Raw genomic sequence first — 56,649 nt, 5'->3', positions numbered from 1 at the left:
TGCTCACCAAGCTCGACGGCGACGCCCGCGGTGGCGCCGCGCTCAGCGTCCGCGAGGTCACCGGCCAGCCCATCCTGTTCGCCTCGAACGGCGAGAAGCTGGAGGACTTCGACGTCTTCCACCCGGACCGGATGGCGAGCCGGATCCTGGGCATGGGCGACATGCTCACCCTCATCGAGCAGGCCGAGCAGGCGTTCGACGCCGACCAGGCCGAGGCCGCCGCGGTCAAGATGGGCTCCGGCCAGCTCACGCTCGAGGACTTCCTGGAGCAGATGCTGGCCCTGCGCAAGATGGGCCCGATCGCGAACCTGCTCGGCATGCTGCCCGGCGCGGGCCAGATGAAGGACCAGCTGGCCAACCTGGACGAGCGGCACCTGGACCGGGTGCAGGCGATCATCCGCGGCATGACCCCGGCCGAGCGCGACGACCCGAAGATCATCAACGCGTCCCGCCGGCTGCGCATCGCCAACGGCTCCGGCGTCCGGGTCAGCGACGTGAACGACCTGGTCAACCGCTTCTTCGAAGCGCGCAAGATGATGAGCCAGATGGCCGGCCGCTTCGGCCTGCCCGGCGGTGGCGGCAAGAACAACCGCAAGGGCAAGGGCAAGAAGGGGAAGAAGGGCAAGGGCCGCGGCCCCACCCCGCCGAAGGTGCGCGGCGGGTTCCCCGGCATGCCCGGGATGATGCCCGGCATGCCTCCGCAGGGCGGCGGTCCCGCGCTGCCACCCGGCCTCGGCGGCTTCGACCAGCTCCCGCCCGGCTTCGACCCGTCGAAGCTGAAGTTCGACAAGTGAGCGGCCTGCACCTGCGGGGCGTCGTCCTCCCCGAGGGTGGCGACCCGCGGGACGTCTGGGTGGTCAACGGGCGGATCCGCACCCGGCCGGTGCCCGGCGCGACCACCGTCAGCAGCGGCGGGTACCTGGTGCCCGGCCTGGTCGACGCGCACTGCCACGTCGGCCTGGGCGCCAGGGGCGCGGTCGACCTGCCCGAGGCGGTCGACCAGGCCCTCGCCGACCGGCGGACGGGCACCCTGCTCATCCGCGACTGCGGCTCGCCGCTGGACACGCGACCGCTGCAGGAGCGCCTCGACCTGCCCCGGATCATCCGCGCGGGCAGGCACCTGGCCAGGCCCAAGCGGTACATCAAGTACCTGGGCGTCGAGATCGAGGACCCGGCCGACCTGCCGTCCGCCGTGGCCGAGCAGGTCGCCGCCGGCGACGGCTGGGTGAAGCTGGTCGGCGACTGGATCGACCGCTCCACCGGCGACCTCGCGCCCCTGTGGACCGAGGACGTGCTCACCGAGGCGATCAAGGTCGCGCACGAGAACAAGGCCAGGGTCACCGCGCACGTCTTCGGCGAGGACGCCCTGCCCGCCCTGCTCAACGCGGGCATCGACTGCATCGAGCACGGCACGGGCCTGACCGACGACACGATCGCGCAGATGGCCCGCAACGGGACCGCGCTGGTGCCGACGTTGATCAACATCGAGAACTTCCCGGCCATCGCGGCGGGCGCCGACAAGTACCCGGTCTACCAGGGCCACATGCGGCACCTGTACGAGCGCAACACCGAGACCATCGCGAAGGCGGTCGAGGCGGGCGTGCCGGTGTTCGCGGGCACGGACGCGGGCGGCGGCATCGAGCACGGCCGGATCGTGGACGAGATCAAGGCGCTGCACGGGGTCGGCCTGAGCACCACCCAGGCCCTCGGCGCGGCGTCCTGGGCCGCCCGCGAGTGGCTCGGCTTCCCGTCGCTGACCGAGGGCGCCGCGGCCGACGTCGTGGTCTACGAGGACGACCCGCGTGAGGACCTCGACGCCCTGCGGCACCCGAAGCTGGTCATGCTGCGCGGCCGGATCCACGCCTGACCTCGCGGCGCCCGGTCGGCTGCGGTAGGAAATCCGTGATGGGGGCGGGTGGCGAGGAGTTCTTCCGCCACCCGTGGTGAGTGCTGCCGCCGTCAGGGTGATCTTGAACGGCCTCGGGCAGCACTCCGCCCCACCGGACCACTACGTTCGGACGAGTGGAGGAACAGCAGGACCAGGACACCGGCCGCGCGCACTGGGGTTTCCTGGCGTTCTTCACCGGGCTCGGCGGTTACCACCTCGCCATCCTCGCCTTCACCGCCGCGACGGCCGACCGCTTCGCCGAGGTGGACGTCACCAACCCGCCGGTGCTCGGCCCGCTCCTGCTGCTGGTCTTCCTGCCCAACGTCCTGCTCGGCCTCGGCCCCGTCGTCATCTCCTGGTACCGGGGCGACGGGCCCAACAAGGACTTCGGCCTGGTGCCCACCCTCCGCGACCTGAAGGTCGGCCTGGCCGCAGGCGGCGCGGCGCTGCTGGCCGCCTGGCTCATCGGCGCGCTGCTGCTGCGCATCAACCCGGACCGGTCCAGCTCGCTGGACGAGATCGAAGCCCTCTCCGGCGGCCGGACGGTCTGGCTGGCCGCCGCGGCGCTGTTCGTCTTCCTCGGCGCGCCGCTGACCGAGGAACTGCTCACCAGGGGAGCGCTGTGGCAGGCGCTGGCCCACTACCGGATACCCAGGATCGCGATCCTGGCGCTGACCGCCGTCGTCTTCGCGTTCCTGCACGAGGAGAGCTGGCGCGTGCTGAGCCTGTTCGCGCAGGGGCTGGCCATCGGCGCGGCCCGCATGATCACCGGCCGGGTGGCCTCCAGCGTGGTGGCCCACGCGACGAACAACCTGCTGCCCGCCGTCTACCTCTACACCGGCTGACTAGGGTGGATGGCTGTGACACGACCGGATGAACCGCCCCCGGGGCTGATCGCCAGCGTCCGCGCGGTGGGACGGGAGCCCGAAGCGGTGCACGCGGGCCAGCGGTGGGGCTTCGGCGCGTTCCTGCTCGTCGAAGCGGTCTTCGTGCTCAGCGCGGTGTTCATCACGGCGGTGGCCAGGACCTCGGGCACGGACATCGGCTCGTCGGTGAGCTTCGTCCTGATCGGGTCCATCGTGCCGACGGTGCTGGCCGCGGCGGTCGCCGTCACCATCACCTACCTGCGCGGCAACGGCCCGTTCCAGGACCTCCGGCTCGCCTGGGACTGGGCGGACGTCAAGGTCGGGCTCAAGCTGGGCGCGCTCGGCCTGGTGCTCACCTACGTGGCCGCGGTGATCTGGTCGAGGGTGGTCGGCGACAAGAACGCCACCTCCGCGATCGGCGAGCTCGTGGACGGCGCGGGGCTGCCGCTGGCCGCCGCCGTGGCGATGTTCCTCTACGTGTGCTTCCTGGGCCCGGTGTGCGAGGAAGTGATCTACCGGGGACTGCTGTGGGGCGCGATCGAGCGGCAGCGCTGGAGCCGGTGGGCGGCGTTCGTGCTGACCACGCTGATCTTCGCGGCCAGCCACCTCGAACCGCTGCGGACGTCGTTGCTCATCGTCATCGCACTGCCCATCGGCATCGCCCGCCTCATCACCCGCAGGCTCACCGCGAGCGTGGTGGCGCACGTCATCAACAACTTCCTGCCCGGCCTGACCCTGCTCCTCGTCTCCATCGGGGTGATGCCCGCGTGAGCACCCGCGCGATCGACCTCAACAGCGACCTCGGCGAGGGCTTCGGCATCTGGCGCCTCGGCGACGACGAAGCCCTGCTCGGCATCGTGACCAGCGCGAACGTGGCCTGCGGCTTCCACGCCGGCGACCCGTCGACCATGCGCCGGGTGTGCGGCCAGGCGGCGGACGCGGGCGTGGCGGTCGGCGCGCAGGTCTCCTACCGCGACCTGGCCGGCTTCGGCCGCCGGTTCATCGACGCGGACCCCTCCGAGCTGGCCGACGAGGTGCTGTACCAGATCGGGGCGCTGGACGCGTGCGCCCGGGCGGCCGGGACGTCGGTCGAGTACGTCAAGCCGCACGGCGCGCTCTACAACGCCGCGGTGCACCACGACCGGCAGGCGCGGGCCGTGGTGGAGGGAGTGAAGGCGTTCGGCGACCTGCCCGTCCTCGGGTTGCCCGGCTCGCGCCTGCTCCACCACGCCGAACGGACGGGCCTGCGCCCGGTGCGGGAGGCGTTCGCCGACCGCGCGTACACACCCGAGGCCACGCTGGTGCCCCGCACCGCGCCGAACGCCGTCCTGACCAGCACGGACGCCGTGCTGGCGCAGGTGCTCCGGCTCGCCGAGCGGGGTGAACTGGTCGCCGCGGACGGCGCCGTCCTCAAGGTGGAGGTCGACTCCATCTGCCTGCACGGCGACACTCCGGGCGCGGTGGAGCACGCGACGAAGATCCGCGGGGCGTTGGCGGACGCGGGCGTCCCCGTGGCCCGATTCGTCCTCCGGTAGAACCGTCTGGCAGAATGGTCGGTTGTTCGCCGAGGTCGGTCCCTCTCACCGTGCCATGGCGCCCCAGACACCTGGGCTTTCACCACCCGTGCCCCACTCGGGTGAGGACTGCCCGCACCTGAGCACACGAGAGCACGAGGAGCACCCACACCCGTGGCCGTCAAGATCAAGCTTCAGCGGCTTGGCAAGATCCGTCAGCCGTACTACCGGATCGTCGTCGCCGATGCCCGCACCCGCCGCAACGGCAAGGCCATCGAGACGATCGGCAAGTACCACCCGAAGGAAGAGCCGTCGTTCATCGCGGTGGACAGCGACCGCGCGCAGTACTGGCTGGGCGTCGGCGCGCAGCCGACCGAGTCGGTCCAGCGCCTGCTGGAGATCACCGGTGACTGGCAGAAGTTCAAGGGCCTGCCGGGTGCCGAGGGCACGCTGAAGGTCAAGGAGCCGAAGACGAGCAAGGCGGACCTGTTCGCCGCCGCGCTCGCCGCCGCCGGCGACGCGCCGTCCACCGAGGCGACGACCCCGAAGAAGAAGTCGGCCAAGAAGGACGACGCCAAGAAGGCTGACGCCGAGGCCGCTCCCGAGGCTGCCAAGGACGAGGCGTGAGCTTGTTGGCTGACGCCCTCGAACACCTCGTTCGGGGCATCGTCGACCACCCGGACGACGTCCGGGTGAACCTGGTCACGACCCGCCGCGGTCGCACGCTCGAGGTGCACGTCCACCCGGACGACCTCGGCAAGGTGATCGGCCGCAGCGGTCGCACCGCGACCGCCCTGCGCACCGTGATGGCCGGTATCGGTGGTCGTGGCGTGCGCGTCGACGTGGTCGACACCGACCGCTGAACGCGCACATGGACGTCGTCGTCGGCCGAGTGGCCAAGGCGCACGGGATCAGCGGCGAGCTCGCGGTCGACGTGCGCACGGACTCACCCGAGACCCGGTTCGCGCCGGGCTCGGTGCTGACCGCCAAACTGCGCGACGGCACCTCCCGCAACCTCACCGTCGCAGCCGCCCGGAACCACTCCGGGCGGCTGCTGGTGCGTTTCGAGGAAGTGCTGACCCGTGACGTCGCCGAGACGCTGCGCGGCACCTTGCTGCTCGCGAGCACCGAGGACCTGCCGCCGACCGGTGACCCGGACGAGTTCTACGACCACGAGCTCGAAGGGCTGACCGCCGAGCTCGCGGACGGCACGAGGATCGGCACCGTGCTGGAGGTCGTGCACGGACCGGGCGGCGAGCTGCTCGTGGTCAAGCGCGAGAACGGCGACGAGGCCCTGATCCCGTTCGTGCGCGAGATCGTGCCCACCGTGGACCTCGCGGGCAAGCGCGTCCTGCTGGACCCGCCCGAGGGCCTCCTCGATGCGGATTGACGTCGTCACGATCTTCCCGGAGTACCTGGACCCGCTCCGCGCCGCCCTGCTCGGCAAGGCGATCGACAAGGGTCTGATCAGCGTCGGCGTGCACGACCTGCGGAACTGGACGCACGACGTGCACAAGGCCGTCGACGACAGCCCGTACGGCGGCGGTCCGGGCATGGTGATGAAGCCCCAGGTGTGGGGCGAGGCGCTGGACGACGTCGTCACCCCGGCCACCCGCCTGATCGTGCCGACACCGGCCGGTCGGCCGTTCACCCAGCGGTTGGCGCACGACCTGGCCGCGGAGGAGCACCTGGTGTTCGCCTGCGGCCGGTACGAGGGCATCGACCAGCGGGTGGTGGACGACGCGTCGCGCCGGATGCGCGTGGACGAGGTCTCCATCGGCGACTACGTGCTCGTCGGCGGCGAGGTGGCGGTGCTGGTGGTGGTCGAGGCCGTCGTCCGCCTCCTGCCCGGTGTGCTCGGCAACCCGAAGTCGGCCGCCGAGGACTCGTTCTCCGACGGCCTGCTGGAGGGCCCCAGCTACACCCGGCCCGAGGTGTGGCGCGACCTCGCCGTGCCCGAGGTCCTGCGCTCGGGCAACCACAAGGCGATCGACCGCTGGCGGCGCGACCAGTCGCTGCGCCGCACCCGCGAACGCCGCCCCGAACTGCTCGAGGCCCTGCCCGAAGGGGCGCTCGACAAGCACGACCGCAAGCTGCTCGACGAGCTGGACCGAGGGCTGGACTAGGGCCGATTTCTCCCCGCCGCCCCTCGTCTGGCACACTGGACAGGTTGCTGCACCCGGTTCAACTCATCCGGCGTGCGCTAGGCCCGCCCCCGCGCGTGTGTGACTTGAGTTCGGCCGCGCCTTGGGGGAGTACGCAATACACGTGAGGACGAGGACGGACCACCGATGAACACCCTGGACGCTCTTGACGCCCAGTCGCTGCGCTCCGACATCCCCAGCTTCCGGCCGGGCGACACGCTGAAGGTCCACGTCCGCGTCATCGAGGGCTCCCGTGAGCGGGTCCAGGTGTTCCAGGGCGTCGTGATCCGCCGGCAGAACGGCGGCATCCGCGAGACCTTCACCGTCCGCAAGGTCTCGTTCGGCGTCGGCGTCGAGCGCACCTTCCCGGTGCACTCCCCGAACATCGCGGAGATCGAGGTCGCCTCCCGCGGCGACGTCCGCCGGGCGAAGCTGTACTACCTGCGCGACCTGCGCGGCAAGGCCGCCAAGATCAAGGAGAAGCGCGACGCCCGACCGGCCTCCTGACGCCGGACACACGCGGAAGCAGTAGCCTGCCCACGTGGCAGATCCCGTGCACCGCTCCGCTGACGAAGACGGTCAGGATCCCGCAGTCGAGTCCACTCCGGACTCGACTGCGGGCGGCAAGTCGAAGAAGGACAAGAAGAAGCCCCCGCTCTGGCGCGAGCTGCTCGTGCTCGGGGCCACGGCCCTGGTCCTCACCATCCTGATCCAGACGTTCCTGGCGCGGGTGTACGTGATCCCGTCGCAGTCGATGGAGGAGACCCTCCACGGCTGCCCCGGGTGCAACAACGACCGGGTGCTGGTCGACAAGCTGGTCTACGACTTCACCGAGATCGAACCGGGTGAGGTCGTGGTCTTCCGCGGCCCCGAGACCTGGGGCAACAACGACTTCAACTCCGGCCGGTCGGACAACCCGATCGTGGCCGGCATCCAGTCGGTGGCCTCCCTGGTCGGCCTCGCGCCGCCGGACGAGCGCGACTTCGTGAAGCGGGTCATCGCGGTCGGCGGGCAGACCGTCGAGTGCTGTGACGAGCAGCACCGCGTGAAGGTCGACGGCAAGCCGCTGGACGAGCCGTACATCTACTGGCAGCCCGGCACGTCACCGGAGAACCACGACCCGTTCGAGCCGGTCAAGGTCCCCGAAGGCCACCTCTGGGTGATGGGTGACAACCGCACGAACTCCACCGACTCCCGCAAGCAGGGCGGTGGCGGCGTGGCGGGCACCGTGCCGGAGGACAACGTCATCGGCAAGGCGCGGGTCATCGTGCTGCCGCCGTCGCGCTGGCAGGGCATCGGCGACCACAACCCCCAGTCCCTCGCGCTCGGCGCGCCCGCGTGGCAGGGCGCCATCCCGGCGGGTGCCGGCCTGGCCGCGGCGTGGCCGCTGGTGTTCTTCGGCCGCAAGGTCCGCAGGCGGTTGACCAGGGCCACACAGCCCTGATCGGTAGGCTGACCGGGTGGTGGACGTCGCGTCGTCCCGGGGCTCTTCCGACGAGGGTGAACCGGAGCACGAGGAAAAGGTCGAGCAGTGGCGCGCCCGCGCGCGCAAAACGGCCAAGCGCAAGGGCTCGTTCTGGAAAGAGCTGCCGATCCTGATCGGCGTCGCGGTGGTGCTCGCGGTGCTGATCCAGTCGTTCCTGGCGAAGGTCTACATGATCCCGTCGGAGTCGATGGAGCAGACGCTGCACGGCTGCTCCGACGGCTGCTTCGGCGACCGGGTGCTGGTCGACAAGCTGGTCTACGACTTCTCGGAGATCGAACCGGGCGAGGTCGTGGTCTTCCACGGCCCCGACACCTGGATCAACCAGGACTTCATCGCGCCCGAGCCGACGAACCCGCTGGTCAAGGCGTTGCAAGGGCTCGGGTCGCTGATGGGGTTCCCGGCGGCGAACGAGGAGGACTTCGTCAAGCGGGTCATCGCGGTCGGCGGGCAGACGGTGCAGTGCTGCGACGACCGCAACCGGGTCGTGGTCGACGGCAAGCCGCTGGACGAGCCGTACGTGTACTGGGCGCCGGGCCGCAGCACGGTGCAGGAGTCGTTCGCCGAGCTGAAGATCCCCGAGGGCTACCTGTTCGTGATGGGCGACAACCGCAACGACTCGTGCGACTCGCGGTGCCAGGGCGACGGCCGCGAGGGCGGTCTCGTGCCGGTGGACAACGTGGTGGGCAAGGCGCGGGTGATCGTGCTGCCGCCGTCGCGCTGGCAGGGCGTCGGTGACCACAACCCGCAGGTCGTGGCCATCGGGGCGCCCGCGTGGCAGGACGCGCTGCCCGCCGGGGTCGGCCTCGCGGCGGCGTGGCCGGTGCTGCTGCTGGGCAAGCGGGTGAGGTCGCGGTTGCGGGGTTCACGGCTGGGATAGGGTCGAGGGGTGATCCGCAAGCCGCCTCGCGTCCAGGTCCGGCAGACCGCGGGGATCTGGGCCTTCGAGGCCGCGTTGGACCGGCGCGGGTTCGGCCCGGTGGCCGGCGTCGACGAGGCCGGCCGTGGCGCCTGCGCGGGCCCGCTCGTCGTGGCGTCGTGCGTGCTCAAGCCGGGTGACGCGGCGAAGTTCGAGGGGCTCACCGACTCGAAGTTGCTCACCGCCGCGGCGCGCGACCGGATGTACGACCTCGTGCTCAAGCGCGCGCTGGACTACGCGGTGATCGTGATCCCGGCCGCCGAGGTCGACCTGATCGGCGTGCACGTGGCGAACATCGAGGGCATGCGGCGTGCGGTCGCGCGGTTGGAGGCACATCCCGGGTACGTCCTGACGGACGGCTTCCCGGTGCCCGGTCTCACGGCGCCGAACATGCCGGTGGTCAAGGGCGACCGGGTGGCGGCGTGCGTCGCGGCGGCGTCCGTGCTGGCCAAGGTCACGCGGGACCGGATCATGACCGGTCTGCACGAGGAACTGCCCGTCTACGGGTTCGACGTGCACAAGGGCTACAGCACCCCCGAGCACTCGGCGGCGCTGGTGGAGCACGGCCCGAGTGCGCAACACCGCTGGTCGTATGCGAACGTGGCCGCCGCGGCGCTCCGGCACGGGATGGCGGCGCCGCACCGGGTGGCGCGCGGCGTGGTCGCGGCCGCCGTGGTCCAGAATGGGACAACCCCGCAGACCAGCGGTGGCAGGCTCGCGACGAGGAGGGGCGCGGATTCGATGATTACCCGCGCGGAGGCGTAATGAGTGCAGAGGATCTCGAGAAGTACGAGACCGAGATGGAGTTGTCGCTGTACAAGGAGTACCGCGACATCGTCAGCCAGTTCTCGTTCGTCGTGGAGACCGAGCGGCGGTTCTACCTGGCCAACTCGGTGGACGTGCAGGTCCGCAACGCGGACGGCGAGGTCTACTTCGAGGTGCGGATGTCCGACGCGTGGGTGTGGGACATGTACCGCCCCGCCCGGTTCGTGAAGAACGTCCGCGTCATCACCTTCAAGGACGTCAACGTCGAGGAGTTGGACAAACCCGACCTCAGGCTGCCCGAGGACGGCCCGTTCAACTCCTGATACCCGCAAAGTCGCAGGGGCCCGCCCGTGAGGGTGGGCCCCTTTGCGTGTGTGGGCCGTTACCACGCGCCACCGACATTTCCCCGGCGGCTGTCCACAGCCCTTGAAGTTGTCCACAGCCGGCGAACTGCCCATCGCCACCCCTCCAGCACCCCGGCAAGGTCGAACCAAGACCGATTCCGGAGGAGGGGGACATGAACACGGCGACCGACCTGGGCAGGCGTGGCGAGGACGCGGCGTGCCGGTACCTGGAGCACCAGGGCCTGTCGATCCTGGCGCGCAACTGGCGGTGCGACGACGGTGAGCTGGACGTCATAGCCACCGACGGCGCCCGGCTGGTGGTGGTCGAGGTGAAGTGCCGTTCGGGCACCGGCAGGGGCACGCCCCTGGAAGCCGTGACGCCGGACAAGCTGGAACGGGTCCGGAAGTCCGCCCTGCGCTGGCTGAGCGCCAACCGGATCGGGCGCGTGGAGGTCCGGTTCGACGTGATCGCGATCGAGTGGCCGCCCGAGGGCAAGGTCCGCCTGCACCACCTGCGAGGTGTGTGATGGCGCTCGCGCGAACGTGGTCGGTGGCGTTGTTCGGCGTGGACGGCGTGCCGGTGGAGATCGAGGCCGACGTCGGTGTCGGCACCGTGAAGACCCAGCTCCTCGGCCTGCCGGACGCCGCCCTGCACGAGTCGAAGGACCGCGTGAAGGCGGCGGTGCGCAACAGCGGGCACGACTGGCCGTCCCAACGCGTGACGCTGGGCCTGTCCCCGGCCACGCTGCCCAAGAACGGCTCCGGCTACGACCTGGCCATCGCGTGCGTCGTCCTGGCCGCCGCGAAGGCGATCCCGGGCGAACGCCTGGCCGACACCGTGCTGCTGGGTGAGCTGGCCCTGGACGGCCGGGTCCGCACCGTCCGGGGTGTGCTGCCCGCGCTGCTGGCGGCCAAGCGGTCGGGCCTGACCGAGGCCGTGGTCCCGGTGGACGCGCTGCCCGAAGCCGCCCTGGTGGACGGCATGACCGTGCACGGCGCCACCACGTTGACCGACGTCCTGTCCTGGCTCGCCGGCGAGCACGCCCTCCACCACACCAACCCGCCCGCCATCGCCCCACCGCCGGACGGCCCGGACCTGGCGGACGTGGTCGGCCAGCCGGAGGCGAGGTGGGCCCTCGAAGTGGCCGCCGCCGGCGGTCACCACATCCTCCTGACCGGGCCGCCGGGCACCGGCAAGACCATGCTGGCCCAACGCCTGGCCGGCCTCCTGCCGCCGTTGTCGCCGGAGGAGGCCCTCGGCGTCACGGCGGTGCACTCCATCGCGGGCCTGCTCTCCCCGGAGACCCCGCTGGTCGCCACGCCGCCGTTCGTCTCGCTGCACCCGACCACGTCGGCGGTGGCGCTGATCGGCGGCGGCACCGGCATGGCGAAGCCGGGCGCGATGAGCCGGGCCCACCGGGGCGTGCTGTTCCTGGACGAGGCGAGGGAGTTCGGCGCGGCGAAGCTGGAGGTGCTGCGCACGGCGCTGGAGGAGGGCGAGGTGCGCCTGGCGAGGCGTGACGGCATCGCCCGCTACCCGGCCAGGTTCCAACTCGTGATGGCCACCAACCCGTGCCCGTGCGCACCGCCGAAGGACATCGACTGCGTGTGCCTGCCGGCCGCGCGGAGGCGCTACCAGAGCAAGCTCTCCGGCCCACTGCTGGACAGAGTGGACCTGAGGGTGGTGATGCGCCCCCTGACCGCCATGAGCAACGCGGAGATCGCCCCACCGGAACCGACGGCCGCCGTCCGCGAGCGGGTCCAGAAGGCCAGGACCAGGGCGACGGAACGCTGGGCGGCCCACGGCTGGCTGACCAACGCCGAGGTCCCGGGCCCCGCCCTCAGGCGGGAGTACGCCCTGCCGAGACACGCGACCACCGTCCTGGACCGGGCACTGACCACCGGAGCCCTGACGGGCCGGGGCGCGGACAGGTGCCTACGGGTCGCCTGGACCCTCGCCGACCTGGCCGAGGTCGACCAACCGACAGCAGACCACGTGGCCGTCGCCCTGGAGTTCCGAGAGCGCAGGAAGTCATGACCCAACCAACCCCGACCGCCCCGACCGCCACCGCCTCAACCCCCATTCAACCGACCACCGCCCCAACCCCAGCCCCGCCGCCCTCACCTGCACAAGGCCCTCAATCCACACCGCCGCCCTCCGCGCCCCAGACCCCGGCCATGCCCTCCCCTCCTCCCTCGAACACGGCCCCGAATCCCAACTCACCCCCAAGCCCCGAGCCGGCAGTGCAGGAGTCGACGTCGTCCCAAGCCACGCTCGTCGACCCCGTGAGGTCAGTGCTCATGCCGGGCATGGCCGTGCCGTCCGATGCCACCCCCACTGCAGCGGCGCGGACCGTGGTCGCGTCCAGCCGGGTCGAGGGCGGCCACCTTGCGGGCAGTCGGCTCGCCGGCCGGTCGGTCGAGTCGGGCCCGCCCTTCGAGCCGGGCTCCGGAATGCGGAGCGGGAGCGAACCGGTGCCGGCCGGGTCGAAGGCGGCTCGGGTGGCGGGGTCGGCGGACATGGGGCATGGCCCTGAGCCCGGCGAGGTGGTCGCGCCGGTCACGCGCCCCGGCCCCGACGAGTGGTGGCGGTCGCCGTGAGCACCGATGAGATCCGGCTGGCCCGGGCCTACCTGTCACGGGTGGCCGAGCCGCCCGCCACGGCGCTGGTCCGGTTCGTCGCCGAAGTCGGGCCGGTGCGGGCCGCCGAGTTGGTCAAGAGCGGGGAGGTGCCGTCCGGGGTCGACAGCCAGACGTCGGCCCGGCGGGCGTTGGACCAGGCCGAGCAGGACCTGGAGGCCGCCGCGAAGGTCGGCGGGCGGCTCCTGGTCCCCGAGGACGACGAGTGGCCCCGCTGGCCCTTCAACGCCCTCGCCATCGCCGCCGCCAACGGCCTGCGGTGCGGTGTCGAGCCGTTGGCGTTGTGGGTCCGAGGCGAGGCCGACCTCTCCTCGATCACCGAGCGGGCCGTCGCGGTGGTCGGCAGTCGGGCCGCCTCCGGCTACGGGCAGCACGTCGCGGGCGAGTTCGGCTTCGGGTTGGCCGAGGCCGGCGTCACCGTGGTGTCCGGCGCGGCCTACGGCATCGACGGCGCGGCGCACCGGGGCGCGATCACGGCGGGCGGGCCGACGATCGCCGTGCTGGCCTGCGGGATCGACGTCGCCTATCCGTCAGGCCACCGGGCCTTGCTGGAACGCATTCCGGGCCAAGGGCTGCTCGTGAGCGAATACCCGCCGACCCACACGCCCGCGCGCCACCGATTCCTGACGCGAAACCGGCTCATAGCGGCGCTGGCCGAAGGCACCGTCGTAGTCGAAGCGGGACAGCGCAGCGGCGCCAAGAACACCGCCGCGTCGACGGCGGCGCTCGGCCGGGTGCTCATGGCGGTTCCCGGGCCGATCACGTCGGTCAGCTCGTCGGGCTGCCACGAGCTGCTGCGTTCGGGGATCGCGCTGCCGGTGACCAGCGTCGCCGAGATCATCGAGTCGACCGGGCGGCTCGGCGTCGACCTCGTCGAAGCCACCAGGAACACCGACACCGGACCACCGCAGGGCGAGGCGATGCGGGTCTTCGAAGCACTGGGTCTGACCTTCGGGCACAGCCCGGAGGCGATCTCCGTCGAATCCGGTGTCGAGTTGGCCAGGGTGCGCGCATTGTTGCCGCAATTGGAACTGGCCAGTCTCGCCGAACGCGTGGAAAGCGGTTGGAAGCGCTCCCAGGACGGGAGTTGGCGTGGCGATACTTGACCAAGAGCGCTTGAGGGCGGAGCGTCAGGGGCTATGTCCCCGCCGCCGCCCGCTCGGACACGTCGTGTCGACCTGGTTCGCCTGCGTCGCGCGCTGCCCGCGGACGTCGCGGCGGCCCTGGACCGCTACGAACGCCACCTCGCGATGGAACGCGGTCTGTCACCGCACACGGTGCGCGCGTACCTCGGCGACGTGGTCGCCCTGCTGGTCCACTTAGCCGAGGGCACACCCGACAACGCCACCGTGGAAGCGATCGACCTGCCGGGCCTGCGGTCGTGGTTGGCTTCCCAGCACTCCGCCGGCGCGAGCCGGACGACGATGGCCCGACGCGCCGCCTCCGCCCGGACGTTCACCGCTTGGGCCTCCCGCAACGACCTGCTCGCCGCTGACCCCGGCCCGCGGCTCAGCGCGCCCCGCCCCCACCGGACCCTCCCCGCCGTGCTGCGGCCGGACCAGGCCGACGCCGCCATGGCAGTTGCCGAAGTAGGCGCGGAACACGGCGATCCGGTTGCGCTGCGTGACCAAGCCGTGGTGGAGTTGCTGTACGCAACAGGTGTCCGGGTCGCCGAGTTGTGCGGTCTCGACCTCGACGACGTGGACTACTCCCAAAGGGTGATTCGGGTTCTGGGCAAGGGTAGTCGCGAACGCACCGTGCCGTTCGGCGTTCCGGCCGAACGGGCTGTACGGCGCTGGGTGGAACATGGCCGATCCGCCCTGGTCAGCGACCGTTCACACCGTGCGCTGCTGCTCGGCGCGCGAGGTGGGCGGCTCGACCCGCGTACCGCCAGGAGGGTTGTCCACGATGTAGTGGGTGCGGTACCTGAGACGGCCGACACCGGGCCCCACGGCCTGCGCCACTCCGCGGCCACGCACCTGTTGGAAGGGGGAGCGGACCTGCGCACCGTCCAAGAGCTTCTTGGTCACGCTACGCTCGCAACGACTCAGCTCTACACACACGTCACCGTCGAACGGCTGAAGGCGATCCATGACCGAACCCACCCCCGCTCCTGACGTCGCAGGGGGAGGTTCGCGGACCGCAACCGTGACCTCTCCCTCCGCCGCGCACGTCGGGACCTCGTCGGCGGCGCGCACCCCGGCTGGGACGTACGGTCACCACGTCGACGCCGAGCCGCCGCGCACGAACGGGCACGCCGGTCCCGCGGCGGTCCCCGGCAGGCCCGCGCACGCGGCGTCTGAGTCGCGCACCGCGGATGACGTGGAAGCCGGGATCATCGCGCTGTGGCACACCTACGGCGAGTCACGTCGGCAGGCCCTGCGGGACCGCCTGGTGCTGCACTACGCGCCCCTGGTGAAGTACGTCGCCGGCCGGGTGGGCACCGGTCTGCCCGCGCACGTCGACGTGGCGGACCTGATCCAGTCCGGCATCTTCGGCCTGGTCGACGCGATCGAGAAGTTCGAGCCCGAGCGCGGTCTGAAGTTCGAGACGTACGCGATGCAGCGCATCAGAGGCGCGATCCTCGACGACCTGCGCTCACAGGACTGGGTGCCCCGCTCGGTGCGCAGCAGGGCACGTGACGTCGAACGCGCCCTGGAACGCCTGGGTGGCCGCCTGCAACGCACCCCGACCGACCGCGAGCTCGCCGCCGAGCTGAAGATCGGCCTCGGTGAGCTGCGCGAGCTCTACGCCCAGCTCCAGCTCACCAGCGTGGTCGCCCTGGACGAGCTGATCGCCGCCGGCCGCAGCAGCGGTGGCGCGGGCTCGTCACTGGCCGAGTCCCTGCCCGACGAGGGCGCCGAGGACCCGATCGCCACGCTGGTCGACCAGGACAGCCGCCGCCAACTCGCCGACGCGATCGCCCAGCTCGCCGAACGGGACCGCGTCGTGGTCACCCTGTACTACTTCGAGAACCTGACGCTGGCCGAGATCGGCAAGGTCCTGGGCGTCACGGAGTCCCGCGTGTGCCAACTGCACACCCGGGCGGTGCTGCGCCTGCGCACCAAGCTGAACGAGCAGCTGGAGGCCTAGCCCGGCTCCGCCGACGCTGGGTCGGCAGCAGCTGCCAACCGCCGAACGCCCCGCCACAGGCCATCGGCGAATCCCACACGCACATGCACCGCTCGCGGATCGGAATACGCGGTCTCGCGAAATCAAGGCCGCAAATCAAGGCTGCGCACTCAAGGCTGCGCAATCCGGGTCGTCCGCCCGGAGGCCACTCGCCCGCCGCGACCTCGCCCGGAGAAATCCCCGAATCGGGGACATCCGGACCGCGCCCGGGATCGCGCTGCACAGCGGCCGTGCGAGGGGAGGCGGCTGGGCGCGGCGGGGAGGTGGTGCGGCGGGGGCCGCGAGGAAGTGATGCGGTGGGTGCGGCGCTGGCTTGGGCGTGGTGACGGGAAGGGCGTGGTGACGGGAAGGGCGTGGTGACGGGAAGGGCGCGGTGACGGGAAGGGCGCGGTGACGGGAAGGGCGCGGTGACGGGAAGGGCGCGGCGGCTATGGGCGAGGTGGCGAAAGGGCGCGGTTTGCAGGGCGTCCGGCCGGCGCGGCGGCAGCCGGTTGAGGCGGTGGGGTGGATCGAGGGAGGGGTTGGGCGGCTGGGTGGCTGGGCTGAAGGCTCGTCATGCGGTGGGGAGTCCAGGCTGTCCGTGAGGTTGTGCGGTTGGTGGTGGCGGTTGATGAGGTCAGCGGGGGTTGGGGTGGGCGCGTTGGGAACCGCTGTTGTCCGGCCTCGGTAGGAGGCGGACTCGGCCGTTGGACACCAGGTGCAGTGGGTTCAGGTAGGTGCGGGATCGGGGTGGGGTGGTTCGGAGCGCGCCCCAGTGCAGGCAGGCGTCCGTCGGGCAGCCCTCGTGGCCCGGGTTCAGGGTGCCTATCCGCTCGCCTCGCCGTACCGGTTGACCTCGGCGGACGGTGGGGGTGACCGGTTCGTAGGTGGTCCGCAGGCCGCCGGTGTGCAGCAGTGAGACGACGGTCCGGTCGGCTACCGGGCCCGCGTGCACGACCACGGCGTCGCCGGCGGCCAGGACGGCGGCGCCCGCGGCAGCGGCCAGGTCCACGCCGCGGTGACCGGGCCCGTACTCCGTCACCGGGGCCTCGAAGGCGCGGACGACCTGGTGCGGTGGTGCGAGCGGCCAGGCGAAGCGCGGCGTGCGGTGGGCCCTCGCGGGCGACGGCGGCGCGATCAGAGGTAGCGTCACCACCGTTGTCAAGGTCAGGACCAGCAGTGTTCGCATGGTGGGAGTCACGGGTCCAGCGTTCCGGCGGGGACCGGGGGCTACCAGTGGCTTCGGCTCACCTGTGGACAACTCGTGGGGCTGTGGACAACTTCAGGCCCGGTTCGTGGTTCTCCGGCTCACCGGCGTACACTCGCCAGCGCGGCCCGTGTGAGTGCGGGACGACTTCGCGTGCCAATGCAGATCCGACCAGTTTCGGCGTGGTCGAGTCACGGCGTCCAGCGGTCCTGAGGCGAGACGTCCTCCGGTTCGGACGGCGGCAGGGGCACCAGGGCGGCGGTCCGACCCGGCCCGCCGCGACCAACCGGAACGCGCGCCGGCCCCACGCCAGGCGCGCCTGAACGAAGAGGTGCGAACCCGGCCATGGCCGTCGTCACCATGAAGCAGCTGCTCGACAGCGGCGTGCACTTCGGGCACCAGACCCGTCGCTGGAACCCGAAGATGAAGCGCTACATCTTCACCGAGCGCAACGGCATCTACATCATCGACCTGCAGCAGACGCTGACCTACATCGACCGGGCTTACGAGTTCGTTCGGGAAACGGTCGCGCACGGCGGTTCGATCCTGTTCATCGGCACGAAGAAGCAGGCGCAGGAGGCCATCGCCAACGAGGCCCTCCGCGTCGGCATGCCCTTCGTGAACCAGCGCTGGCTGGGCGGCATGCTCACCAACTTCTCCACGGTCCACAAGCGCCTCCAGCGGCTCAAGGAGCTGGAGTCGATGGAGCAGACCGGCGGTTTCCAGGGTTTCACCAAGAAGGAAATCCTGATGATGAACCGCGAGAAGGACAAGCTGGAGCGCACGCTCGGCGGTATCCGCGACATGTCCAAGGTGCCCAGCGCCGTGTGGATCGTGGACACCAAGAAGGAGCACATCGCCGTCGGCGAGGCGCGCAAGCTGAACATCCCGATCGTGGCGATCCTCGACACGAACTGCGACCCGGACGAGGTCGACTACCCGATCCCGGGCAACGACGACGCGATCCGGTCCGCCGCGCTGCTGACCAAGGTGGTGGCCGAGGCCGCCGCCGCCGGTCTGATGGCGCGCTCCGGCGCCCGCACCAAGGCCGCCGACGGCGCGGACAAGCCCGAGCCGGGTGTCGACGAGCCGCTGGCCGAGTGGGAGCAGGAGCTGCTGGTCGGCGCCGACGCGCCGGCCGCACCGGCTGCCGCCGAGGCGCCCGCCGCCGACGGCACGGAGCCCGTCCAGTCCTGATCCGTCCGCACGCCGCGCCTGCCCTGATCACGGTGGGCGCGGCGTGCGCACAGGACCCAGCGCTGAACAGCTGGTACCGCACCACCCCCAAGCGCGTAAACGCGTCGGCGAGCGAGCCGACGACCAGACCGCAGAAGGAACGGAAATCGCACGATGGCGAACTACACCGCCGCTGACGTGAAGCGCCTCCGCGAGCTGACCGCCGCAGGCATGATGGCCTGCAAGAAGGCGCTCGAGGAGACCGACGGCGACTTCGACAAGGCGGTCGAGCTCCTGCGCATCAAGGGCGCCAAGGACGTCGACAAGCGCGCCGAGCGCACGACCGCGAACGGCCTGGTCATGGCCGAGGACGGCGTGATGATCGAGCTGCGCTGCGAGACGGACTTCGTCGCCAAGAACGCCGACTTCCAGGAGCTGGCGGCGCGGATCGTCGCGGTCGCCAAGGCCACCCGCCCGGCCGACGTCGAGGTGCTCAAGGCCACCGACCTCGACGGCAAGGCCGTCGACGCCGTCGTCCAGGAGTTCTCGGCCAAGATCGGCGAGAAGCTGGAGCTGGCCAAGGTCGCCATCTTCGACGGCACCGTGACCACCTACCTGCACCGCCGTGCCGCCGACCTGCCGCCCGCCGTCGGCGTGGTGGTCGAGTACACCGGCGACGACACCGACGCCGCCCGCGGCGCCGCGATGCAGATCGCCGCGATGCGTCCCCGCTACCTCACCCGCGACGAGGTGCCCGCGGACGTGGTGGCCAACGAGCGCCGCATCGCCGAGGAGACCGCTCGCGAGGAGGGCAAGCCGGAAGCGGCGCTGTCCAAGATCGTCGAGGGTCGCGTGAACGGCTTCTTCAAGGACGTCGTGCTCCTGGAGCAGTCGTCCGTGACGGAGTCCAAGAAGACCGTCAAGGCCGTGCTGGACGAGGCCGGTGTCACCGTGACCCGCTTCGCCCGGTTCGAGGTCGGCCAGGCCTGATTCGCGTGAGGGCGGGGTTGCGCGCAGACGTCGCGACCCCGCCCTTGCCGTGTCCAGAGGAGTACCTGTGAGCGCAGAGGTAGACCACGCGAAAGCGGAGCACGCCGACGACGAGCCGATCCAGGGCTACCGCCGGGTGATGCTCAAGCTCGGCGGCGAGATGTTCGGCGGTGGCGGTGTCGGCGTCGACCCCGACGTCGTGCAGACCGTCTCACGCCAGATCGCCGCGGTGGTCCGAACAGGGGTCCAGGTCGCGGTCGTCATCGGCGGCGGCAACTTCTTCCGCGGCGCCGAGCTGCAGCAGCGCGGCATGGACCGCAGCCGCGCCGACTACATGGGCATGCTCGGCACCGTGATGAACTGCCTCGCCCTGCAGGACTTCCTGGAACGCGAGCACGGCATCGAGACCCGCGTGCAGACGGCCATCACGATGGGCCAGATCGCCGAGTCCTACATCCCCCGCCGGGCCATGCGGCACCTCGACAAGGGGCGCGTGGTGATCTTCGGCGGCGGCGCGGGCATGCCGTACTTCTCCACCGACACCACCGCCGCGCAGCGCGCGCTGGAGATCGGGTGCGAGGTCGTGCTGATGGCCAAGGCCGTGGACGGCGTCTACACGGCGGATCCCAAGACCGACCCGGACGCGTTGATGTTCGACAACATCACCCACCGCGAAGTGCTCGAACGCGGCCTGAACGTCGCCGACGCGACCGCGTTCAGCCTGTGCATGGACAACAACATGCCGATCATGGTCTTCAACCTGCTCACCGAGGGCAACATCGCGCGAGCCGTGCGCGGTGAGAAGATCGGCACACTGGTGAGCACCCCCGGTGGTCGCCCGTCCTTCTAGACCTGCTGGGATTCGAGCCGAACTGCGCACACCAAGGGAGTCAGCCGTGATTGACGAGACCCTCCTCGACGCCGAGGAGAAGATGGAAAAAGCGGTGTCCGTGGCGAAGGAGGACCTGGCCGCGGTGCGCACCGGCCGCGCCAACCCCTCGATGTTCTCCCGCATCGTGGTCGAGTACTACGGTTCGCCCACCCCCCTGAACCAGCTCGCCAGCGTCGCCATCCCGGAGGCGCGCATGGCGGTGATCAAGCCCTACGACGCCACCCAGCTCAACGCGGTCGAGAAGGCCATCCGCGACTCCGACCTGGGCGTGAACCCCAGCAACGACGGCTCGATCATCCGCGTGGTGATCCCGCAGCTGTCCGAGGAACGCCGCCGCGAGATGGTCAAGGTCGCCAAGGGCAAGGGCGAGGACGCCAAGGTGTCCATCCGCAACATCCGCCGCAAGGCCAAGGAAGAGCTGGACCGCCTGGTCAAGGACGGCGAGGTCGGCGAGGACGAGGGCACCAGGGCCGAGAAGGAACTGGAGAACGTCACCCACCGCTACGTCGCCCAGATCGACGAGCTGGTCAAGCACAAGGAAGCCGAGCTGCTCGAGGTCTAGTCGGTCACGTCGGTTCGGCGGGTCGGGCCACGGGCCCGCGCGCTTTCCTCGGCCGGTCTGCGGCCGTGATAGGAGCACAACAGGTGTCAGGCGGCGGTGACCAGGGCGCGCCGGAGAAGAGCGCGTCACGCGCGGGGCGCAACCTGCCCGCGGCCATCGCCGTGGGCGTCGGCTTGGGCGCCGTCATCCTCGTCGCGCTGCTCACGGTGCGCGAGCTGTTCGTCGGCGTCGTCGCCGTGGCCGTCGCCGTGTCGACGTACGAGCTGGCGGGTGCGCTCAAGCGCGGCGCGGGCATCCGGGTGGCCCTGCTGCCCGTGCTGGTCGGCGGGCAGGCCGTGGTGTGGCTCGCCTGGCCTCAGGAGCGCGCCGGCGTGCTGAGCGCGTTCGTGGTGACGATCCTGGTGTGCCTGCTCTGGCGGCTCAAGGACGGCGCGGACGGCTACCTGCGCGACGTCACCGCGTCCATCTTCACGGTCGCCTACGTGGCCGTGTTCGCGTCGTTCGCGGTCATGCTGGTCGTGCCGGACGACGGCGTGTTCCGCGTCCTGGCGTTCCTGATCGGCGTCGTGCTGTCCGACACCGGCGGCTACGTGGCCGGCGTGCTGTTCGGCAAGCACCCGATGGCCCCCACCATCAGCCCGAAGAAGTCCTGGGAGGGTTTCGCGGGCTCGATGGTGGCGGGCATGGTCGGCGGCGCGCTCACCGTCGGCCTGATGCTGGACGGCCAGTGGTGGCAGGGCGTGCTGTTCGGCGCGGCCCTGGTCGTCACCGCGACGGCGGGTGACCTGGTCGAGTCGCTGATCAAGCGCGACCTCGGGATCAAGGACATGGGCACGCTGCTGCCCGGCCACGGCGGCCTGATGGACCGGATGGACTCGCTGCTGCCGTCCGCCGTAGTGGCGTGGCTGCTGCTGCACGTGTTCGTGTAGCCCTCGACCGCCATCTGCGAAGCAGGGGCAGACTAATCGTCGTAGGGGTCGTCCACCCGCGTCTCGGTGGCCTCCTCTTCCGACAGCGGTGTGGTGCGGGACGGGTCGATCACCGAGAACACCGCGCCCGTGTGGTCGGCGACGACCGTGATCCGGCCGAACGGCGTGTCGTACGGCTCCACGGTGACGCGTCCGCCCAGCTCGAGCACCCGGGACGCGGCCGAGTCCGTCCCGATCTCCGGCGCGGCCGTGAAGTACACCATCCAGTGCGCGGGGGTGTCCGGCGCGAACGCCCGGCCCATCCGCTGACGCCCGAGCACGGTGTGCCCCTGGACGGCCCAGATCGTGTAGTCGACCGCCTGGCCGTCACCGATCTGGGTGATTTCGTACCCGCACAGCTCGTGGAAGAACTCGTCCGCCGCGTGCCCGTCGCGCGTGTTCAGCTCGGCCCACGCGTACGCGCCGTGCCCGTCCGCGCCGAACACCCAATCGGGTGGAACGTGCCGGAACCCGACCACCGCGCCGGTCGGGTCGGCGAGCACGGTGACGGTGTCCGACGGCTCGCCGAGCACGTGACCGCCCAACGCGTGCGCCTTCTCGGCGGTGGCGCGGGCGTGCGGCGTGTTCAGGTAGAGCGTCCACGCGCTCGGCTCCTCGGCGAGGACCAGCTCGGCCACCGGCATCCCGTCCACCAGCGCGATCGCGTTGCCGCCCGAGTCGGAGAAGTACCAGCCGAACAGCCCGGAGTAGAAGTCGATCGTGGCCTGGAGGTCCGTGGTGGCGATGTCGACCCAGCACGGCGTGCCGTGGTGCAACTCGGCCAAAGCGGGAGAATTGGGGACGATCGACACCGCGTACCTCCTGCAAGCCGCCTACTCGATCACGCTACGGCTCTAGAGTCGTCCCGTGAAGGGATTCGTCCGCGCCGCGTTGGCCGCCGTCCGGCCTGTCGACGTCCTGCCGAGCCCGAACATCTGGCACTGGCCCGAGCTCTACGAGGTCGAGAACCGCGCCCAGGACGTGGACGGGGCCATCTGGCGCGCGCTGCGCGAGCAGTGCGACTGGGCCGGCCGCGACGTGGTCGACGTCGGCTGCGGTGACGGGTTCCACCTGCCGGTGTTCGCGCGGGAGGCGCGTTCGGTCATCGGTGTCGAGCCGCACGCTCCGCTGGTGCAGCGCGCTCGCGCACGCGTGGCGGACGTGCCGAACGCCGAGGCGGTGGCCGGTCCGGCGCAACGCCTGCCGTTGCGCGACGCGACCGCGGACCTGGTGCACGCGCGCACGGCGTACTTCTTCGGTCCCGGCTGCGAGCCGGGCCTGCGCGAGGCCGACCGGGTGCTTCGGCCGGGCGGCGCGCTCGCGATCGTGGACCTCGACGGCCTGGCCGAGCCCTACGGGCCGTGGCTGTGCGCCGACGAGCCGCGCTACAACCCCGTGGACGTGGAGCGGTTCTTCGCGGATCAGGGGTTCTCGTTGCGACGCGTGCGCGCGCTGTGGCGGTTCGAACGCCGTGCGGACCTGGAGGCGGTGTTGCGCATCGAGTTCTCCGAGGCCGTCGCGGAGAAGGCCATCGCACGCACGCCCGGCCTGTCGTTCGAGGTCGGTTACCGCGTCCACGTGAGGCGCAAGCCGGCCGGGATTGTGCTGCCCTGAGCGCGCTCACCTAGGATTCGGGGCGTGGAGAACAGGAACGCGGGCAGGTTCGGTCGGCAGGTCGGCGTCATCGGTCTCGGCTGCTGGCAGCTCGGCGCCGACTGGGGCCAGGTCGAGGAGTCCGACGCGCTGGCGGTGCTGCACGCCGCCGCCGACACCGGCGTGAACTTCTTCGACACCGCCGACGTCTACGGCGACGGCCGCAGCGAGACGCTGATCGGCAAGTTCCTCCGCGAGCGCGGCGACGCGGGCATCACGGTGGCCACCAAGATGGGCCGCCGCGTCGACCAGACGCCGGAGAACTACAACCGCGAGAACTTCCTGGCCTGGAACGACCGGTCGCGCGCCAACCTCGGCGTCGACACGCTCGACCTGGTCCAGCTGCACTGCCCGCCGACGCCGGTCTACTCGACCGACGAGGTGTTCGACACCCTCGACGAGCTGGTGGAGGCCAAGCGGGTCGCCGCCTACGGCGTGAGCGTGGAGACCGTCGAGGAGGCGCTGACCGCGATCGCCCGGCCGGGTGTCGCGAGCGTCCAGATCATCCTGAACGCGCTGCGGCTCAAGCCGCTGGAGCGGGTGCTGCCCGCGGCGGCGGAAGCGGGCGTGGCGATCATCGCCCGCGTTCCGCTCGCCTCGGGGCTGCTGTCCGGCAAGTACACCGCGTCGACCACGTTCTCCGCCGACGACCACCGCAACTACAACCGCGGCGGTGAGGCGTTCGACGTCGGCGAGACGTTCTCCGGCGTGCCGTTCGAGGTCGGGCTGGAGGCGGTGGAGCGGCTGCGCGCCCTCGTGCCCTCCGGCGCGACCATGGCGCAGTTCGCGCTGCGGTGGGTCGTGGACCAGCCGGGCGTCACCGTGGTCATCCCCGGCGCCCGCAACGCCGAGCAGGCTCGGGCCAACTCGGCCGCCGCGGACCTCGCGCCGCTGTCGGAGCAGGACCGGGACGAGGTGCGGGCCGTGTACGACTCGCTGATCCGGCCGCTGGTCCACGACCGCTGGTAGGTCACTCCTCCGGGTCGTCTTCCTCGACGTCGAGCTCGCCGAGGATCGCGTACAGCTTGCGGCGGGCCTCGCTGAGGACCTCGACGGCCCGCACCTGCTGCTCACGCGTGCCCGCGTGGGCCATCTGCTGCATGGCCGCGCCGAGGTGCCGTGCCGCCGTGCGCAGCTTCGCCGCGTGCTGGTCGAGGTCGTCGTTGACCTGCTGCCACGGCGGCGCGCCGTCGAGCTTCGCGGCCGTGTCCCGACCGGTCTCGGTCAGCGTGAACAGCTTCTTGCCGCCCGCCTCCTCGGTGGAGGCGACGAGGCCCTCGTCGGCCAGCATCTGCAGGGTCGGGTAGACCGAGCCGGGGCTGGGCCGCCAGAGGCCGTCGGTGCGGCCGCTGATCTCCTGGATCATCTCGTAGCCGTGCATGGGGCGTTCGGCGAGCAGTGCCAGGACCGCCGTGCGGACGTTGCCCTTGCGCTGCCTCCCGCCGCGACCCCGTCCCCGGCCGTGCCCCCGGAAGCCGGGCGGCTCGGGCGGGATCGGAGGGCCGCCGAACGGCTCGGGGGGTGGCGGGGGACCGCCGAAGGGGCCGCGGCCGAAGCCGCCGCCGAAGCCGAACCCCTGTCGTGGGTCGCCGAAGCCGTGCTCGCGGTGGTGTCGGTGTTCGTGGTGCCCGTGTCCGTGGAAACGCATCTTCATGCTCCTCGTATCGATCGGTTGCGACGTGTCGACGATATATCGGAACGTATCGCGATGCAACGGTGATGGCGATCGCAGTCGGCGTGGTCATGGGTGCGGCGTGCGCGTGGGACACTGGAGGGCGCTATGACTGCCCTCCCCCTCGTCTTCGACGCGCCCAAGCGCGGGCTGCCGCCGCGCCACCTCGCCGACCTCTCCGCCGACCAGCGTCGAGAGGCCGTCGCCGCACTCGGTGAGAAGCCCTTCCGCGCCGCGCAGCTGTCGAACCACTACTTCGGCCGGCTGACCGTCGACCCCGACGCGATGACCGACATCCCCGCCGCCGCGCGGGAACGCCTGGTGACCGACCTGATGCCGCCGTTGTGGACGGAGCTGCGCAGCGTCGAGGCCGACGGCGGCACGACGCGCAAGACGTTGCTGCGCGCCCACGACGGCACGTTGGTCGAGAGCGTCCTGATGCGCTACCCGGACCGAGCCACGCTGTGCATCTCGTCGCAGGCGGGCTGCGGCATGGCGTGCCCGTTCTGCGCGACCGGGCAGGGCGGCCTGACCCGGAACCTGTCCACGGCGGAGATCGTGGACCAGGTGCGGCGCGGTGCGGCGGCCATGCGCGACGGCGAGCTGCCCGGCGGGCCGGGACGGCTGTCGAACATCGTGTTCATGGGCATGGGCGAGCCGTTGGCCAACTACAAGCGGGTGGTCGAGTCGGTGCACCGCATCTGCGACCCGGCTCCGGATGGCCTGGGGATTTCCCAGCGTTCGGTGACGGTGTCGACGGTGGGCCTGGTGCCGGCGATCCGGAAGCTGACCGAGGAGAACCTCCAGGTCCGCTTGGCGGTCTCGCTGCACACGCCGGACGACGAGCTGCGCGACACGTTGGTGCCGGTCAACACCCGGTGGAAGGTGGCCGAGGTGCTGGAGGCGGCCCGCGGCTACGCCGATCGCACCGGTCGGCGGGTGTCGATCGAGTACGCCCTGATCCGCGACATCAACGACCAGCCGTGGCGCGCGGACATGCTGGGCAAGCTGCTGCGTCGGCACCTGGGCCAGTTGGTGCACGTCAACGTGATCCCGCTGAACCCGACGCCGGGCTCGAAGTGGGACGCGTCGCCGAAGCCGGTGGAGCGCGAGTTCGTCCGGCGGGTCAACGAGCAGGGCGTCGCGTGCACCGTGCGTGACACGAGGGGTCAGGACATCGCCGCCGCGTGCGGCCAGCTCGCCGCCGAGGGTTGAGCGTGGAGCTGCTCGCCGGGGGTGTGCCACAATTGTGGCCATGACCGTCGAACCGCTGCGTGCCGTCCGTGATCACCTGTCGGAGTTCGTCGATCGCGCCGAGCGTGAGCACGAACGGGTCGTGGTCACCCGGAACGGGCGGCCGGCGGCCGTGCTGATCGGGTACGAGGATCTGGCGGCCCTCGAGGAGACGTTGGAGATCCTCAGCGACCCGAACGCGATGGCGGCGATCAGGGAAAGCCGTGACGAGGTGGCCCGTGGCGAAGTGGTTCGCGGCGTGGAAGCCGTTCGAGCCCTGCGGCCTCGCTTGTGACCCAGCCCTACGATCTCCGGGTTTCCGCCAGTGCCGCGCGAATCATCCAGGACAAGTTGCCCGAGGGCGTGGCCTCGGCGGTGATCGAGTTCATCACACACACGTTGCTGGACAACCCCCACCGCGTCGGCAAGCCGCTGCGGTACGAACTGGAGGGTGTCCACTCGGCTCGGCGTGGAGCCTTCCGAGTGCTCTACGAGATCGATGACGAGCGACGTGAGGTCACCGTGCTCCGCGTCGAACACCGCGCCGACGTGTACCGGCCGCGTTGACGTGCGGGGGTGGGTCAGCGGCGCCAGGAGGTGCGGCTGCGGACCTGGTCCCAGATCAGCAGGGCGGCCATGGTGAGGCCCGTGAGGATCACCCAGAGGTTCTCGGTCTGGCCGTGGTGGTTGCCGATCAGCAGCGAGAAGACCGCCAGGGTGGAGAGCCAGCCCGCGATCTTGATGCCCTTGGGGAAGGTGCCGTGCCAACCCCACTCGGCCGACGGCTCGTCGTGGAGGTCGACCGCCGGACGCTTGTCCAGTTCCGAGGACGAAGACACAGCCGCACGACCTTCCTGCCCGATCACGTTCACCAACGGCGTCATCGTCGCACACCCGCGCGCCGGCCGAGACGTGAGGTGCGCGGCACCGCCGTGACGTCTACCCTCGGCCCTCGCGCGTGTTCGCCGCGTGTCCGCATCGCACCCCGCCAGGCCGGAACGGGCGCCGCAGTCGCCCAGAAGGGCGACGAGGTTGACCGAACGGTTCCACCCGGCCGAGGGCCGCACGCCGGACACGTTCGCGCCGGTCGAAGTCGGCCTGCACGGCGTCACCAAGCGCTTCTCCGACCAGACCGCCGTGGACGACGTCACGTTGCGGATCCACGAAGGCGAGTTCTTCTCCGTCCTCGGCCCCTCCGGCTGCGGCAAGACGACGTTGCTGCGCATGATCGCCGGGTTCGAGGACCCGACCGCGGGCCGGATCGAGCTGGACGGGGTGGACGTGGTCGGCGTGCCGCCCTACCGGCGTGACGTGAACACGGTCTTCCAGTCGTACGCGCTGTTCCCGCACATGTCGGTGTGGGACAACGTCGCCTACGGCGTCAAGCGCAAAGGCGTGCGCGGCGCGCGGCTGAAGCAGGTCGTCGGGGAGCACCTGGAGCTGGTCCGGCTGGAGCGGTACGCGAAGCGACGGCCCGCGCAGCTCTCCGGCGGCCAGCAGCAGCGCGTCGCCATCGCCCGCGCCCTCGCGGCCGGGCCCCGGCTGTTGTTGCTGGACGAGCCCCTCGGCGCGTTGGACGCGGTGCTGCGCAAGGAGTTGCAGATCGAGCTGATGCGCATCCAGCGCGAGGTCGGCACGACGTTCCTCTACGTCACGCACGACCAGGAGGAGGCGCTGGTGCTGTCCCACCGCGTCGCCGTGATGAACGCGGGCAGGGTGGCGCAGGTCGGCTACCCGGAGGACGTCTACGAGCGCCCGGCCACCCGGTTCGTCGCCGGTTTCATCGGCACCTCCAACATCCTCGACGCCCGGGTGTCCGGTGTGGACGGTCGCTGGGTCGTGCTCGACGCGCCGGGCGTCACCGGCCTCAGGGCGCCGATGAACGGCCACCGGGTCCGCCACGGGCAGCCGGTCGCGGCCACCGTGCGCCCGGAGAAAGTGCACCTGCACGACCTCGCCGACGAACCGCCGACGGGCTGGTGCGTGCTCACCGGCACGGTCCGGGACGTCGTGTACGCGGGCGTGTCCACGCAGTACGTGGTGGACGTGCCGGGCGGCGCGGAGCTGGTCGCGTTCGTGCAGAACACCCGCCGCGTCGCCGACGCGGGCTCGCCGGGGCAGGCCGTGCGGATGGCCTGGGACCCCGACTTCACCGTGTTGCTGGGGAGCGCCGATGACTGAGCGGACACTGCGGATCGCCCGACTCTGGGACCCCGCCGACGCGAAGGTGACCCGCCGGACCGTGCTGCGGTCGACGGCGTTCTTCGCCCTCGCCGCGACCGGGGCGTGCGGCGTCGGCGACGCGCCACCGACCGGCACGAGCAGCGCGCCCACGTCGGGCGCGAAGGCGGGCAACGCGGTCGACGAGCCGAAGCTCAACCTCTACAACTGGACCGACTACATCGCGCCCGACACGTTGTCCGGCTTCAAGGACGCCTCGGGCATCGAGGTCACCTACGACAACTTCAGCTCCAACGACGAGATGGAAGCCAAGGTCGCCTCCGGCGCGGCCGGGTACGACCTGGTGGTGCCGAGCGACAACTTCCTGCGCCGGTTCCTGCGCTCCGGGCTGCTCACGCCGCTGGACCACGACCTGCTGCCGAACCTGGCGAACCTGGGCAAGCGGTTCACCGAGGCCGACTACGACCCGGGCAACGCCTACTCCGTGCCGTGGGCCTGGGGCACGACCGGCCTGGCGTACTCGAAGTCGCAGCTCGGCGACGTGACCGGGTTCTCGGCCTACGACCTGGCCGCCGCGCAGGGCCGCGCCACGATCCTGGACGAGGCGCGCGACGCGCTGGCGCTCGGCCTGCTCAAGCTCGGCCACGACCCGAACACCACCGACGCCGGGCAGATCGCCGAGGCGGTCGAGGTGCTGCTGGAGCTCAAGGGGAAGCTCGGCCAGATCACCTCGGACGTGATCGAGCCGCTGACCTCGGGCCAGACGCCGCTGGCGCAGGCGTACTCCGGTGACGCGTTCCAGGCACGTGACGCCAACGACGACCTGGCCTACGCGATCCCGGTCGAGGGCGGCCTGTCCTACGTCGACCTGCTGTGCGTGCCCAAGGACGCGCCGCACGCGGAGAACGCGCACCGGTTCATCGACTACGTGCTGGAGCCGTCGGTCGGCGCGGCGCTGGCCAACGCCATCCGCTACGGCAGCCCGAACGAGGCCGCGAAGCCCATGATCGAGCCGGAGCTGCTCAACGACCCGCTGGTGTACCCGTCGGACGAGCAGCTGGCCAAGCTGCCGTTCACCAAGGACCTCGGCGCGGACGTGGAGGCCCGCTACGCCGACGCGTGGACCAGGGTCAAGACCGGCTGATGGCCCGGCCGCGGTGGCTGGTCGCCACCGGTCTGCTCGCGCCGACCGGGGTGTGGCTCGGCCTGTTCCTGATCGCACCGCTGGCGCTGGTGGTGCAGTTCAGCTTCGCCACCCGCGACACGGGGGTGGCGCGGGCCGTGCTGCCGTGGACGCTGCGGGCCTACGCGACCGCGCTGGACCCGGCGTTCCTGCCGATCTTCGGCCGCACGCTGGCGTACGCGGGCGTGACGACGGCGTTGTGCCTGGTCCTGGGCTTCCCGCTGGCCTGGTTCATCGCCCGGCACGCCGGCCGGCACCGGACCGCGCTGCTGGTGGCGGTGCTGGTGCCGTTCTGGTCGAGCTACCTGGCCCGGATCTACGCGTGGAAGGCGCTGCTGGACGGCGAGGGGCTGGTCAACCGGCTGCTGGGCGCCGTGGGGCTGGGCCGTGACGGCGGGTTCCTGCTGACGCACGGCGCGGTGGTGGTGGGGCTGACCTACGGGTTCCTGCCGTTCATGGTGCTTCCCTTGTACGTGGCGTGCGAGCGGTTCGACCACCGGCTGGTGGAGGCGTCCTACGACCTGGGGCACGGGCGGGCGTCGACGTTCTTCCGGGTGGTCCTGCCGGGCGTGTTCCCGGGCGTGCTGGCCGGGTCGTTGCTGGTCTTCGTGCCGTCGGCCGGTGACTTCGTCACGCCGAAGCTGCTCGGCGGCGTGGGGCAGTCGACGTTCGGCAGCGTGATCGACGACCAGTTCCGCGGCGGCAACAACTGGCCGCTCGGGTCGGCGATGGCGGTGTTGCTGCTGGTCCTGGTGGTGGTCGTGCTGGTGGCGCGCGGCCGGCGAGGGGAGGACGTGCTGTGAACCGCCGCCCGTGGGCGCTGGGCGGCGTCGCCGCGCTGGTGTTCGCGTTCCTCTACGCGCCGATCGTGTGGCTGGCGCTGGTGTCCTTCAACGACTCGCGGTCGCTGAGCCGCCTCACCGGCCTGTCGGTCCGCTGGTACGTGGCGCTGTTCGGCGACTCGCGGGTGCTCGACGCGCTCGGGCTGAGCCTGCGGCTGGCGGTGACGAGCGCCGTCGTCGCCACGGCCGTCGGCACGCTGGCCGCGTTCGGCCTGCGGCGGGCGTTCCCCGGCCGGGGCGCGTGGACGGTGCTGTTGAGCCTGCCGCTGGTGGTGCCCGAGGTGGTGCTGGGGGTGGCGTTGCTGGGGTTCTGCGTGAAGCTCGCGGGCATCCCGCTCGGGTTCGGCGCGCTGCTGGCCGCGCACGTCGCGTTCTCGGTGAGCTTCGTGGTGGTCGTGGTGCGGTCGCGGGTGGCGGGCATGGACCACCGGCTCGAAGAGGCCGCCGCCGACCTCGGCGCGAGCCCGCTGGTGGCGTTCCGCACGGTCACGTTGCCGCTGGTCGCGCCCGCGGTGGCGGCGGGCGCGGCGTTCGCGTTCCTGCTGTCGTTCGACGACGTGGTGACCTCCAGCTACCTGACCGGCGTGGGCTCGACCACGCTGCCGGTGTTCGTGTACGCCCAGGCCGGCCGCCGGGGCGTGTCGCCGGAGATCGTCGCGCTGTCGACGGTGATGGTGGCGGTGAGCGCGGCGCTGCTGATCGCCGGCGTGCTCGTGGTCGCCTGGCGGGCCCGCCGCGCGTCACCTGCGTCAACTTTCGTCGGAGGCGGTCGAGACCAATGAACGCGGCCGTCCGGCGGCTCGTTCTTTACCGTGGTCCCCTGTGACGTCTGTCGTTCAGCGGCTCCGGCCCGCCCTGCCGGATCTCCGGGCGGCGCCCGCCGCGTTCCTGCGCGCCCACGCCGAACGCCTCGGCCAGGTCACGCCCTGGCGCGTCGGGCGCGAGGTGCTGGCCGTCGTCGTGTTCCTCGGCCTGGACGTGTTCCCCGGCTGGGTCTCGGGCGACTGGCGGGCGTCCGGCTGGGCGATGATCGCCCTGGGCGCCGGGTACGTGGTCATCTACCTGTCCAGGCTGCTGTTCCCCGCGCTGGCCCTGCTGGCGGCCACGTGGGTCGTCTTCAGCTCCGAGCACGGCGGGATCGCGCTGGTGGTGATGCTCTCCTACGCCGCCGGCTACCGGATCGCGCCGTGGCAGCGCTCGCTGCTCACCGCCGTCCTCGCGCTCGCGCTGCACATGTTCGCGTGGGGCGTGTCCGCGCCCGGCCTGTCCGGGCCGTTCGGCCAGTGGGTGATGCTGACCGTCTACTGCATGGTCGTGGCGCTGCCGTTCCTGGTCGGCCGGTACGTCGCGCAGCGCAACGCGCTGGTCGCGGCGTTGCAGGAACGCGAGGAACGGGTGGTGCGCGAGCGGCGGATGGTGTCGCGCCAGGTGCGGCTGCGCGAGCGCAACCGGATCGCGCAGGACATGCACGACAGCCTCGGCCACCGGCTCAGCCTCATCTCCGTGCACGCGGGCGCGCTGACCATGGACACCGGGCTCGGCGAACGCCAGCGCGAGGCCGTGCAGGTGCTGCGCAGCGCGGCCCTCACCGCGATGGAGGAGCTGCGCGGCGTCATCGGCGTGCTGCGGCGCGACGAGGAGCCGGACGAGGACCAGGTGCGCCGGACGGTGGACGCGATCGACGAGCTGGTCGACGGCGCGCGGCGGGCAGGCGTGCGGGTCAGCCTGGTCCGCGGCGGCCAGCCCGTGCCGCTGCCCGCGAAGGTCAGCCACGCCGCGTACCGCATCGCCCAGGAGGGCCTGACCAACGCCAACAAGCACGCGCCGGGCGCGAGCGTGCAGGTGACCGTGAAGTACGAGCCGGACGCGCTGGTGGTGGAGGTGCGCAACAACCCGCCCCGGACCAGGCTGCCCAGCGGTGGCGGCTTCGGCCTGATCGGGCTCGGCGAGCGGGTGCGGCTGGCGGGCGGCATGCTGCACGTGGGCGAGCTGCCGGCCGGCGGGTTCCGCATCGCGGCCGTGCTGCCGTACGAGGACACCGCCGCGGCGGGCGACGAGCCGTCCGACGAGGAGCAGCCCGAACCCGCCAAGCCCACCGGCATCCGCAAGTGGGCGGGCGTCGGCTCGATCGTGCTGGCCGGGATCGTGGTGCTGGTGGTCGTCGGCGGCTACACGTGGATCGGGTCACAGCCCGTCACCAAGGTGGTGTCGGAGGAGTTGTACGACTCGGTGTCGGTCGGGCAGTCGGAGGCGGAGGTGATGGCCAAGCTGCCGGGCGGGGCCGAGCCGCCGCTGGGCGACCTCAACTCCGACGCCGAACCCGAACCCGCCGGAACGCGGTGCGAGTACCGCGTGGCCGACGTGCAGACCTACTCCTCGCGGGCGACCAAGATCGTGCGGTTCTGCTTCGCCGACGGCACGCTGGTCGAGAAGAACACCCACTTGCAGGAGTTGTGACAGTGATCCGGGTCCTCATCGCCGACGACGAGCCGCTGATGCGCGCGGGCATCAAGGCCATCCTCGGCACCGCCGAAGACATCGAACTGGTCGCCGAGGCCGGTGACGGGCGGGAAGCGGTCCGCATCGCCCTGGAACGGCGGGTGGACGTCGCCGTGCTCGACATCCGGATGCCCCGCCTGGACGGCCTGGCCGCCGCACGCGAGCTGCGGAGCGTCGCGCCTTCGGTGCGGGTGGTGATGCTCACCACGTTCGGCGAGGACGACAACATCGTCCGGGCGCTGTCCGACGGCGCCGCCGGGTTCCTGCTGAAGGACTCCGCCCCGGAAGAGCTGCTACGCGCCGTGCGCGCCGTTCACTCGGGCGAGGCCTACCTGTCACCCATGGTGACGAGCCGGGTGGTGGGCATGGTCGCGCAGGTGGGTCAGCCGCGCCGACAGGAGGCGATGCGCCAGGTCGAAGGGCTGACCGAACGCGAGGTCGAGGTGCTGGCCCTGCTCGGGCTGGGGATGTCGAACGCCGACGTCGGGCAGCGGCTGCACATGAGCGAGGCGACCGTGAAGACCTACGTGAGCAGGCTGTTGGCCAAGCTCGGGCTCACGAACCGGGTGCAGGCGGCGTTGCTGGCGCGCGACGCGGGACTGGCGAACTAGGTGGTGACATGGGTGTGCCCCGCCGATTTCTCGACGGGGCACACCCGGAGTGGTCATCTGCTCCGAGCGTCGTCATGCCCGGGCACGGTTGCCGCGGTTGCCGGTCACCATCCGGTACACGCCCAGCACGATCAGCGAGCCGAGGATGGCGAGCAGCCAAGTGCTCAGGTCGAAGAACGTGTTGATGTTGGTCCCGAAGATGGCCTGGCCGACGAAACCGCCGATGATGGCGCCGACAATGCCGAGCAGCATCGTGATGATGATGCCGCCGGGGTCCCGACCTGGCATGATGGCCTTGGCGATGGCACCCGCGATGAGGCCGAGGACGATCCAACCCAAGATGCCCACGGGGGCTCTCCTTCCTGATGGCCGCGACGGGCGGATCCGTCGGGCGCTTGATCGAGGAATGCCCACGTTCGAGTGAGACCACGCCCCTGTTACCGTTCTGTTATCGAAGTACCGCTGTGCGGGCTATCAGGACGGCTCGGGAACAATGGTCGGTGATGAGCACACCACGCACGGTCCTGGTACTCGGGTCGACCGGGTCGGTCGGCACCCAGGCCCTCGACGTCATCGCCGCCAACCGCGACCGGTTCACCGTGGTCGGACTGGCCGCCGGCGGCGCGGACCCGGCCGCCCTCGCCGCGCAGGCCGTCGAGTTCGGGGTCCAGGCCGTGGCCGTCGCCCGGGCCACCGCGGTCGAGGACGTCACGCTCGCCCTCTACGCCGAGGCGCAGAAGCGGGGCTACGCGCAGGGCGCGTTCAAGCTGCCGCGCATCCTGGCCGGCCCGACCGCGATGACCGACCTGGTCGACTCCACCCCCGCCGACGTGGTGCTCAACGGCATCACCGGCTCGATCGGCCTGGCGCCGACGCTGCACGCGCTCAAGGCGGGCGCGACGCTCGCCCTGGCCAACAAGGAATCGCTGATCGCGGGCGGTCCGCTCGTGCTCAAGGCGGCCAAGCCGGGCCAGATCGTGCCGGTCGACTCCGAGCACTCCGCGCTGGCCCAGTGCCTGCGCGGCGGTCGGCCCGACGAGGTGGCCAAGCTCGTCCTCACCGCCTCCGGCGGCCCGTTCCGCGGTCGCACCCGCGCGGACCTCGCCGACGTCACCGCGCGTGAGGCCATGGCGCACCCCACGTGGTCGATGGGGCCCGTCATCACCGTCAACTCGTCCACCCTGGTCAACAAGGGGCTGGAGCTGATCGAGGCGCAGCTGCTGTTCGGCGTGCCCTACGACCGCATCGACGTGGTCGTGCACCCGCAGTCGGTCGTGCACTCGATGGTCACCTTCACCGACGGCTCCACGCTCGCCCAGGCCAGCCCACCGGACATGAAGCTGCCGATCGCGCTGGCGCTGGGCTGGCCCGACCGGATCCCCGGCGCCGCCGCCGCGTGTACTTTCGACGTGGCGACGGCGTGGACGTTCGAGCCGCTGGACGACGAGACGTTCCCGGCGGTGAGGCTGGCCAGGCAGGCGGGCTCCGGCGGTGGCTGCCTGCCCGCGATCTACAACGCGGCGAACGAGGAAGCGGTCGCGGTCTTCCTCGGCGGCGGCACCTCGTTCACCTCCATCGTGGACACTGTGGCGGGAGTGCTCGCGGAGGCGGACGGCTGGGCGCACGAGCCGGTCGACGTCGACGAAGTCCTCGCGGCGGAGCAATGGGCCCGGGCGCGGGCGCGGGAACTCGTGGCCACTTCGGTGGGGTCTGGAAGGGACTGACGTGCTCGTTTTCCTGGGCATTCTGCTGTTCGCCCTGCTCATCGGCATCTCGATCGCGCTGCACGAGCTCGGCCACCTGGCCACCGCGAAGATGTTCGGGATGAAGGTGACCCGGTACTTCATCGGGTTCGGGCCGAAGATCTGGTCCTTCCGCCGCGGTGAGACCGAGTACGGCCTCAAGGCGATCCCGGCGGGCGGCTTCTGCGAGATCACCGGCATGACCGCGCTGGAGGAGGTCGCGCCCGAGGACCGGCACCGCGCGTTCAACCGGCAGAAGACCTGGAAGCGCGTGGTGGTCCTGTCCGCGGGCTCCATTACCCACTTCATCGTGGGCTTCATCATCCTGTACTTCATGGCCTTCACCATGGGCATCCCGAACCTGCGGGACAGCGCGCTCATCGCCGAGGTCGCGCCGTGCGTGCAGAGCAGCACCGACGCCGAGTGCGCGCCCGGTGCGCCGTCGCCGGCCAAGGACGCGGGCTTCCAGGCGGGCGACGAGATCGTGGCCGTGGCGGGCGCGGCCACGCCCACCTGGGCAGACGTGCTGACGAAGACGCGCGAGCGGACCGGCACGACGGAGTTCAAGGTGCTCCGCGACGGCGAAGAGCTGACCCTCACCGCCGACGTCGCCCGCGTCGAGCGCGAGATGGAGCGCAAGGACGGCACGCGCTACAAGGAGCAGGTCGGCGCGATCGGCGTCATCCAGCAGCGCAACTTCGAGTACAACGCGTTCACCGCGATCGGCGGCGCGACCCAGTTCACCGGCACGATGTTCGAGAACACCTGGCGCGGCCTGATCAACTTCCCGAAGAAGATCCCGGCCGTGATCGAGGCCATCGGCGGCGGCGAGCGCGACATCGACAGCCCGGTCAGCGTGGTCGGCGCGAGCAGGCTCGGCGGCGAGGCGGTCGACCGGGGCCTGTGGCAGCTGTTCTGGCTGATGCTGGCGGGTCTGAACTTCTTCGTGGGTGTGTTCAACCTCCTGCCGCTGCTGCCGCTTGACGGTGGTCACATCGCCGTCAACCTGTACGAACGGGTGCGAAACTGGATCCGGAAGCTGCGCGGCCTTCCGGATGGCGCACCGGTCAACTACCTGCGACTGTTGCCGCTGACCTACTTCGTGATCTTCGTCGGCGGATCGGTCACGCTGCTGACGATCACCGCGGACATCGTCAACCCGATCAAGCTCTTCCAGTGATCACAGTGAGAGGTGCGTAGTTCATGAGTGACGGCGTCATGCTCGGCCTGCCGGCGATGCCTCCTCCGGTGTTGTCGGAGCGGCGCAAGACCCGCCAGCTCATGGTGGGTTCGGTCGGTGTCGGCAGTGAGTTCCCCGTCTCGGTGCAGTCCATGACGACCACGGTGACGGCGGACGTGAACGCCACGCTCCAGCAGATCGCGGAGCTGACGGCGGCGGGCTGCGACATCGTGCGGGTGGCGTGCCCGTCGCAGGACGACGCGGACGCGCTGGCGGCGATCGCGAAGAAGTCGCAGATCCCGGTGATCGCGGACATCCACTTCCAGCCGAAGTACGTGTTCGCGGCGATCGAGGCCGGGTGCGCGGCGGTGCGGGTGAACCCCGGGAACATCAAGAAGTTCGACGACAAGGTCAAGGAGATCGCGGCGGCGGCCCGGGACCACGGCACGCCGATCCGGATCGGTGTGAACGCGGGGTCGTTGGACCCGCGGTTGATGGCGAAGTACGGCAAGGCGACGCCCGAGGCGCTGGCGGAGTCGGCGCTGTGGGAGGCGTCGTTGTTCGCCGAGCACGACTTCCACGACTTGAAGATCTCGGTGAAGCACAACGACCCGGTGGTGATGATCCGGGCGTACGAGCTGCTGGCCGAGCAGTGCGACTACCCGTTGCACCTGGGCGTGACGGAGGCGGGCCCGGCGTTCCAGGGCACGATCAAGTCGGCGGTGGCCTTCGGCGCGTTGTTGCGGCAGGGCATCGGCGACACGATCCGCGTCTCGCTGTCGGCTCCCCCGGTCGAGGAGGTGAAGGTCGGGCACCAGATCCTCCAGTCGCTCAACCTGCGCCCGCGCAAGCTGGAGATCGTGTCGTGCCCGTCCTGCGGTCGCGCCCAGGTCGACGTCTACACGTTGGCGGAGCAGGTCACGGCCGGTCTGGAGGGCATGGAGGTGCCGCTGCGGGTCGCCGTGATGGGCTGCGTGGTGAACGGGCCCGGTGAGGCGCGCGAGGCCGACCTCGGTGTCGCCTCGGGCAACGGCAAGGGTCAGATCTTCGTGAAGGGCAAGGTCGTCAAGACCGTGCCGGAGCACCAGATCGTGGAGACCCTGATCGAAGAGGCGATGCGGATCGCCGAGGAGATGGGCGAGACCGCCGAGGGCGGCGAACCGGTCGTCACGGTCGGCTGAGGGCGGCCGGGAGTGGGCCGGCAGTCGGCTGAGCGGGTGGCGGACGCGCGGGTAACGCCGTCGATCTGGCAGGCTTGACGGCGTGCTGAGGTTGGCTGGCGCGCGCTTGCTCGACGAGCGGGACCTGACCGAGGTTCTCGCCGTGCTCGCGGCCGACCCGGTGGCGTCCTGCATGGTCGCCGCACGGGTCGAGGTCGCGGGTCTCGACCCGTGGCGGCTCGGCGGCGAGGTGTGGGCGTACGACCACCGGTCGCTGCGCGGCGGCCGGGTCGACGCGCTGTGCTTCGCCGGTCCGAACCTCATCCCGCTGCGCGGCAACGCGCAGGCGCTGCGCGGCTTCGCCGACCGCGCCCGCCGCCGGGGCCGCATGTGCTCGTCGCTGGTCGGGCCCGCCGAGCAGGTGCTCGGCCTGTGGGAGGAGCTGTCCCCGGACTGGGGACCGGCCCGCGAGGTGCGCGCCGACCAGCCGTTGATGGCGTTGGGCGGCAGCCCGTCGATCCCGCTGGACCCGCTCGTGCGGCCGGTCCGGCCGGACGAGCTCGACCGGTACCTGCCCGCCGCGATCGCCATGTTCATCGAGGAGGTCGGCGTCGACCCGTGCGCCGAGGACGGCGGCGTGTCCTACCGGGCACGGGTGGCCGAGCTGATCGCGGGCGGGCGGGCGTTCGCCCGGTTCGAGGGCGGCGACGTGGTGTTCAAGGCCGAGATCGGGGCCATGTCGGCGCAGGTCGGCCAGATCCAGGGCGTGTGGGTGCGGCCGGACCGCCGTGGGTGCGGCATCGGCGCGGCGGGCACCGCGGCGGTGGCCGAACACCTGGTCAGGACCCTGGGCCGGACCGCGTCGCTGTACGTGAACTCCTACAACGACGTGGCCAAGGCGGCGTACCGCAAGATCGGGTTCTCCCAGGTCGGCCAGTACGCGACCGTGCTGTTCTGAGACCGTCGCGGCGTGCGGCCGGCCGCACCGGGCATACTCGGCGCCGTGATCGCGCGCAAGCCGTCCCTGTCCCGCTTGGTCCTTCCCGGGGTGGTCCTGCTGCTCGTCAGCGGCTGCGGCCTGTTCTCGTCCCGTCCAGGTCCGGACCAGGTGGCGGGCGATTTCCTGGCCAAGCTCGCCGCCGGTGACGTCGACGGCGCGGCCGGCCTGACCGACGACCCGGGTGGCGCGAAGGACGTGCTGGGCAAGGTCCGCGAGGTGCTCAAGCCCGAGGGCCTGACCACGAAGGTCGAGCAGGTGCGCTCGGCGGGCGAGTCGACCACCGCCGACGCGACCGCGCAGCTGGACTGGGACCTCGGGCACGACCACGCGTGGAGCTACCAGACGAAGTTCGACCTGCGGCGCGAGGAGGACGACTGGAAGGTGCACTGGGCGCCGTCGGTCGTGCACCCGAAGCTCGCCGTGCAGCAGTCGCTCGGCGTGGCCGACGTGAAGCCCGCGCTGGCGCCCGTGCTGGACCGGGACGGCACGCCCCTGCTCGCGCCGGAGCAGGTCGTGTCGATCCTGCTCAACGCCCAGGAGGCCGGTGACGTCAACGCGGTGGCCGGTGCGCTGGCCGCGGCGCTGACGCCGATCGACCCCTCGATCACCCAGCCGGCGATCATGGACGGGGTGTCGAAGGTGCCCGCCGGGCAGGTCTACCAGGTGGCCGCGCTGCGCGACGCGGACTACCGGACCGTGAAGGCCGCGATCTACGAGCTGCCGGGGGTGCGGTTCACCACGCAGACGAGCCTGCTGGCGCCGTCGCGCACGTTCGGCTCGCAGGTGCTGCCCGCCGTGCGCAAGGCGGTGGAGGAGGAGATCGCGGGCAAGGCCGGGCTGCGCGTCTACACGGTGAACGCGGCCGGTGACGAGGTGGAGACGCTGCACGAGCAGGCGCCGGAGCCGGCGCAGGCGATCTCGACCGCGTTGAGCCGGGGCGTGCAGGTGGCGGCGGAGGACGCGCTGGAGCCCGTGCCGCAGGCCGCGATGCTGGTGGCGTTGCAGGCGTCGACCGGCGACATCCTGGCGGTGGCGCAGAACGAGCCGGCCGACGCCGAGGGCCCGATGGCGCTGAGCGGCCGTTACCCGCCGGGGTCGACGTTCAAGATCGTGACGGCGGCGGCGGCCCTGTCGTCCGGGCAGGCGACGGCGGACAGCCCGCTGCCGTGCCCTGGCAAGGCGGTGATCGACGGTCGCCGGGTCGTGCCGAACGACCACGAGTTCGACAAGGGCACGATCCCGCTGCACTCGGCGTTCGCGTTCTCGTGCAACACGACGTTCGCGCAGCTCGCGGCCGGGATGGCGCCGGACGCGCTGACCAAGGCGGCGGACTCGTTCGGCCTCGGGGTCGACTTCGAGATCCCGGCGATCACCACGATCACCGGCTCCGTGCCGCCCGCCACCGACGTGGTGGAGCGGGCGGAGGACGGGTTCGGCCAGGGCAAGCTGCTGGCGAGCCCGTTCGGCATGGCCCTGGTGGCGGCGACGACGGCGACGGGCAAGATGCCGGTGCCCACGCTGCTGAAGGGCCGGGAGACGAAGGTGGACCACACCCCGACCCCACCGGCGCCCGCCGTGCTGGAGCCGTTGCGGGCGATGATGCGGGAAGTGGTCGACACCGGCACCGCGCCGCAGCTCAAGCCCTACGGGGACGTGCGGGGCAAGACGGGCACGGCGCAGTTCGGCGACGGCACGAACTCGCACGGCTGGTTCGTCGGCTACCGCGGCGACATCGCGTTCGCGACCCTGCTCCTGGGCACGAACAGCTCCGCACCCGCGGTCGACGCCTCGGCCCGCTTCCTGGCCGCGCTGGGCTGAACGGCCCGGCGACTGCCACATCCCCACCCAGGCCCGGTTCGAGCAGGATCCGACCACCGAACCGGCCGCACCACCTCGACGGTCCGAGGTGGTGCTCCGGAGGCGCGTGGAGGAGCGTTGGTGACCTGGAGCGACCGCGTAACGGACACGTGGCGCATGCCCCGTCACGCTGAGCCGTAATCTGGAGGGCATGTCCGTGCGTGCCGTCCTCCAGCCAGGTGTGCTGTCCCCGCGCCGTCCGGTGCCCGCCCAGATCGAGCGGCCCGAGTACGTCGACCGACCCGAACCCAAGCGCAACACCGATCCCTGGGTGCAGCCGCCCGAGGTGATCGAGGCGATGCGCGTCGCGGGCAGACTGGCGGCGCAGGCGTTGCAGGAGGCGGGCAAGGTGATCGTGCCCGGCGTGACAACCGACGAGATCGACGCGGTCGCGCACGAGTTCCTGTGCGACAACGGCGCGTACCCGTCCACGCTCGGCTACCGCGGTTTCCCCAAGTCCTGCTGCACCTCGCTGAACGAGGTCATCTGCCACGGCATCCCCGACACGACCGTGGTCGAGGACGGTGACATCGTCAACGTCGACGTCACCGCCTACATCGGCGGCGTGCACGGCGACACGAACGCCACCTTCCTCGCCGGCGAGGTGAGCGAGGAGGCCCGCCTCCTGGTCGAGCGCACCCACGAGGCCACGATGCGCGCCATCAAGGCGGTCAAGCCGGGACGGCAGCTCAACGTGGTCGGCCGCGTCATCGAGTCCTACGCCAACCGCTTCGGCTACGGCGTGGTGCGCGACTTCACCGGTCACGGCATCGGCCGCACCTTCCACAGCGGCCTGGTCGTGCTGCACTACGACGCGCCGCACGTGCCCACGGTGATCGAAGAGGGCATGACGTTCACCATCGAGCCGATGATCACCCTCGGCGGCATCGAGCACGACCTGTGGGACGACGGCTGGACGGTCACCACCCGCGACAAGAGCTGGACCGCCCAGTTCGAGCACACCGTCGTGGTCACCGCGGACGGCGCGGAGATCCTCACGGTCTGCTGAGCAGCGGCACGAGGGTCTGCGCCACCTCGCGGGGTGAGGTCACCGCGCCGAGGTGGTGGCTGTCCAGCTCCACCACGGGCCAGCCGAGCTCACGTGCCGCCGCCGCGGCGGCGTCGTAGGCGGGGCTGAGCTTCACGTACGAGCACGGCCCGGTCCACGCCACGGTGGGCCGGGGCTCCTTCAGGAACGCCAGCGGCACCTCGGGCGCCTCGGCCACGATCTCCTCCAGCAGCCGCACGTCCGGCACCATCGCCGACAGCACCTCGGGCGCGAACCACAGGTCCCAGCGCGGCATCAGCCCGTCCCGCGCGATGGTCTTGAGGTGCGCCATCCGCTCGGCGGGCGCGTCGTCGCGCCAGCTCCGGCCCGGCGTGGGCAGCTCGGCGTCGAGGAACACCAGCCCGCGCACGGGCGTCTCCAGGGCGTCGGCGAACGCGGGCAGCAGCGGACCGGCGCCGCTGTGCCCCACGAGCACCAGGTCGCCTTCGACCAGGGAGTCCTCCACGGCGTCGGCGAAGACGCCGAGCAGCCGCTGGTGGACGGGCGCGGCGTTGACCGTCACCTGGAGGTCGAGCAGCACCACGGGGTGACCGAGTTCGGCCAGCGCGTCGGCGAGCGGGCGCATGCTCGCGGGCCCGAGGTAGGGGCTGTGCACCAGGACCGCGGTTGGGGGGACGTCGACCATGCCGTGGATGATGTCAGCCCGGACCGACAACGAGGGGACATTGTGCGCAGTGCGTTGCTGGTGGCCGGCACCACGTCGGACGCGGGGAAGAGCGTGCTGGCGGCGGGTCTGTGCAGGTGGCTCACCCGGCAGGGGGTGAGGACGGCCCCGTTCAAGGCCCAGAACATGTCCAACAACTCGGTCGTGACGGCCGACGGCGGCGAGATCGGCCGCGCGCAGGCGGTGCAGGCCGCCGCGTGCGGGCTGGCGCCGAGCGTGCGGTTCAACCCGGTGCTCCTCAAGCCGGGCGGCGACCGGAGCTCGCAGGTCGTCGTGCTGGGCCGGGCGGTCGGCGAGGTGTCCGCGTTGTCCTACCGCGAGCGCAAGGCCGAGCTGTTCGCCACGGTCCTGACCACCCTGGACGGGCTGCGCGACGATTTCGAGGTGGTCGTCTGCGAGGGCGCGGGCTCGCCCGCCGAGATCAACCTCAGGGCGAACGACATCGCGAACATGGGCTTGGCGCGGGCCGCGGGCCTGCCGGTGCTCGTGGTCGGCGACATCGACCGGGGTGGGGTGTTCGCGCACCTGTTCGGCACGCTGGCCCTGCTCGACCCCGCCGACCAGGCTCTGGTCGCCGGGTTCGTGGTGAACAAGTTCCGCGGCGACCCGGCGTTGCTCGAACCGGGCCTGCGGCAGCTGGACGCCCTCACCGGGCGTCCGGTGCTCGGCGTGCTGCCGTGGCGGGAGGAGCTGTGGCTGGACGCGGAGGACTCCCTGTCCTACGCGGCGGACGGCGTGATCGGCCGGCCCGAGCCGCCGTGCGGCGACCAGTGGCTGCGGGTGGCAGTGGTGCGGTTGCCGAGGATCTCCAACGCCACGGACGTGGAGGCGCTGGCGTGCGAGCCGGGCGTGTCGGTGCGGTTCGTCACCGAGCCGTCCCGGCTGGCCGACGCGGATCTGGTGGTGGTGCCGGGGTCGAAGGCGACGGTGGACGACCTGCGGTGGCTGCGCGCCACCGGCCTGGCCGACGCGATCGCCGCGCACGACGGTCCGGTGCTCGGCATCTGCGGCGGGTTCCAGATGCTCGGCCGGACGATCGAGGACGCGGTGGAGTCGCGCGCGGGCGCGGTGGCGGGGTTGGGCCTGCTCGACGTGGACGTGCGGTTCGAGGCGGACAAGACGCTGGGCACACCGCACGGCGACGCGTTCGGCGAGCCCGTCACCGGCTACGAGATCCACCACGGCGTGGTCACCCGCAACGCCGAGGAAGCCCTGGTCACCCTGCCGGACGGCACCCCGGAGGGCGCGCTGCGCGGCCGGGTCGCCGGCACGCACTGGCACGGGTTGCTGGAGAACGACGGGTTCCGCCGCGCGCTCCTGCGCTGGGCCGCCGGCCACGCGGGCCGGCAAGGATTCACCCCCGCGCCGGACGTGGACTTCGCCGGACGGCGGTCCGCTCAGCTCGACCTGCTCGGCGACCTGGTCGCCGACCACCTCGACACCGGCGCGGTGTGGGCGTTGTTGGAGAAGGGCGTGCCACCGGGACTTCCGGTCATCCCTCCCGCGGGTGCGCCACCTGTCGCCTGACGACATCCGACCGCGGTGCGCGCGACCGACAAGTCGCGCGGTTGTGCCACCGGTGGGCGGAGCGCGTGGACGACCGGCTCGGCGACGGCGGCGGGTGGCTGCCCGACCGGCAAGCCGGGCGGACCTGCCCGCGTGAACCCGTCGTGGGCCGTGCGGTCGCATCCGTGCGTGAGGGAATCAGCGTGGTCCGAGGTGGACGATCGCTAGATGGTGTCCGCGGTCAGGCGGAGGGACGGGCGGAAGACGGTGCACACGTCACACCTCCGCTCACGGGTGGTCACAAAGTGAAGGTACCGGCGGAGGGACGGGGGATACGTCGCCCGTTCGGGTCAAACGGGCTTGTCGAGGGGCACGAGCGCGGCCCAGCCGGGTTCGGCGGCCCGCTCCACCCACCCCGCCGGCCACTTCCGCCGCACGTCACCGGTCCGCGTCCGGGCGTCGGCCAGCTTGGCCGTCGTGTGCACGCCGAAGTCCGTGCGGCCCTCGAACACCGCGCCCCGGAACACGGAGTCGCCGAATGTGACCCGCCGGAAGTCGGCCAGGTCGCGGAAGCGGGTGTCGCGGAAGTCGGCCGTGCCGGTGAACTCGGTGCCGCGGAACGCCGCCGGGCCGACGAACGTGGTGCCGGCGAACGACGCGGACTTGACCCGGGCGAGGGTCAGGGTGGGCTTGACCAGCGTGGCGTTGGACAGGTCGAGCGTGATGTCGGCCCAGAACACCTCGGGTGCGTCCGGTCGCAGGTGGGCCGCCAGCAGCGCGGTCGCGGTCTGCCGGACCTCCAGCTCCTGGAACCGGTGCGCGTCGCGCGGCCCGATCCGCGTCCTGGCGCGGACCTCCGGCGGCGGGGTGAACGGCATCCGCAGGTAGGCGCAGATCAGGTTCACGATCGTCTGCCGGTGCGCGGGGTTGCCCTGAGCGAGCCGCTCCAGCGCGTACAGCCCGGCCAGCCGCACCGGGGCCTTGTCGCTGCCGAGCTGGTCGGCGGCCTTGCCGTACAGCTCGGTGACGCGGCGCTCGGTCGCGTCGTGGTCCTTCTGCACGAGGTCCAGCTCCGCGTAGCGCTGGCGGCGGGCCGTGAGCAGCAACGCCGCCGCGCCGCCCGTGCCGAGCACGATGCCGGACGCCGTGCGGACGACGTCCAGGCGTACCCCGTCCTGCGGCTCGCCGGACCCCAGCGTGACCAGCAGGAGCACGACGGACCCGACCGCCACCACACCGAGCCCGACCGCCCAGAGCACGATCGTCCTGGCCGACAGCACGCGATGCTCCACACCTCCAGCCCAGCGGAACGCCGGCGGGTCGTCAATCACCGATGCGGGCGGTAGAAAGGCATGTGGTGGATTCGCGCAACGACATGAGCGGGACCGTGGCGGGGCCGCTGATCCAGGCGCGGGACGTCGCCTTCACCCAACCCGCCCCGGTCGCGCTGGCCGGCTTGCCGCCGGTGGACCTGTTCACCGGCCGCGCGGCGGACCTCGACGCGCTGGCGGCGGCGTTGCGACCCGGCCCGGAACCGGCCGCCGCGCCCGTGGTGCTCTCCGCCGTGTCGGGGCTGGCCGGTGTCGGCAAGACCACGTTGGCGGTGCGCGCGGCGCACGACGCGGTCGCGGCGGGCTGGTTCCCCGGCGGCGTGCTGTTCATCGACCTGCGCGGCTACGACCCCGAGGCGCGGGTGACCCCGGACGTGGCGCTGTCGACGTTCCTGCGCGCGTTGGGCGTGCTCGCCGAGCACATCCCCGGCGAGCGGGCGGGCCGTGAGGCGCTGTACCGGTCGAAGCTCGCCGAACTGCCGCCGGTGCTGATCGTGCTGGACAACGCGTCGGCCGCGGACCAGGTGCGCCCGCTGCTGCCCGGCACGCGGACCCATCGCGTCCTGGTCACCAGCCGCCACACGTTGGCCGACCTGATCGGCGCCCGCCTGCTCGACCTGAACGTGCTCGACGAGGCCGAGGCGGTGAGCCTGCTGGACGGCGCGGTGCGCGCGGCGCGGCCCGACGACGACCGCGTGGTGGACGACCCGGGCTCCGCCTCGGAGCTGGTCCGGTTGTGCGGTCGCCTGCCCCTGGCGTTGAGCATCGTGGCCGCGACCCTGGCCGCGGACCCGGAGCAGCCGCTGGACAGCCTGGTGTCCGCGTTGGGCGAGGCGTCCACGAGGTTGGGCGAGCTGTCGTTCGGCGACAGCTCGGGGGTGCACGCCGCGTTCGACCTGTCCTACCAGCGGCTCACGCCCGCCGAAGCGCGGTTGTTCCGCCTGCTGTCGCTCAACCCCGGCCGGCAGGTGAGCACCGCCGCCGCGGCGGCGCTGGCGGGCCTGGCGGACGGGGAGGCCGAGAAGCTGCTGCGGTCGTTGCGCAGGGCTCACATGGTCGAGCCCGGTGAGCCGCGCGGCTGGTTCCGCCTGCACGACCTGCTCCGGCTCTACGCGCGGAAACAGGCGGAAGAAGAGCCGGAGGCGGACCGGGACGGCGCGGTGGCGCGCCTGCTCGACCACTACATCTCGGCCACCGAGGAAGCGGACGCGCGGCGCAACCCGGCGTACCAACTCTCCAGCGAGGCGTTGGCGTGGCTGGACATCGAGCACCCGACCCTGGTCTACGCCGTCGTCCTGGCCGGTCTGACGCGTCACCACGACCGGGCGCTGCGGTTGGCGTTCCTGCTCACGGGCTTCCTGTTCTACCGGCGGCACTGGGACGACTGCCGGCTGCTGTACGACCTGGCGCTGGACGTGGCGAAGCAGTCCGGTGACCGGGTCGCCGAGGCGCAGGCGGTGCACCGGCTGGCCCGGCTCGCCCGCGAGATGCGCAAGCGTGACGTGGCGCAGCGGCTGTACCAGGAGTTCCTGGCGTTCAGCCGTGAGCTGGGCGACCGGCCCGGGACTGCTCAGGCGCTGCACAACCTGGGCTCGATCGCCCGCCGCGCGCGGGAGCTGCACATCGCGCAGGCCCATTACGACGAGGCCCTGGTCCTCTACCGCGAGCTGGGCGACTGGCGCGGTGAGGCGGACATCCTGTTCAACCTCGGCACGGTCGCCCGTGAACGCCGCCGCCACGCCCTGGCCGACGAGCACTACACCGCGGCGATGCGGTTGGCGGTCGAGCACGACGACCGGCTGCGGGAGGCGCGGGTGGCGGTGTCGAGGGGCATCCTGTCCCGGCGGTTGCACGACCACGAGATGGCGCGGCACTGGTGGCTGGCGGCCATCACCCGGTACCAGGAGCTCGGCCAGGACGACATGGTGCGCGGCGTGCGCAAGCGGTTGGCGAAGTTACGGCGCCGCTGACCCGACGAGCACCGGCTCCGCCACGCGGGGCGCACGCCGCTTCACCGTCGTGGCCGCCATGCCGACGATCACCAGCGCCGCCGCCCCGAGGCGGACCGCGGTGATCGTCTCGTCCAGCAGCAGCCGGCCGGACAACATCCCCGCCACCGGCACCAGCAGCGCGAACGGCACGACGGCGCTCGCCTCGTAGGTCCGCAGCAGCAGGTTCCACAGCCCGAAGCCGAGCAGCGTCGACACCCAAGCGATGAACAGGATCGCCCCCACCCCGGTCCAGCCCATCCCGCGCAACGCGGCCAGATCCGCCGCCGGGCCCTCGAAGACCAGCGACAACCCGAGCAGCGGCAGCACCGCCAACGCGCTGACCCACACGATGAAGTTGATCGGGTCCGGCGGCCGGGCGTAGCGGGTGGCGACGTTGGCCAGGCCCCAGGCCACCGCGCCGAGGACCACCAGCAGGAAGGCCGAGATCGGGCTGCCGACCCCGTAGTCGAACGCGATCACCACGATCCCCGCCGCCGCCACGCCCATCCCCAGCAGCTGCACGGGCCGCGGCCGTTCCCGCAGCAGCACGGCCGCGAACAGCACGGTGAAGAACACCTGGCTCTGCAACACCAAGGACGACAACCCGGCGGGCATCCCGGCCGCCATGCCGACGAACACCAACCCGAACTTGGCCACGCCGAGCGCCAACGCGACCGCGACCACCCACTTCCACGCCACCTTGGGCCGGCCGACGAACCACAGCGCCGGCACGGCGGCGGCCAGGAACCGCAGCGCGGAGAAGAACAACGGCGGGAAGTCGCGCAGCCCCACCTTGATGACGACGAAGTTGACCCCCCAGATGGTGGCGACGAGCACCGCGATCGCGACGTGGCGTGGTTTCACACCCCGAGTCTCAGCGGTCTCATCGTTTAGGACCAGCGACGAGTTCTGAAGGTTTCGGTTTAGTATTGCTACATGCTGGATCTCGGACGGCTCCGCGCCCTGCACGCGGTGGCGCAGCACGGCTCGGTCGGCGCGGCGGCCACGGCGTTGGGCTACACGCCGTCGGCGGTGTCGCAGCAGATCGCCAAGCTGGAACGGGAGACGCGCACCACGCTGCTGGAACGCCGGGGCCGCGGCGTCGCGCTGACCGACGCGGCCCACCTGCTGTCGGCCACCGCCGGGCAGGTGCTCGCGCTGGTCGAGCACGCCGAGGTGGCGTTGGAGGAGCAACGCGGCGCGGCCGTCGGCGAGTTGCGGGTCGGCGCGTTCGCCACCGCCGCGCGCGGCCTGCTGCCGGCGGCGTTGGTGCGACTGGCCGAACGGCACCCGCAGCTGGACGTGCGCCTGGTCGAACTCGACCCGCCGGACTGCCTGGAGGCGGTGGCGCGCGGCGAGCTGGACCTGGCCGTCACGCACGACTGGGTGAACGCGCCGCTGGCCGTGCCCGAGCCGGTGTCGCGGGCGCGGCTCGGCGAGGACGTCGCCGACGTGCTGCTGCCCGTCGCGCACCCGTTGGCGCAGCGGGAGTCCGTGGTGCCGGAGGACCTGGCGGGCGAGCGGTGGATCTGCCAGCCGGAGGGCACGATCTGCCACGACTGGCTGGTGAACACCTTCCGCGGCGCGGGCATGGAACCCGACCTGGCCTACCGGATCGCCGAGTACGAGACGCAGTTGTCGTTGCTGGCCAAGGGGATCGGCGTGGCGCTGCTGCCCCGGCTCGGCCGCGGCGCGTTGCCGGGCTCGGTGCGCGCGGTGCCGTTCCGGCCGACGCCGACGCGTCGGGTGTTCGCGGTGTGGCGCACGCAGGCCGGCCGCCGTCCCGCCGTGACCGCGACCCTGGCGGCGTTGCGGGACTGCTGGGAGCAGCGGGAGACCGCCTGACGACCGCGTCAGGCGGCAGATAACGATCGGGCATCCCACGGTTGCGGTGCGCGCAATTGCGACGACTATCGAAGTGGGTCCTCGGGGGTTGTGGGTCTGGGCCCGGTCAAGCCATTCACCAGGAGGCCTCCTGCGGAAATCCGCCGCCGTGGGAGGTCTCCGCCCCGTCGTGAAAGCCCTTACCGGCCTGGCGCCCCAAGAGGGCGCACGCCGGTGAGACCCGCCCGCAGGTCGTCGTCAACCTGCGGGACCTCGACCCCGGGACGGCGTGATGGCCTCGGTCGCGGACCGCGGTTCAGTCCTTGTGCCGCTCCAGCAACTCCTCCAGGAAGCCTCCCGCCTCCGCCGCGGCACGGGCCGCGTCACGGTCGCGGACCGCGTCGAGCAGGCCGGTGTGCGACACGTGGTCGTCCTCGTGGTCGGTTTCCACGGTGGCCGTGATGCTGGCCCGGACCGCCTCGGTCAGGCCCTGGTACAGCTCGGCCAGCAGGGTGTTGTGCGAGCACTGCACGAGCATCACGTGGAACGCGGTGTCCCGCTCCACCAGCCGGGCCCACTCCTTCGCGGCCAGCGCGGCGTCCCGCTCGGCCAGCAGCTCCTCGAGCTTGCGGACCTCCTCGTCCGTGCGGTGGGTCGCGGCCAGGCGGGCGCCCTCCACCTCCAGCGTCCGGCGCACCTGCAGCACCTCGCGCAGCTCGCTGCCGCACATCCGGCGGACCGCGCCGGAGATCTCGCTGGTCGCGCGGACGAACGTGCCGTCGCCCTGGCGCACCTCCAGCAGCCCGGCGTGTGACAACGCGCGCACCGCCTCCCGCACGGTGTTGCGACCCACGCCCAGGGCGGTGACCAGCTCCGGTTCCGGTGGGATGCGACGGCCGACCGGCCATTCACCGGCGGCGATCGCCCCCCTCATCTGGTCGATCACCTGGTCGACGAGCCCGGCCCGCCGAGTAGTGGCCAACGGCACAGCGTCATCCTTTCATCCGAACATCCCATGTCTGCGATAGTGGTCCGGTGCCAATCCAGCAGACCCGGCCAGACTGGTCACCGTCGACTGCCCACATTGCCACCGATGGCGATGCCAATGCGACGATCGCCGACCATCCTGGCCGCACTGCCGTGGGTGAGGGGCGTCGGAGCCGCCAAGTTGCCCTGGTCGGCAGCACCCTGTTGGCGATCGGCGTAGCGCTGGCCGCCGCGAACCTCCGCCCGGCCGTGACGAGCCTGGCCTCCGTGCTCGGCGACGTGCGCACGTCGCTCGGCGTGTCGACCGCGTGGACGAGCCTGCTGACCGCCGTGCCGACGCTGTGCTTCGGGTTCGCCGCGTTCCTCGCGCCCTGGTTGGGGCGGCGGTTCGGGATGGCCCGCGCGGTCGCGCTGTCGTTGCTGGTGCTGACGGTCGGCTTGGTGCTGCGGGTGGTGGACGGGCCGGCGGCGGTGCTCGGCGGCACGTTCGTCGCGTGCGCGGGCATCGCGGTGTGCAACGTGCTGATCCCGGTCGTGGTGAAGGAGTCGTTCCCGGGTCGGGTCGGCCTGGTGACCGGCGTCTACACGGCGGCGTTGGCGGCCGGCGCGGCGGTGGGCGCGGCGTTCACGCCGGGGCTGGAGTCGGTGTTCGGGTCGTGGCGGTTGGCGGTCGGCGCGTGGGCGTTCCTGTCGGCGGCGGCGCTGCTGGTGTGGCTGGCGGGCGCCCGGCACGGGTTGGCCGCACGGCCGGTGGTGCGGCCGGCGAGGGTGGGGCGGCCGTTGTTCCGCAGCCCGTTGGCCTGGGTGATCACGGTGTTCTTCGGGCTCCAGTCGCTGCTGGCCTACACGGTGATGGGCTGGCTGCCGCAGATCCTCGTCGACGCGGGGGTGGACCGGACGACGGCCGGGCTGCTGCTGGCCATCACGATGGTGCTGGGCGTGCCCGTGAGCCTGGTCGTGCCCCCGTTGGCGGCGCGGTGGTCCGGGCAGTCGTGGCTGGTGCTGGTGTTGGGCGTGCTGTCGGTGGCGGGTGTGCTGGGGCTGGCCCTGGCGCCGGGTGCGGCGCCCGGGTTGTGGGTCGTGCTGATCGGCGTGGGGATGGGCATGTTCCCGCTCGCGCTGGTGATGATCTCGTTGCGCACGTCGACCGGCGCGGACACGGCGCGGCTCTCGGCGATGGCGCAGAGCATCGGCTACCTGATCTCGGCCGCCGGGCCGTTCGCCTTCGGGGTGCTGCGCGGTGCGACGGGCACCTGGACGGTGTCGATGCTGGTCCTGGTGGGCTTGCTGGTCGTGCTGACCGGGCTCGGGTGGGTCGCCGGGCGGCCGCGCACGGTGTAGGCGATGCGACCACGCGCGGTGTAGGTGATAACGCCTCGTCTTCCCGGCGCGATGTGTCGGTTACGGACAGAACGGAGACCCGGTCGCACGAGGGGTACGACCGGGTCTCCTCTCGTGGTCCTGTCTCGTGGTCCGGCCGTCCGCGCCGGTCAGTCCGCCAGCGGCAGGTTGAGCAGCGCGTTCTCGATGACCTCGGGCATCGCCGGGTGGATCCAGTACTGCCCGCGCGCCATCGTCCGCGCGTCCAGGCCGAAGCTCATCGCCTGGATCACCGGCTGGATCACGCTCGACGCCTGCGGCCCGATCACGTGCGCGCCGAGGATCAGGCCCGTGTCGGGGTCGGCCAGCACCTTCGCGAACCCGGTCGTGTCCTCCATCGCCCAGCCGTACGCGATCGACGCGTAGGCCTGCGACGCCTTCACGTAGCGCACACCGCGTTCGACGACCTGCTCCTCGGTCAACCCGACCGACGCGATCTGCGGCGACGAGAAGACGGCGGCCGGCACGAACCGGTGGTCCGAGGAGATCGGCTCGTCCGGGTGCAGCAGGTTGTGCTGCACGACCCGCGCCTCGTGGTTGGCCACGTGCTTGAGCTGGTACTCCGAGCTGACGTCGCCCAGCGCGTAGATGCCCTCGACGGACGTCTGCTGGCGCTCGTCCACGACCACGCGGCCGTCGGGGTGCACGTCGACGCCGGTGGCGGCCAGGTCGAGCAGGTCCGAGTTCGGCGTGCGGCCGACCGCGACCAGCAGCTCCTCGGACTCCACGACCTCCGCGCCGTCCGGGCCCTCCAGGTGCAGCCGCACGACGCCGTCGACCCGTTCGGCCCGCACCGCCTTGCGCTTGAGCCGCACGTCCCACTTCTGCGCGGCGGTCTCGGTGAACCGGGTGGCGATCTCGTGGTCCTCGTGGCGCAGGAGCAGGTCCGACCGCCCGACCACGGTCACCTGCACGCCGAAGGACGAGAACACGTGCGCGAACTCGGCCGCGACGAAACCGCTGCCCAGGATGGTGAGGCGAGGGGGCAGGGCGTCGAGCCGCATGATCGTGTCGCTGGTGTGGTAGCCGACGGAGTCGAGGTCGGCGACGTCCGGGACCACCGGTCGGCTGCCGGCGGCGAGCACGAACCGGTCCGCGGTGATCACCTCGCCGGTGCCCGTGTCGAGGGTCTTGGGGCCGGTGAACCGGGCCGTGCCCTCGTAGACGGTGACGTTGGCGTTCTCCTCGGCCCGCCAGTGGCGTCCGCCCTCGGAGATGGGGTCGATCCGGCCGAAGATCCGGTCGCGCACGTCGGTCCACCGCACGCCGTCCAGGTGGGCGTCGACGCCGAGCCGCGCGCCCGAGCCGGGTGCGGCGGCGACGTCGGCGGTGTGCACGAACATCTTCGTGGGGATGCACCCGACGTTCAGGCACGTGCCGCCGAACACGCCCTTCTCGACGATCGCGATGTTCCAGCCGGCGAACCGCCCGTCCGCGATGGAGTTGCCGGAACCGGTGCCGATGATGACCAGGTCGAAGTGCCTCACGTCGTGCTGCAACCCGCGACGTGAGGCACTTGTTCCCGGGGTCGGGTCCGCGCGCTCAGTGGGCGTAGGTCGGCACGAGGATCGCGCGGGCCAAGGTGTGGAACGCCAGGTTGAAGCTCACCACGGCGGGCGACGCGTCGCCGTCCACGTCCAACTCGTCCACGTCGACGGCGTGCACCACGAAGTAGTACCGGTGCACCTGGTCGCCGGGCGGCGGGGCGGCCCCGCCGAACGCGCGGGCGCCGAAGTCGCTGCGCACGTGGAACGCGCCGGCGGGCAAGGTGTCGTCCGAGGCGCCCGCGCCGGTGTCGAGGGAGGTGACGGACGCCGGGAGGTTCACCACGACCCAGTGCCAGAAGCCCGAGGGCGTCGGCGCGTCCGGGTCGAAGCAGGTGACCACGAAGCTCCTGGTCCCCTCCGGGAACCCGGTCCAGCTCAGCTGCGGCGAGGTGTTGCCGCCCTCGTACACCTGCGCCTCCGCCAGGGGTTGGCCGTCGGACACGTCGGTCGAGCTGAGGGTGAACGACGCCACCTGCGGCAACAGCGCGTAGGGATCGGGCGCGACGGGGCGTTCGAGGCTCATCGGGTCCTCCACACGTGATCTTGCGGGACAGACCCGCACGACCCTATCCCCGGGGTGACGGCGCCGCAGCCAGGGTGCGCCGAAGGCCTCGCCGGGTGAGGCTCGAACCCGTGAGCAACCTGAGTGATCCTCGTGGCGTCTCCAATCGAGTGAGCGTCACCTGGATGGGTGACGCCCGTTCGAGGGGGAAGCCCGGATGAGACCCAGGGGAGTGGCGGTCCTGGCCGCCGTCGTCGCGGTGCTGTGCGCGTGCACGCCGCAGCCGGAAGCGCGGCAGGTCCCGTCGGCGGCGGCCGTTGCCGAGACGACGACTGCCACGACGACCACGACGACCACGCCGCCGACGGCCGTGCCCGGTCCCGGCGGGACCACCATTCCCGTGTTCCAGCGGCCGTACGCCTTCGGCACGCCCCAGCAGCACGTGCCGCCGATCGTGGACGGCATGGTGCCGGTGGTCCGGCGGATCGAGACCGACCGGCCGTACGTGTTCGTCACGATCGACGACGGCGCGGTCCGTCACCCGGCCGCGGCCGAGTTGATGCGCAAGAGCGGCGTCGAGCCGACCCTGTTCCTGAACTCGAAGCACGTGGACGGGCACGCCGACTACTTCAAGGGGTTCGAGGGTCTCGCGACGGTCCACGCGCACACAGCGACGCACCCCGACCTGACGGGCACGTCGTACGACTTCCAGCGCGGTGAGATCTGCGGCAACGCGGAGCTGCTCCGGGCGCAGCTCGGGGCGCGGCCGAAGCTGTTCCGCCCGCCGTTCGGCAACTTCGACCACACGACGCGCCGGGCCGCCGCCGACTGCGGGTTCAGCGCGCTGGTCATGTGGACGGCGGCGGTCAACGACGGTGTCGTGCAGTTCCAGGCCGGTGGTCGGCTGAACGCGGGTGACATCGTGCTGATGCACTTCCGGCACACGTTCGTGGAGGACTTCCTGGCGTTCCTGGAGCGCTGCAAGCTGGACGGGGTGACGCCGGTCGTGCTGGGGGACTTCCTGGCCGATCCGCAGGCAACCGTGTGACGTGCGACACGTCTTTGGGGGTGTACCGGCATTCAGCCGGGTGAGCCCTTGGAGGACCGTCATGAACAGCCGCTTCAGGAAACTCGCGTTGCTCGTCTTCGCCATGGCTGCGGTCGGGGTCGCGGTTCCGGCCGCGTCCGCGGCGTCGGGCGCGTCGGGTGTGTCCGGTGCGTCGGCCGCGTCGGCCGCGTCTTCGATGACGCAAACGCCGGTGTTGACCGGCGTCCGCACGGGCAGACACGTCGGGTTCGACCGCGTCGTGCTCGACCTCGTCGGTCACCGGCCGGAGTTCTTCATCCGGAACGTCGACCAGCTCTACGAGGACGGTTCCGGCCACCCCGTCTCGTTGCCGGGTCCCTACTTCCTGGAGGTGCGGCTCGCGCCGGCCGCCGCGCACGACGACAACGGGAACCTCACCTACACCGGTCCCCGGAAGTTCGAGACGCCCGCGTTGACCAACGTCCGGGCGTTCGCGATCACGGGTGACTTCGAGGCCAACCTCACCGTCGGGCTCGGCATGCGGCGCGACTCGTGGCACCGCGTGTTCCTGCTCGACTCGCCGACCCGCGTGGTCATCGACGTCGGGCACTGATCGGTGGTTCGAGCGGCGAGCTCCCTTGACGACCGGTGAAGTCGAGGTGAACTCGTGGAGATGACCCGGTTCTCGGTCGGTCCGCCGACCGAGAATTCGGTGTGCAGGTGCTGCAATCCGCGTTGGACTTCCTCGGTGGTCCCGGTCCGGTGCTGCTCGCGATCGGGTTGCTGTTCGCGACGCCGGTCATCGACCGCCTCTTCGTGCGCCGCAAGCGGCTCGGGTTCCGGGTGCTCTACAACTCGAAGATCGGTCTCGGGCCGGAGCAGCTGCACGACGGGACGGACCCGAACTCGCCCCAGCTGAGGGAACTGGTGCGGGTGCTGGACCGGATGAGCATCGTGGTGGTCCGGGTCCGCAACACGGGTAGCTACGACATCGACGGCGAGGACTTCGACAAGCCGCTGACGTTCACCTTCGGCGACCGGGTCGTGTGGAACGCCAGGGTGTCCGAGGCGGGCTCCGAGGAGATGAAGGCCGAGATCCGGCGGAGCCTGCAGTTCTTCGGCTCGGAGGCGAGTCCGGCGAAGGCGTCGCTGCCGACGGTGCGGGAGCGGATGGCGCAGCGCGTGGCCAAGTGGGGCGGGCTGGCGGTGCCGGCGGACCCGCCGGGCGAGCCGGTGTGGCACGGCGTGCGGCTGGAGAAGCTCGCGTTGCGGCGCAAGCAGAAGTTCAAGCTGCTCGTGGTGCTGCGTGAGCCGGACGGCAAGTCGAAGGGCGAGCTCGGCAAGGACGTGAAGGTCGTCGGCAGCCTCGGAGGCGCGGGGATCGTGCACGACGAGCGCCCGGAGCGGCTGCTCACCCTGCCCCGGCTGACCGGTGGCCTGGCCGCGTTGCTGGCGGCGGTGCTGGTGCTGGTGCTGGCGTGGCCGCCGGGTTCGAACGACGCGACGGTGGCGTGCGCGTCGGGGAAGTTGCGGGTGGAGGGGTCGAGCGTGTTCATGCCGACTATGGCCACCATCGCCGACCAGTACGAGCGGGCCTGCCCCGGTGCGGACATCACCACGTCCGCGACGGGGAGCATCCAGGGCGTGCGCGAGGTGGCCGGGGGTGAGGAGGGGGTGGTGGCGCTGTCGGACGGCAAGCAGGAGGTGCAGGGCGTTTTCGCGCAGCAGCTGGCGATCGTGGTCTACCACGTGGTGGTGCACGGCTCGGTCGGGCTCGACAGCATCACGGTGGAGCAGCTGCGCGGGATCTACGCGGGGGTGTACACGGATTGGAGCCAGCTGCGGGGTGGTTCGCCGTTGCCGATCCGGATCGTGGGCAGGGGTGGTGAGTCGGGGACGCGGGAGCTGTTCGAGCGCCGGGTGCTGGGTGCGAGTGAGAGCGCGTTGTCGTCCAACGACTGCCGGGTGAGGGATCGCGCGCCGGAGGCGCCGGTGATCCGGTGCGAGCGGGACAAGAACGCGGACGTGGTGCGGGAGATCGGTGCGGTGGAGGGTGCGATCGGGTACGCGGACGCGCCTTCGGTGGCCGAGGCGCGCAAGACGAACGCGTTGACCGCGTTGTCGTTGGGCGGGAAGGTGTTCGACGCGGCGGCGGGGGTGGAGGCGGGCTACCCGTTCTGGACGGTGGAGTACTTGTACACGCGGTCGGAGCCGGTGGCGGGGTCGTTGGTGGGGCGGTTCGTGGCGTACGTGCGGGAGCACGACGGGGCTCGGGTTCGGATGAAGGATGCCGGGTACCTGCCGTGCGTGACGGCGGATGGGGTGCCGTTGGATTTGTGCAATCTGAGGTGAGGGTTGGGTTCGGGCTGGTGGTGTGGTGGTCGGGTTTTGCCCGGTGGTCACGCTCAAGCCCGGCTCGATTTGACGATCGGCTCGGTGGTCAGGTCCGGCTCGATTTGACAGGTGGATTCCAGCGGTCGTCGCATCACGGTGGTCAACTGCTGTCGGTGAGGAGTTTAGTGAGGCGCTCGGCTGGGGT

60 protein-coding genes (1 of these 60 only partly in view) are annotated in these 56,649 nt (G+C 71.5%); 49 read left to right on the top strand and 11 right to left on the bottom strand.

Going from position 1 to position 56,649, the window contains the following annotated elements:
- The 20 genes from ffh to LNK82_RS15405 form a co-directional block, all read left to right on the top strand.
- Positions 1-794, top strand: partial view of a signal recognition particle protein gene (gene ffh / locus LNK82_RS15500; RefSeq protein ID WP_230567687.1) — the 3' portion only. It extends 742 nt beyond the left edge of the window; 794 of the gene's 1,536 nt are visible here — the last part of the coding sequence; its start codon lies beyond the left edge, outside the window; it ends in the stop codon at positions 792-794.
- Positions 791-1,867 (top strand): amidohydrolase family protein, encoded by a 1,077-nt coding sequence (locus LNK82_RS15495; RefSeq protein ID WP_230567686.1) that lies wholly within the window; start codon positions 791-793, stop codon positions 1,865-1,867. Before ffh ends, LNK82_RS15495 begins: the two co-directional genes overlap by 4 nt.
- A 155-nt stretch (positions 1,868-2,022) precedes the next feature.
- A complete protein-coding gene (locus LNK82_RS15490) occupies positions 2,023-2,733 on the top strand; it encodes a CPBP family intramembrane glutamic endopeptidase (protein WP_230567685.1) in 711 nt (236 codons plus the stop codon).
- 9 nt (positions 2,734-2,742) lie between these two features.
- On the top strand, positions 2,743-3,525 hold the full coding sequence (locus LNK82_RS15485) for a CPBP family intramembrane glutamic endopeptidase (protein WP_230567684.1): 783 nt from the start codon (positions 2,743-2,745) through the stop codon (positions 3,523-3,525).
- Entirely contained in the window at positions 3,522-4,289 is a 768-nt protein-coding gene (locus LNK82_RS15480) for a LamB/YcsF family protein (protein ID WP_230567683.1), read from the top strand. Before LNK82_RS15485 ends, LNK82_RS15480 begins: the two co-directional genes overlap by 4 nt.
- Positions 4,290-4,442: 153 nt before the next feature.
- Positions 4,443-4,895, top strand: a complete 453-nt coding sequence (gene rpsP, locus LNK82_RS15475) for a 30S ribosomal protein S16 (RefSeq protein WP_123745950.1) — start codon at positions 4,443-4,445, stop codon at positions 4,893-4,895.
- A complete protein-coding gene (locus LNK82_RS15470) occupies positions 4,892-5,131 on the top strand; it encodes an RNA-binding protein (protein WP_015104447.1) in 240 nt (79 codons plus the stop codon). The genes rpsP and LNK82_RS15470 overlap by 4 nt, the downstream gene beginning before the upstream one ends.
- 8 nt (positions 5,132-5,139) lie before the next feature.
- Positions 5,140-5,658: a ribosome maturation factor RimM gene (gene rimM / locus LNK82_RS15465; RefSeq protein WP_230567682.1), complete on the top strand. Its 519-nt coding sequence runs from the start codon at positions 5,140-5,142 to the stop codon at positions 5,656-5,658.
- On the top strand, positions 5,648-6,394 hold the full coding sequence (trmD, locus tag LNK82_RS15460) for a tRNA (guanosine(37)-N1)-methyltransferase TrmD (RefSeq protein ID WP_230567681.1): 747 nt from the start codon (positions 5,648-5,650) through the stop codon (positions 6,392-6,394). Before rimM ends, trmD begins: the two co-directional genes overlap by 11 nt.
- A gap of 165 nt (positions 6,395-6,559) precedes the next feature.
- The gene (rplS, locus tag LNK82_RS15455) at positions 6,560-6,919 is read left to right on the top strand and encodes a 50S ribosomal protein L19 (protein WP_230567680.1); all 360 of its coding nucleotides are present in this window, start codon (positions 6,560-6,562) and stop codon (positions 6,917-6,919) included.
- Between the two features lie 34 nt (positions 6,920-6,953).
- Positions 6,954-7,856 (top strand): signal peptidase I, encoded by a 903-nt coding sequence (gene lepB / locus LNK82_RS15450; RefSeq protein WP_230567679.1) that lies wholly within the window; start codon positions 6,954-6,956, stop codon positions 7,854-7,856.
- Positions 7,857-7,872: 16 nt separating this feature from the next.
- Positions 7,873-8,775 (top strand): signal peptidase I, encoded by a 903-nt coding sequence (lepB, locus tag LNK82_RS15445; protein WP_230567678.1) that lies wholly within the window; start codon positions 7,873-7,875, stop codon positions 8,773-8,775.
- 9 nt (positions 8,776-8,784) lie between these two features.
- The gene (locus LNK82_RS15440) at positions 8,785-9,579 is read left to right on the top strand and encodes a ribonuclease HII (protein ID WP_230567677.1); all 795 of its coding nucleotides are present in this window, start codon (positions 8,785-8,787) and stop codon (positions 9,577-9,579) included.
- Positions 9,579-9,902, top strand: coding sequence for a DUF2469 domain-containing protein (locus tag LNK82_RS15435; RefSeq protein WP_015104440.1), 324 nt, complete (start codon positions 9,579-9,581; stop codon positions 9,900-9,902). The genes LNK82_RS15440 and LNK82_RS15435 overlap by 1 nt, the downstream gene beginning before the upstream one ends.
- 194 nt (positions 9,903-10,096) lie before the next feature.
- Positions 10,097-10,450, top strand: a complete 354-nt coding sequence (locus LNK82_RS15430) for a YraN family protein (RefSeq protein ID WP_230567676.1) — start codon at positions 10,097-10,099, stop codon at positions 10,448-10,450.
- Positions 10,450-11,961: a YifB family Mg chelatase-like AAA ATPase gene (locus tag LNK82_RS15425; protein WP_230567675.1), complete on the top strand. Its 1,512-nt coding sequence runs from the start codon at positions 10,450-10,452 to the stop codon at positions 11,959-11,961. Before LNK82_RS15430 ends, LNK82_RS15425 begins: the two co-directional genes overlap by 1 nt.
- A gap of 248 nt (positions 11,962-12,209) precedes the next feature.
- Positions 12,210-12,524 (top strand): hypothetical protein, encoded by a 315-nt coding sequence (locus LNK82_RS15420; RefSeq protein WP_230567674.1) that lies wholly within the window; start codon positions 12,210-12,212, stop codon positions 12,522-12,524.
- A complete protein-coding gene (gene dprA, locus LNK82_RS15415) occupies positions 12,521-13,669 on the top strand; it encodes a DNA-processing protein DprA (RefSeq protein WP_230567673.1) in 1,149 nt (382 codons plus the stop codon). The genes LNK82_RS15420 and dprA overlap by 4 nt, the downstream gene beginning before the upstream one ends.
- A 33-nt stretch (positions 13,670-13,702) precedes the next feature.
- The gene (locus LNK82_RS15410; protein WP_230567672.1) at positions 13,703-14,680 is read left to right on the top strand and encodes a tyrosine recombinase XerC; all 978 of its coding nucleotides are present in this window, start codon (positions 13,703-13,705) and stop codon (positions 14,678-14,680) included.
- Positions 14,655-15,656, top strand: a complete 1,002-nt coding sequence (locus LNK82_RS15405) for a FliA/WhiG family RNA polymerase sigma factor (protein WP_230567671.1) — start codon at positions 14,655-14,657, stop codon at positions 15,654-15,656. Before LNK82_RS15410 ends, LNK82_RS15405 begins: the two co-directional genes overlap by 26 nt.
- 655 nt (positions 15,657-16,311) lie before the next feature.
- Here LNK82_RS15405 and LNK82_RS15400 read toward each other — a convergent pair.
- Positions 16,312-16,830 carry a peptidoglycan DD-metalloendopeptidase family protein gene (locus tag LNK82_RS15400; RefSeq protein ID WP_230567670.1) on the bottom strand — a complete coding sequence of 173 codons (519 nt, stop codon included), beginning with the start codon at positions 16,828-16,830 and terminating at the stop codon, positions 16,312-16,314.
- A gap of 396 nt (positions 16,831-17,226) precedes the next feature.
- Here LNK82_RS15400 and rpsB point away from each other — a divergent pair, with 396 nt between their 5' ends.
- The 5 genes from rpsB to LNK82_RS15375 all read left to right on the top strand — a co-directional run bounded on the left by rpsB (position 17,227) and on the right by LNK82_RS15375 (position 21,430).
- Positions 17,227-18,078, top strand: coding sequence for a 30S ribosomal protein S2 (gene rpsB, locus LNK82_RS15395; RefSeq protein WP_230567669.1), 852 nt, complete (start codon positions 17,227-17,229; stop codon positions 18,076-18,078).
- Between the two features lie 153 nt (positions 18,079-18,231).
- Complete coding sequence (gene tsf, locus LNK82_RS15390; RefSeq protein WP_230567668.1) at positions 18,232-19,047, top strand: translation elongation factor Ts; 816 nt, start codon at positions 18,232-18,234, stop codon at positions 19,045-19,047.
- A gap of 139 nt (positions 19,048-19,186) precedes the next feature.
- Positions 19,187-19,897: a UMP kinase gene (gene pyrH / locus LNK82_RS15385; RefSeq protein ID WP_051772088.1), complete on the top strand. Its 711-nt coding sequence runs from the start codon at positions 19,187-19,189 to the stop codon at positions 19,895-19,897.
- Between the two features lie 46 nt (positions 19,898-19,943).
- Positions 19,944-20,501, top strand: a complete 558-nt coding sequence (frr, locus tag LNK82_RS15380; RefSeq protein WP_230567667.1) for a ribosome recycling factor — start codon at positions 19,944-19,946, stop codon at positions 20,499-20,501.
- A gap of 83 nt (positions 20,502-20,584) precedes the next feature.
- The gene (locus LNK82_RS15375; protein WP_230567666.1) at positions 20,585-21,430 is read left to right on the top strand and encodes a phosphatidate cytidylyltransferase; all 846 of its coding nucleotides are present in this window, start codon (positions 20,585-20,587) and stop codon (positions 21,428-21,430) included.
- Between the two features lie 32 nt (positions 21,431-21,462).
- Here the strand turns inward: LNK82_RS15375 and LNK82_RS15370 are convergent, their stop codons facing one another.
- On the bottom strand, positions 21,463-22,281 hold the full coding sequence (locus LNK82_RS15370; protein ID WP_230567665.1) for a VOC family protein: 819 nt from the start codon (positions 22,279-22,281) through the stop codon (positions 21,463-21,465).
- 55 nt (positions 22,282-22,336) lie between these two features.
- Between LNK82_RS15370 and LNK82_RS15365 the strand changes: the two genes are divergently transcribed.
- Entirely contained in the window at positions 22,337-23,083 is a 747-nt protein-coding gene (locus LNK82_RS15365; protein WP_230567664.1) for a class I SAM-dependent methyltransferase, read from the top strand.
- Between the two features lie 24 nt (positions 23,084-23,107).
- Entirely contained in the window at positions 23,108-24,091 is a 984-nt protein-coding gene (locus LNK82_RS15360; RefSeq protein ID WP_230567663.1) for an aldo/keto reductase, read from the top strand.
- A 1-nt stretch (position 24,092) separates the two neighbouring features.
- Here the strand turns inward: LNK82_RS15360 and LNK82_RS15355 are convergent, their stop codons facing one another.
- Positions 24,093-24,770 (bottom strand): PadR family transcriptional regulator, encoded by a 678-nt coding sequence (locus LNK82_RS15355; RefSeq protein WP_230567662.1) that lies wholly within the window; start codon positions 24,768-24,770, stop codon positions 24,093-24,095.
- Positions 24,771-24,902: 132 nt separating this feature from the next.
- Here LNK82_RS15355 and rlmN point away from each other — a divergent pair, with 132 nt between their 5' ends.
- From rlmN to LNK82_RS15340, 3 genes are read left to right on the top strand one after another with little or no spacing between them, the layout of a single operon-like run.
- On the top strand, positions 24,903-26,009 hold the full coding sequence (gene rlmN, locus LNK82_RS15350) for a dual-specificity RNA methyltransferase RlmN (protein WP_230567661.1): 1,107 nt from the start codon (positions 24,903-24,905) through the stop codon (positions 26,007-26,009).
- 40 nt (positions 26,010-26,049) lie between these two features.
- Positions 26,050-26,322 carry a type II toxin-antitoxin system Phd/YefM family antitoxin gene (locus LNK82_RS15345; RefSeq protein WP_230567660.1) on the top strand — a complete coding sequence of 91 codons (273 nt, stop codon included), beginning with the start codon at positions 26,050-26,052 and terminating at the stop codon, positions 26,320-26,322.
- A gap of 56 nt (positions 26,323-26,378) precedes the next feature.
- Positions 26,379-26,594 (top strand): type II toxin-antitoxin system RelE family toxin, encoded by a 216-nt coding sequence (locus LNK82_RS15340; protein WP_230567659.1) that lies wholly within the window; start codon positions 26,379-26,381, stop codon positions 26,592-26,594.
- Between the two features lie 14 nt (positions 26,595-26,608).
- Here the strand turns inward: LNK82_RS15340 and LNK82_RS15335 are convergent, their stop codons facing one another.
- The gene (locus LNK82_RS15335; RefSeq protein ID WP_230567658.1) at positions 26,609-26,866 is read right to left on the bottom strand and encodes a DUF2631 domain-containing protein; all 258 of its coding nucleotides are present in this window, start codon (positions 26,864-26,866) and stop codon (positions 26,609-26,611) included.
- Between the two features lie 193 nt (positions 26,867-27,059).
- Here LNK82_RS15335 and LNK82_RS15330 point away from each other — a divergent pair, with 193 nt between their 5' ends.
- Genes LNK82_RS15330 through LNK82_RS15305 form a run of 6 tightly spaced genes read left to right on the top strand, consistent with a single transcriptional unit; the run spans position 27,060 to position 33,343 of the window.
- Positions 27,060-28,208, top strand: a complete 1,149-nt coding sequence (locus LNK82_RS15330) for an ABC transporter ATP-binding protein (protein WP_230567657.1) — start codon at positions 27,060-27,062, stop codon at positions 28,206-28,208.
- Complete coding sequence (locus LNK82_RS15325; RefSeq protein ID WP_230567656.1) at positions 28,201-29,352, top strand: polyamine ABC transporter substrate-binding protein; 1,152 nt, start codon at positions 28,201-28,203, stop codon at positions 29,350-29,352. Before LNK82_RS15330 ends, LNK82_RS15325 begins: the two co-directional genes overlap by 8 nt.
- Positions 29,328-30,194, top strand: a complete 867-nt coding sequence (locus tag LNK82_RS15320) for an ABC transporter permease (protein WP_230567655.1) — start codon at positions 29,328-29,330, stop codon at positions 30,192-30,194. The genes LNK82_RS15325 and LNK82_RS15320 overlap by 25 nt, the downstream gene beginning before the upstream one ends.
- Positions 30,191-31,015 carry an ABC transporter permease gene (locus tag LNK82_RS15315; protein WP_230567654.1) on the top strand — a complete coding sequence of 275 codons (825 nt, stop codon included), beginning with the start codon at positions 30,191-30,193 and terminating at the stop codon, positions 31,013-31,015. The genes LNK82_RS15320 and LNK82_RS15315 overlap by 4 nt, the downstream gene beginning before the upstream one ends.
- Positions 31,016-31,055: 40 nt before the next feature.
- Positions 31,056-32,690, top strand: a complete 1,635-nt coding sequence (locus tag LNK82_RS15310; protein WP_230567653.1) for a sensor histidine kinase — start codon at positions 31,056-31,058, stop codon at positions 32,688-32,690.
- 2 nt (positions 32,691-32,692) lie between these two features.
- Positions 32,693-33,343 carry a response regulator gene (locus LNK82_RS15305; protein ID WP_230567652.1) on the top strand — a complete coding sequence of 217 codons (651 nt, stop codon included), beginning with the start codon at positions 32,693-32,695 and terminating at the stop codon, positions 33,341-33,343.
- A 72-nt stretch (positions 33,344-33,415) separates the two neighbouring features.
- Here LNK82_RS15305 and LNK82_RS15300 read toward each other — a convergent pair whose 3' ends face one another.
- Entirely contained in the window at positions 33,416-33,691 is a 276-nt protein-coding gene (locus LNK82_RS15300; protein ID WP_230567651.1) for a GlsB/YeaQ/YmgE family stress response membrane protein, read from the bottom strand.
- A 155-nt stretch (positions 33,692-33,846) separates the two neighbouring features.
- Here LNK82_RS15300 and dxr point away from each other — a divergent pair, with 155 nt between their 5' ends.
- The 6 genes from dxr (at position 33,847) to map (ending at position 41,291) form a co-directional block, all read left to right on the top strand.
- Positions 33,847-35,067: a 1-deoxy-D-xylulose-5-phosphate reductoisomerase gene (gene dxr / locus LNK82_RS15295; protein WP_230567650.1), complete on the top strand. Its 1,221-nt coding sequence runs from the start codon at positions 33,847-33,849 to the stop codon at positions 35,065-35,067.
- Between the two features lies 1 nt (position 35,068).
- Positions 35,069-36,265, top strand: coding sequence for a M50 family metallopeptidase (locus LNK82_RS15290; RefSeq protein ID WP_230567649.1), 1,197 nt, complete (start codon positions 35,069-35,071; stop codon positions 36,263-36,265).
- 23 nt (positions 36,266-36,288) lie between these two features.
- Positions 36,289-37,446 (top strand): flavodoxin-dependent (E)-4-hydroxy-3-methylbut-2-enyl-diphosphate synthase, encoded by a 1,158-nt coding sequence (gene ispG / locus LNK82_RS15285; protein WP_230567648.1) that lies wholly within the window; start codon positions 36,289-36,291, stop codon positions 37,444-37,446.
- A gap of 82 nt (positions 37,447-37,528) precedes the next feature.
- On the top strand, positions 37,529-38,383 hold the full coding sequence (locus LNK82_RS15280; protein ID WP_230567647.1) for a GNAT family N-acetyltransferase: 855 nt from the start codon (positions 37,529-37,531) through the stop codon (positions 38,381-38,383).
- A 45-nt stretch (positions 38,384-38,428) separates the two neighbouring features.
- Positions 38,429-40,243: a penicillin-binding transpeptidase domain-containing protein gene (locus tag LNK82_RS15275; RefSeq protein WP_230567646.1), complete on the top strand. Its 1,815-nt coding sequence runs from the start codon at positions 38,429-38,431 to the stop codon at positions 40,241-40,243.
- 190 nt (positions 40,244-40,433) lie between these two features.
- Complete coding sequence (gene map / locus LNK82_RS15270; RefSeq protein ID WP_230567645.1) at positions 40,434-41,291, top strand: type I methionyl aminopeptidase; 858 nt, start codon at positions 40,434-40,436, stop codon at positions 41,289-41,291.
- On the opposite strand, the gene LNK82_RS15265 is transcribed toward map, so the two are convergent.
- Complete coding sequence (locus LNK82_RS15265; RefSeq protein ID WP_230567644.1) at positions 41,278-41,976, bottom strand: alpha/beta fold hydrolase; 699 nt, start codon at positions 41,974-41,976, stop codon at positions 41,278-41,280. The two genes, map and LNK82_RS15265, sit on opposite strands and share 14 nt — an antisense overlap.
- Before the next feature lie 42 nt (positions 41,977-42,018).
- Here LNK82_RS15265 and LNK82_RS15260 point away from each other — a divergent pair, with 42 nt between their 5' ends.
- Positions 42,019-43,542 carry a cobyric acid synthase gene (locus LNK82_RS15260; RefSeq protein ID WP_230567643.1) on the top strand — a complete coding sequence of 508 codons (1,524 nt, stop codon included), beginning with the start codon at positions 42,019-42,021 and terminating at the stop codon, positions 43,540-43,542.
- A 329-nt stretch (positions 43,543-43,871) separates the two neighbouring features.
- Here the strand turns inward: LNK82_RS15260 and LNK82_RS15255 are convergent, their stop codons facing one another.
- Positions 43,872-44,801: a pentapeptide repeat-containing protein gene (locus LNK82_RS15255; protein ID WP_230567642.1), complete on the bottom strand. Its 930-nt coding sequence runs from the start codon at positions 44,799-44,801 to the stop codon at positions 43,872-43,874.
- A gap of 95 nt (positions 44,802-44,896) precedes the next feature.
- Here LNK82_RS15255 and LNK82_RS15250 point away from each other — a divergent pair, with 95 nt between their 5' ends.
- Positions 44,897-46,822, top strand: coding sequence for an ATP-binding protein (locus LNK82_RS15250; RefSeq protein ID WP_230567641.1), 1,926 nt, complete (start codon positions 44,897-44,899; stop codon positions 46,820-46,822).
- Here LNK82_RS15250 and LNK82_RS15245 read toward each other — a convergent pair.
- Positions 46,808-47,707, bottom strand: coding sequence for an EamA family transporter (locus LNK82_RS15245; RefSeq protein WP_230567640.1), 900 nt, complete (start codon positions 47,705-47,707; stop codon positions 46,808-46,810). The genes LNK82_RS15250 and LNK82_RS15245 overlap by 15 nt on opposite strands.
- Before the next feature lie 72 nt (positions 47,708-47,779).
- Here LNK82_RS15245 and LNK82_RS15240 point away from each other — a divergent pair, with 72 nt between their 5' ends.
- Entirely contained in the window at positions 47,780-48,688 is a 909-nt protein-coding gene (locus LNK82_RS15240) for a LysR family transcriptional regulator (protein WP_230567639.1), read from the top strand.
- A gap of 295 nt (positions 48,689-48,983) precedes the next feature.
- Here LNK82_RS15240 and LNK82_RS15235 read toward each other — a convergent pair whose 3' ends face one another.
- Positions 48,984-49,655: a FadR/GntR family transcriptional regulator gene (locus LNK82_RS15235; RefSeq protein ID WP_230567638.1), complete on the bottom strand. Its 672-nt coding sequence runs from the start codon at positions 49,653-49,655 to the stop codon at positions 48,984-48,986.
- A 95-nt stretch (positions 49,656-49,750) separates the two neighbouring features.
- Between LNK82_RS15235 and LNK82_RS15230 the strand changes: the two genes are divergently transcribed.
- A complete protein-coding gene (locus LNK82_RS15230; protein WP_372470502.1) occupies positions 49,751-50,995 on the top strand; it encodes an MFS transporter in 1,245 nt (414 codons plus the stop codon).
- Positions 50,996-51,144: 149 nt separating this feature from the next.
- On the opposite strand, the gene LNK82_RS15225 is transcribed toward LNK82_RS15230, so the two are convergent.
- The gene (locus LNK82_RS15225; protein WP_230567636.1) at positions 51,145-52,521 is read right to left on the bottom strand and encodes a mycothione reductase; all 1,377 of its coding nucleotides are present in this window, start codon (positions 52,519-52,521) and stop codon (positions 51,145-51,147) included.
- Between the two features lie 55 nt (positions 52,522-52,576).
- Entirely contained in the window at positions 52,577-53,104 is a 528-nt protein-coding gene (locus LNK82_RS15220; RefSeq protein ID WP_230567635.1) for a YbhB/YbcL family Raf kinase inhibitor-like protein, read from the bottom strand.
- A gap of 196 nt (positions 53,105-53,300) precedes the next feature.
- Between LNK82_RS15220 and LNK82_RS15215 the strand changes: the two genes are divergently transcribed.
- The 3 genes from LNK82_RS15215 to LNK82_RS15205 all read left to right on the top strand — a co-directional run bounded on the left by LNK82_RS15215 (position 53,301) and on the right by LNK82_RS15205 (position 56,462).
- On the top strand, positions 53,301-54,131 hold the full coding sequence (locus LNK82_RS15215; RefSeq protein ID WP_230567634.1) for a polysaccharide deacetylase family protein: 831 nt from the start codon (positions 53,301-53,303) through the stop codon (positions 54,129-54,131).
- A gap of 103 nt (positions 54,132-54,234) precedes the next feature.
- Positions 54,235-54,723, top strand: a complete 489-nt coding sequence (locus LNK82_RS15210) for an AMIN-like domain-containing (lipo)protein (protein ID WP_443706258.1) — start codon at positions 54,235-54,237, stop codon at positions 54,721-54,723.
- Positions 54,724-54,824: 101 nt separating this feature from the next.
- Positions 54,825-56,462: a PstS family phosphate ABC transporter substrate-binding protein gene (locus tag LNK82_RS15205; protein WP_230567632.1), complete on the top strand. Its 1,638-nt coding sequence runs from the start codon at positions 54,825-54,827 to the stop codon at positions 56,460-56,462.
- Positions 56,463-56,649 lie beyond the last annotated feature (187 nt).

This window comes from Saccharothrix luteola, from assembly GCF_020859565.1.
In the GTDB taxonomy this organism is placed as follows: Bacteria; Actinomycetota; Actinomycetes; order Mycobacteriales; family Pseudonocardiaceae; genus Actinosynnema; species Actinosynnema luteola.
The sequence above is the reverse complement of the archived record's forward strand: the minus strand, read 5'-3'. Positions and strand labels throughout refer to the sequence as shown.

Bases quoted from the DNA above. Each gene is read 5' to 3' on its own strand.
- LNK82_RS15485 (WP_230567684.1), top strand. From the start codon at position 2,743: ATGGCTGTGACACGACCGGATGAACCGCCCCCGGGGCTGATCGCCAGC.
- rimM (WP_230567682.1), top strand. From the start codon at position 5,140: ATGGACGTCGTCGTCGGCCGAGTGGCCAAGGCGCACGGGATCAGCGGC.
- trmD (WP_230567681.1), top strand. From the start codon at position 5,648: ATGCGGATTGACGTCGTCACGATCTTCCCGGAGTACCTGGACCCGCTC.
- rplS (WP_230567680.1), top strand. From the start codon at position 6,560: ATGAACACCCTGGACGCTCTTGACGCCCAGTCGCTGCGCTCCGACATC.
- LNK82_RS15435 (WP_015104440.1), top strand. From the start codon at position 9,579: ATGAGTGCAGAGGATCTCGAGAAGTACGAGACCGAGATGGAGTTGTCG.
- LNK82_RS15430 (WP_230567676.1), top strand. From the start codon at position 10,097: ATGAACACGGCGACCGACCTGGGCAGGCGTGGCGAGGACGCGGCGTGC.
- LNK82_RS15425 (WP_230567675.1), top strand. From the start codon at position 10,450: ATGGCGCTCGCGCGAACGTGGTCGGTGGCGTTGTTCGGCGTGGACGGC.
- LNK82_RS15410 (WP_230567672.1), top strand. From the start codon at position 13,703: ATGTCCCCGCCGCCGCCCGCTCGGACACGTCGTGTCGACCTGGTTCGC.
- LNK82_RS15405 (WP_230567671.1), top strand. From the start codon at position 14,655: ATGACCGAACCCACCCCCGCTCCTGACGTCGCAGGGGGAGGTTCGCGG.
- rpsB (WP_230567669.1), top strand. From the start codon at position 17,227: ATGGCCGTCGTCACCATGAAGCAGCTGCTCGACAGCGGCGTGCACTTC.
- tsf (WP_230567668.1), top strand. From the start codon at position 18,232: ATGGCGAACTACACCGCCGCTGACGTGAAGCGCCTCCGCGAGCTGACC.
- pyrH (WP_051772088.1), top strand. From the start codon at position 19,187: ATGCTCAAGCTCGGCGGCGAGATGTTCGGCGGTGGCGGTGTCGGCGTC.
- LNK82_RS15355 (WP_230567662.1), bottom strand. From the start codon at position 24,770: ATGCGTTTCCACGGACACGGGCACCACGAACACCGACACCACCGCGAG.
- rlmN (WP_230567661.1), top strand. From the start codon at position 24,903: ATGACTGCCCTCCCCCTCGTCTTCGACGCGCCCAAGCGCGGGCTGCCG.
- LNK82_RS15345 (WP_230567660.1), top strand. From the start codon at position 26,050: ATGACCGTCGAACCGCTGCGTGCCGTCCGTGATCACCTGTCGGAGTTC.
- LNK82_RS15325 (WP_230567656.1), top strand. From the start codon at position 28,201: ATGACTGAGCGGACACTGCGGATCGCCCGACTCTGGGACCCCGCCGAC.
- dxr (WP_230567650.1), top strand. From the start codon at position 33,847: ATGAGCACACCACGCACGGTCCTGGTACTCGGGTCGACCGGGTCGGTC.
- ispG (WP_230567648.1), top strand. From the start codon at position 36,289: ATGAGTGACGGCGTCATGCTCGGCCTGCCGGCGATGCCTCCTCCGGTG.
- map (WP_230567645.1), top strand. From the start codon at position 40,434: ATGTCCGTGCGTGCCGTCCTCCAGCCAGGTGTGCTGTCCCCGCGCCGT.
- LNK82_RS15265 (WP_230567644.1), bottom strand. From the start codon at position 41,976: ATGGTCGACGTCCCCCCAACCGCGGTCCTGGTGCACAGCCCCTACCTC.
- LNK82_RS15250 (WP_230567641.1), top strand. From the start codon at position 44,897: ATGAGCGGGACCGTGGCGGGGCCGCTGATCCAGGCGCGGGACGTCGCC.
- LNK82_RS15240 (WP_230567639.1), top strand. From the start codon at position 47,780: ATGCTGGATCTCGGACGGCTCCGCGCCCTGCACGCGGTGGCGCAGCAC.
- LNK82_RS15220 (WP_230567635.1), bottom strand. From the start codon at position 53,104: ATGAGCCTCGAACGCCCCGTCGCGCCCGATCCCTACGCGCTGTTGCCG.
- LNK82_RS15215 (WP_230567634.1), top strand. From the start codon at position 53,301: ATGAGACCCAGGGGAGTGGCGGTCCTGGCCGCCGTCGTCGCGGTGCTG.
- LNK82_RS15210 (WP_443706258.1), top strand. From the start codon at position 54,235: ATGGCTGCGGTCGGGGTCGCGGTTCCGGCCGCGTCCGCGGCGTCGGGC.